Genomic DNA, 57,671 nt, shown 5'->3' on the forward strand with positions numbered 1-57,671 from the left:
TCCTCACTGCTGCCTCCCGTAGGAGTCTGGTCCGTGTCTCAGTACCAGTGTGGGGGATCTCCCTCTCAGGACCCCTATCTATCGTTGCCTAGGTAAGCCGTTACCTTACCTACTAGCTAATAGAACGCATAGCCATCTTTTACCACCGAAGTTTTAATTATTAAATGATGCCACTTTATAATACTATGAGGTATTAATCCAAATTTCTCTGGGCTATCCCTCTGTAAAAGGTAGGTTCTATACGCGTTACGCACCCGTGCGCCGGTCGCCACCATCCGAAGACGTGCTGCCCCTCGACTTGCATGTGTTAAGCCTGCCGCTAGCGTTCATCCTGAGCCAGGATCAAACTCTTCATCGTATGTATTTTTAATAATGTACGATGTTAATATTTCTCAAAAGAATTGTCTATGTATTTAAACATAGGTTCTTACTCAATTTACGCTGTCAATTTCAATATTTTCAATGAACTTAATCTTATTGCTTTTTGTAACTTATCTCAGCTACCTTTAAACAATATTTTGTAGAAATGTTAGACTCGAACTAACTAGTTTTTTAACCTTAAAAACTTTCCAAAATTTCCTCTGAACTTTTCCCTAACCCCTTTCGTTGTTAGCGGCTGCAAATGTAAAACGTTTATTTTTTATGACCAAATAAAATTTGATTTATTTTTTAAAAGTTTTTTTCGCAATATTTCTCTGAACTTTCTAACTAACCCCTTTCGCTGTTAGCGGCTGCAAATGTAAAACCTTTTTTTAATATCACAAATAAAAAATTGATTATTTTTTTAAGAATTTTAACTCAACCTGTTCCTGAACTTTTTGCCAACAAACACCCCGTTAGCGGCTGCAAAGATACCACCTTTATTAATTCCTAAACAAACTTTTTGCAATGTTTTTTTAAAATAAAAAACAACCAACTGAATTTAAGACACTTATAATAAGTATAAAATCATTAAAGATTCCTTAATAAAAAAGCTGACTACTAAATTAATACTTATTTTTGTATTACACAATAGTAAATTGACTTTTTTATCACTATTTTTTTTCTTTGGGTTGCGGGATAATTAGTGGCTTTTCAGCCAATATAGTGTAATCTAAATCCTTTTTGGAAGGCTTCAAAGTAATAATGCCTTCTACAGATGCGCGCTGCAAAATGTTCTCAATTAATAAATCTTCATTATTATTCATTGGATCATAACCATCTTTTAAAGACAACTTAAATACATTTGCTGTTGTATTGTACCAAAAAGCTTTCCAACCACTGCGATAATCTTTCACCAAATCGTAAGCTACAACCCCAGTTTGTCTATCTAACAATTTAATTAATATACGACCTTCCATTCTTGTTAGCTTTTTAAGTTGATCTGTAAATTCTTCCTCCATATACTTTTGCATTGTTTTAGTATATGCCTTTTTCTTTCTGCTTGATTTAATTTTATCTAAGTTGGCATTTAATATTTCTAAACTATCTGCTGCAATTTGTGCATAAGGATAAGCCTTTAGTACTTTTTTACGAAACCAATAATAATACTTACGCTCGTAACTTGTAGGTAAATTAATTTTTTTCAACAAAAAGACTTCATCTAATTCTATTAATAAGGTATCGCCTTCAAAAATAGTATAGCGTTCAGTAAGTGGTATTGTACCATTCGCTTCTTCCTGAGAAAAAAGAAAATTACTATTTATTAATAAGCAGCAAACAATAATATATTTAAAATACACTTTCATACATTTATATATGGGAAAATCCTGCCAAATTTACAATATATACTTATATGTATAAAACGATTTTATTTAATTGTTTGTATACACCACAATTTAGTATCTTCGTTTTTTTAAAAATAATACATATGAGCAAAAAAGTTTTGAATAAAAAATCGATTGATTTTTTAGAAAAGTATTTGAACAATGCCTCTCCTACTGGATATGAAAGTGAAGGTCAAAAAATTTGGATGGAATATTTAAAACCATACGTTGATACTTTTATAACTGATAACTACGGTACAGCAGTTGGAATTATTAATCCAGATGCTGAATTTAAAGTTGTAATTGAAGGGCACGCTGATGAAATTTCATGGTATGTAAATTATATTACTCCTGAAGGTTTGATATATGTTATACGTAATGGAGGTAGCGACCATCAAATTGCTCCATCAAAAATTGTAAATATTCATACAAAAAAAGGTATTGTAAAAGGAATTTTTGGTTGGCCTGCAATTCACACTCGCGATAAAGGAAAAGAAGAAACCCCTACATTAGAGAATATTTTTGTAGATGTAGGTTGTAAAACAAAAGAAGAAGTTGAAAAATTAGGGATTCACGTTGGTTGTGTTATTACATATCCAGATGAGTTTTTTATTTTAAACGAAAACAATTTTGTTTGTAGAGCACTTGACAACAGAGTTGGTGGTTTTATGATTGCTGAAGTTGCTCGTTTGCTAAAAGAAAACAATATTACGCTTCCTTTTGGATTGTACATTACAAATTCTGTTCAGGAAGAAATTGGGTTAAGAGGTGCTGAAATGATTTCGCATACTATTAAACCTAATGTTGCTATTATTACTGATGTTTGTCATGATACTACAACACCAATGATTAACAAAAAGAAAGAAGGTGAAACAATTTCTGGAAATGGACCAGTAATTAGCTACGCTCCTGCCGTTCAAAATAATTTAAGAGAATTAATTATTGAAACAGCCGAAGCTGCTAAAATTCCTTTTCAACGAATCGCTTCATCTCGTTCAACAGGAACTGACACAGATGCTTTTGCTTATAGCAATGGTGGTGTACCATCAGCATTAATTAGTTTGGCATTGCGTTATATGCATACTACTGTTGAAATGGTTTCAAAAGATGATGTTGAAAACGTTATTAAATTAATTTATGAAACTTTACTTAAAATAGACCCAAAAGAAGGGTTTAGTTATTTTAAATAATTTTAAAAGACAGCGAAAGCTGTCTTTTACTTTTTTACTATGGATGAATATATTGATATACTAAATGAAGTTGGTGAAATTTCAGGAAAAACCTGTTTAAAATCCGAAGCACATCAAAAAGGACTTTTTCACGCATCTGTACATATTTGGATTTTTGATAATCATAAAAATATACTGATTCAAAAAAGAGCTTTAAACAAAGACACATTTCCTGGCTTATGGGATATTTCTGTTGCAGGTCATATTTCAGCAGGAGAATTACCAATAGATTCTGCTATTAGAGAAGTATCCGAAGAAGTTGGGATTTCAATTCAACAAAAACAATTACATTATATAGGTACTTCAACAAAAAAAGTTACCCATAAAATTGATCTTATTGACAACGAATTACACCATATATATATATGTAGCATAAATTTTAATATTGAAACCTTAAAAATCCAACAAGAAGAAGTTGCCGAAGTGAAATTAATTCCGCTAAATGAATTAATTTTAGCAACAAATTTAAACAATACCAGTTTTGTTCCTCACGGAAAATCTTATTACGAATTTGTATTGAATGCTATAAAAAACACAAAATGAAAAATACCATTGCCGAACGAATTTTCGATTTTTTAAAAGAATATCCACCTTTCAATTTAATTTCAAAAGAAACTTTATGTGAAATTTCTAGAAATGTTGAAATTCAATATTATGAAAAAGACCAAATAATTTTCGATCAAAATGACCCACCTCAAGATAATTTTTACATTATTTATGAAGGTGTCGTTCGCTTGTATAGATTTGTTGATGACAAAAAAATAAATATTGACATTTGCGATGAGGGGGATGTTTTTGGTTTGCGCCCTTTGATTATGAATGAAAACTATACGATGGGAGCTGCTGCAAATGAAGAAACTATTTTGTATGGCATTCCAACACATCTTTTTAAAGATATTATTTTAAACTACCCAAAAGTTAGTCAGTTTTTAATAGCCAGTTTTGCAACAAACACCCGCGATCCATTTTCAGATAAACACAAAGGGAAACTATTTGCCAATATTTCATCAGTAAATAAAATGGACAATAGTTATGCTGAAACTCAATCGGCAAAATACAGTAAAAACCCAATAACCTGTAGCATTAACACTTCTATTAAAGAAGCTTGTATGATTATGACTGGACATATTATTAACTCAATAATTGTTTCAGAAAATCATATTCCCATTGGTATTATAACCGATAAAGATATTAGAACAAAAGTAGGAACTGGTGTTTATAGCATTTTTGACCCTGTTAGCAAAATAATGACAAGTCCGGTAATTACTTTTCCTGAGAACATTACCGTTGCTGAAGCTCAAATTGCGCTAATTAAACACAAAGTTTCGCACATATGTATTACCAAAGATGGTACTGACCAATCGGAATTGGTTGGTATTTTAGCAGAACATGACTTAACCATGCTTCAAAGCAATAACCCAATATTTTTAGCACGCGAAATAAAATCGGCCAAAGATGTTGAGACACTTAAATACATTAGAACCAAAGCATCTGAATTAACAAGAGGTTATTTGGAGCAAGAAATTCCTATTTATTTTATTACCAAAGTTATTTCTGAAATTAATACTGCCATTACAAAACAAATTATAAAACTTGTAATAAAAGAAATTGGAACTGAGCCACCTGTTGCTTATGCTTGGTTAGCTATGGGAAGTCAAGGTAGAAAAGAACAATTATTAATGACCGATCAAGACAATGCCTTGGTTTTTGAAAATGTTGAAGAAGAAGATTACGAAAAAACCAAAGCTTATTTTTTAAACTTTTCAACCAAAATAACCGAAAAATTAAACATTGTTGGATTTGAATATTGTCCTGCAAATATTATGGCAAGCAACCCAAAATGGTGTTTATCTGTAAAAGAATGGAAAGCACAATTTAAAGATTGGGTTAAACATCCAACTTCAGATAAAATATTGTTAAGTATTATCTTTTTTGATTTTGAATATATTTTTGGAGATAAGAATTTGTATGAAAGAATGAGTGAAAGTGTATTTAGATACATTGCAAATAAACAAACCTTTTTAGGCTTTTTAAGTAAAGCTACACTAGACAACCCTGCTCCTCTCGGTTTTTTTAAACAATTTTTAGTTGAACAAGATGGTGAAAATAAAGATCAGTTTGATATAAAAAGCAGAGCTATTCGTCCGTTGGTTGATGCTGCACGTATTTTTTCATTACATCATAATTTAAAAATAAACAATACCATAGCTCGTTATGAAAAATTAATGGAAGTTGAACCTCAAAATAGAGATATTTTTGAGTCTTGCGCCAATGCATTTAAAATATTATTGCAATTTAGAACTTCACAAGGTTTGGCAAAAAATGACAGCGGTAAATTTGTAGACATCAATAGTTTAAGTAAATCGGATAGGTTGAAATTAAAAAGCTGTTTTAAACCTATAAAAAACATTCAGGAGTCTTTAAAATTAAGATTTAATGTTTCTCAAATTCCATAAATTATGCTGAATTTTTTTAAAAGAAAAAAATATCCCGAGTTTTGGCAAAAGCATATTGATACCGTTAAAAATTGTAAAAAATATGCCAATTACGAAAACATACGATTTGTAGCTTTAGATACAGAAACAACAGGATTTGATTATGAAAACGACCGCATTTTATGCATTGGAGCAGTTGCTATTCAAAATAACAGAATCTTGGTTTCTGACTCTTTTGAAGTATATATAAAACAAGATGTATTTAATAAAGAAACTGTAAAAATTCACGGTATACGAAAAAACGGAACCGAAATTAAAGTCAGTGAAGAAGAAGCTTTAATTGCGTTTCTTGACTATTTAGACGATGCCATAATTATTGCACATCATACAAAATTTGATATGACAATGATTAACAACGCGCTAAAGCGTTTAAATGTTGGCCCAATACAATCTAAACAATTAGACACCAACTATATTCATAAAAAAATAGCAACCGAAGACCGTTTTAAAAAACTTTTTAGCTTAGATGAACTTTGTGAAATTTACAATGTAAAAAAACACGATCGCCATACCGCATTGGGAGATGCCTTAATTACTGCATACATTTTTTTAAAACTGACCTTTAAGTATAAGAAAAACAATGTTTTAAATTTAACTGAATTGATAAATACCAACTACTATTTAAATAAATAATTTACTTTTTTGTACTGTTATTTTTGTAACTTTAAAGTCTATCGTAGCTTTAATTGATTATGAAAAACACTATTGCTGAACGCATTTTCGATTTTTTAAAAAACTTCCCTCCTTTTGATCTTTTAGAAAAAGAACAACTTTTTAAAATCGCCTCTCATGTAAAAGTGATATACATTGAAAAAAACGACTTCGTTTTTAAACAAGCTGAATATCCGCATGAAAATTTTTACATTGTAAAAGATGGTGCTATTGGTTTATACAGAACAATGGATAGCGATCAAATTTTAGTTGATATTTGTGATGAAGGTGATATTTTTGGTTTAAGACCACTTGTTCAAAACGATCAGTATTTGATGAGTGCAAAAGCAAATGAGGAATCTATTTTATATGCTATTTCGGTTGAAATTTTAAAAGAAATTATCAATTCAAATGAAAAGGTTAAAAAATATATAATTGCCAGTTTTTCTTCAAATATTAAAACACCTTATGCCAGAACAAATCCTGGAAATTTGTTTGCAAATATTGACAATCTTGAAAACGACAATACTTTTTCTGAAGTTCAAACAGCACAATACAGCAAAAATCCCATATTTTGCAGTAAAGAAACTACTATTAAAGAAGCTGCTTTGATTATGAGCGAAAAAAAAGTAGGTTCTATATTGATTGTTGAAGATCAAAAACCCATTGGCATTATTACCGATAAAGATTTACGCACAAAAATTGCAACGGGATTGATTTCAATAGAAAAAAAAGTGAGTGAAATTATGTCATCTCCAGTCATCACTTTTTCTGAAAAAATTACCATAGCTGAAGCTCAAATAGCTATGATTAAACACAAAATTACCCATTTGTGTATTACAAAAAATGGCACTCCAAACGCTGAACTCACGGGAATTTTATCTGAACATGACATTGTGGTATTACACGGTAACAATCCTTCTGTATTGATTAAGGAATTAACAAGAGCAAAAGAAGTAGCAACCTTAAAATATGTAAGAGAAAAAACTTCTAATTTATTAAAAGGCTATATTGAACAAAATATACCTATCGCATTTATTTCAAAAATAATTGCAGAAATAAATGATGCTATAACCATTAAAGCAATTGAACTTTCTTTGGCTGAAATGGAAACTGCACCACCCGTAAAATTTGGTTGGCTTGCCTTAGGAAGTCAGGGGCGAAAAGAGCAATTGTTAATTACAGATCAAGACAATGCTTTGATTTTTGAAGATGTATCAAAAGAAGATTACAAAAAAACAAAAGCTTATTTTTTACAACTTTCAGAAAAAATTACCATTAAATTAAATACAGTTGGCTACGAATTTTGCCCAGCAGATATGATGGCAAGTAACCCAAAATGGTGCTTATCGCTTTCTGAATGGAAACAACAATTTAATACTTGGATTACAAAACCAACAGAAGAAGCTATCATGATGTGTACCATCTTTTTTGATTACAATTTTGTCTATGGCGATAAAGAACTGGTGCATAAACTCACTAAAAGTATCTTTAAATCTGTACAGTCTTTTGAAATATTTTTAAATTTATTAGGTAAAAATGCGTTAAAAAATCCATCGCCACTGGGTTTTTTCAGACAATTTTTGGTTGAACATGATGGTGAACACAAAGACCAATTCGATTTAAAAAGCAGGGCTTTGATGCCTTTAATTGATGCTGCTCGTTTGCTAACTTTATCGCACAATATAAAAGATAAAAATAATACCATTGCACGTTTTAATAAATTAGTAAAAATTGAACCACAAAATAAAGACTTATACCTTTCATGTGCCGATTCATTTAAAATATTATTGCATTATAGAACTGAACAAGGCTTGAAATACAATAATTCAGGTAGGTATATTGCATTAAATACTTTGTCAAAATCTGACAAGCTAAAACTAAAAGGTTGTTTTAAATCAATTAATGATATACAAGATTTGATAAAAATTAGATTCAGTTTAAGTCTTATTGGTCTATAAACAAAAGAGAGTCGCTTTCGCAACTCTCTCTCTCTATAGTATATTAAACCGCCCAAAGTTTAATACCTATATTTCACTTTCTCATAATATTTTAATTTATAATGGTTATTTTTAAGATAATAACCTTTTACAATTCATTTTCTTCTGATATTTTTTTCCAAGAATGATTTGATAGTTTTACTTTAAAATTGGGTTGTTTACATTTTTTTGGAGTCCCTATTTTAGAAATTAAAGTATCATTTCTTGTTATTCCACAAATTCTACATTCGTAGGTTGCCATAGTCTATTTTAAATTTTAAAAACAAAACTAACTTGCTAAAACAGACAAAAAAGTCTATTTAATAAATTAAAATTATTTTAAATAAGTATTTATTTTTTATAATTATCGAGATGTTTTGTTAAGCATCTACACTTATACTCCTATATTTTATTTACTGGAGTTGACTTCCTTTTATGGAAGAACAATTTTTTTACTTTTCTTTTTTTAAATTTAAATCATTCAAATTTGTATTTTAATGTTAACGATATAAATAATGATATGATAACTCTGAATTATTTTTATAATACTTTACTAAAACAACACTTAAAGATGTTACTGCAGCTTCAATAACTGATGCATCGTCTATTAAACCAAAAACCGGAATCATATCTGGAATTGCATCAATAGGTGAAATTACATATAAAAGAGCACCAATAGCGATAGCTTTATTACACCAAGCTCCTTTTGGGTCTCTTATAAATCCCCATAATTGTTCAACTTTACACCATACCTGTTTTAAAGCACCTTTGTTCATTTCTTCAATTGCTGCATTTATCTTTTTTATATCATTTTCATTTGCATTCATTGTATAACAATTGAATTTCTTCTCAGCTTTTTTACTTAATTTCTTTTCCATTTAGATGCAATTTTTAAATTAATAATTTTAGAATTTTGATATTAAAACTCTGACTAGCCAATATTTAAAGACATTCTCTTCTGTTAATTTACACTTCAATTACATCAATAATTTACTTGGATTTTCATTTCAAAATGTTGGCTTGCCTTGTTTTTAATTATGGTAACAAACTTACCCAAATCTGAACATTAAATTTTACGGTTTTCCGCAATTTAGGAGATTTTTTATTTATCTTTTTTTAGTGATGTAACAAAAATAGAGTTGCTTTTGCAACTCTATTTTTGTTAGAAGATTAAATAATCATGTTGAATTAATTTAGTGGAACTCTTTTTTATTAATTGCTTTAAATGATTGATTTTTTTCAACTATTTACAAATATTTATTGGTTATAATATAAAACAAAAACCCTAAAATAATTATTAGGTTTGTCATTGAAAATATAATTAATAGATTGATTTTCTTTTTTTGATTACTTAAAGTTTTTTCATTTTTTTTCTCGGAAATGACATTAATTAATGTTTCAATATTTTCAATCTTATTGGAAGTCGCAATCTTTTCTAATTTAAGTTTTTTATCAATTTCTCTTATATTATCATTGATAATTCCAAAATTATATTCAATTTTATCTGCTCGTTTTCTTTCTTCGACAGTTTTCTCAATTTGTGAAATAACAATCCTTTTTATATGATTTCCTTGTACTTCATTACCATTTGAACTTTCTTTAATTTGATTTATAATACCCTCTAATTCAGCACTAGTTTCACTTATTTTCTCAAATGAAAGTCCTGATAACATTGCTAAAGCTCCTACCATTTCAGCTAATAATTTCGAATTTTCGTTATTATTAGTAATTAGTTTGCTTATTGAAGAAATTGATTTAGACGTTGCATTGTTATCCTCTTTAATTAAATCAAGTAAAGCTTGTTTATCTAGACTTCCCCAACTTCTTCCTTTTTTGCCATTGCAAACTTCTTCAATTGAGCTTTGTGCCCTGTTAATATTACTTAATAAACTCTTAGCATTTCTATTTGACTCTTCATACCTGTTATTTACCAAAGTTATTTTGTCAATAATCTTTTTTGCATCTACTATACTTGTAACATTTTCTGATATTTCAACCTCTTTCATATTTAAATACTTTCTAATAAGTTTAATAAATTATCATTTTCATTATTTATAGCTTTAGCAGAAGATATATTTTCAGAAATAATATTCTTTGTTTTTCTTATTTTCACTAAAGATTCATCAATTTGATTTTTGCAAGACTCTATTATTGGCAATGTACCTTGAAAAATTGTTAGTGATAAACTTGTATATTTTGTTGCTTCCACGTCACTTATTCCAGCTTGAGCTAAATTAATTTCGGATCGTGTTTGTAGTTTAGAACCTTCCTCCCCCTGAAGTTTATTAAATACAATTTTACTTTGATATTTCTGAAACCCTTGAAGAATTAAAACTGAACCAATGCCAACGATTAAACCTGATAGCACAGGCGAAACATAACCTGCAAATGGAGTAGTAAATGGAAAGTTAGTTATTAATGCCTTTTCAATAATTTCATCAAGTCCTAGACCAATTAATGAGGCCACAGCAACTCCTAAAATCTTCAAAGCTTCCTTTAATCTAACCTCCCACGAATATTCACTTGAAAACAATATTTTTACAGCTTTCAAAATTGAAACAATTGCTAGTTTAACAAATTTGAAAATGTTTTTTGCAATTTTAAATAAGCTATTTAAAATTGCGTCTAAAAATGTAGAAAGAAAACTACTTATTGAGTGGTCTTTAAAAGTAGAGAGTAAACCTTTGGCTTTTTCTTTAATCCTAAATGAAATATTTTTAACTCTTTGAGTAATTTCAATGTCTTCTTCTTTTTTATATTCATTAATTACTTCTACTATAGTAATAGAAAGCAATTGACCAATTGCAGCTTTTGCTCCACTTTTAACTGCGTTTGATGTAGCTATTTTTGCTTGAGTTTTTACAGCATATTGCACTTGTTTACTCTTTAAAAGATGTTCTCTAGCTTTTTTACTAACATCTATAGTTTTGGACATTTTTTCATCATCAATTTCAAAATGTTCTTTGTTTGTTTTGTTAGAGTCGTTTGTAGATGTTTTATTTTTATAATCTTCTACATCATCTATTTTTGTGTCATTTAAAGATGTATTCAGTTTTTTATTAGTAGCAACTAAATTTTCTTTCGAATTTGCTAATTTTTTTCTTTCTTCTAATGTAGTTGTAAATGCTAAAACTTTGTCCTCATGAATTTCTTTTATTGACGTAACGTGTTCATATGAATATTGTTTAGTTTCATCCTTTTCTCCATTTAATAAGTGTTTTCCAGTGTAAGCACAATCGTATCCTCCTCCATTTTCATTATACATTTTTTGTCTGTTTTTCGCAAACTCTTTTCCTGTTAATGATTCCCTATGTTCAGAATAATTATATTTTAAATTGTCACCTTCTTTCAACATTCTATTGAATTCGTCCTTATTAGTATATTTTACTTTATACTCAAGACTTCTTTCGCTTTTTGGAGTGTTTTCCCATTTTGTTTTAGCTTTAAATTCTTTGTCAAAAGCGAGTCCATTGGTACTATGGTTTGAGTTTTCTAATATATCTGAAATTCCTAATGCCATTGTAATAGTCTCAATAGATTTGGATTGAATGGCATTCATCATTTGTCCATTCATTTTTGAAGGATCTGCATCCTTCATTTTTTTTTGAAGTTCAATTATTTCGTCTAATAAATCTTGTTCTTCTTTTTTTAAATCTATTTTTATTTTTTCATAGTCCACCATATAATCCAATTATTAATTTATACAAAAGAGCACTTTGTTTTAATTTCAAATGTTGCCATAGTTTTTTTTTATAAAACAAACCTAGCTATCTAAAACGGACAAACAAAGTCCGTTTAGAAAAAAATTAAGAAAATTTTAAGAAATACTAATTGTAGTATTTTACAATTAAATTAAGATGTTCTTTGAAGAAATCAACAACAGGTTTTGGAGAAACTATTTTAACCCATTGATTGTATTTTAGCATTTCCATAACAAACTCATAATTAACTTTTAAGGTCACTTCAATTTCGCCCCACATATCGGGATTGGCGTAATTAAGTTCGTTGGTATCCATTTCAATTGCTTCAGCAATTATTTTTTGACTTTTATGAATTGGTTGTGCTATCAAATATTTTAAATGATGATTGGCTACTTTTATTTTAATTTTTTCAACCTTTAAACCCTCATTTAAAATTCCTATTGAATATTTAAAATAGTCTTGTTCATTAAATTTAATTGGATTTTGCACTTTTATATTAAAAATTTGAATTTCGACCAAACGCTTGTCTAAACAAAAAGTTTTTATTTCTTTTTCATAAATCGCATAAGCTATTAAATACCAAGCTTTGTTCTTTTCTTTAATATGTAACGGTTGAAATTGTTGTTTTTCGAGACATTCAAATTTATTATCATCATACCAACCTTTATAAGATATATGTACTAAAAAATTATTTTCAATAGCATTTATTAAGCTCAATAAATCAATTGTAGTATTTAAAGTTGCTTTTTCTGGCGTAATGTTAAAGTTATTTTCAGCGGCTTTTGTACTAATTAATAAATGTTCTATTCTATAAAACACGTTTTCCATTTCTTGCGAAATAGTTCCTTTTTGGACATAATAGCCATAATTTCTTTTCAATTTAATTTCAACACCAAAATATTCTTTGATAGATTTTAAATCTCTTCGAAGCGTTTTTTCACCATTAAATTTTAATTTCCCAAGAAAAGTATTGTTTTTAAAATCTTCGTACTTTTTATCTAGTACTCTTTGAAGTTCTTTATTAGATACATACTTGTCTGTATATATCCCAAAATACTTTGGATTAGATACAATTTTAAGAATATAATATCTTCTAAAAAATTCAGCTGTCATTCATTAATTTTGAAACAAGAATACAAAAAAAGTTTAATAAGTTTGCAGCAGAAACAAAAAACATGGCTCAACTTTTTAGCAAACAAGATTTATTAAATACAAAGTGGTTTATTGCTGAAAAGCTTACTAGTTTATTAGTTGCAATTATCATTGTTCCAAAAATTTTTAAATCAATTGGCATTTTAAACATTGGAAAATTAAAATTTGCCGAAACATTTATTAGCTTTTTTACACCTATTATGTTTTTAGGACTTTCTGCAATTTGCATTCGTGAAATTGTATTTTATCCAAAGCGAACAAAATTAATTCTTTCAACTGCACTTTACTTAAGAACAGCGAGTTGGTTATTAGCGCTGCTAATTATTTTAACTTATAGTTATTTGTTTATTGATAAAGAGTTATTAATGCTTTATTTTGTAATTTGCTTTAGCTATTTTGTTAGAATTTTTGATGTTTTTGAATATTATTTTTACGCCATAAAAAAAACAAAATATGTATTTATAAGTAAAATATCAAGTTTATTTATCATTGTAGTACTTCAATATTATGGGGTTATACAGCAATTTGGTATTATTTATTTTGCTTCATTAATAATTTTTGATTTTTTAATTCAAAGTACCATCTACTTTGGCATTGTAAAAACTAAAAATATTTTCAATTTTAAAGACCTTGTATTTTCAAAATCAATGGCGATCTATTTACTTAAAAATGCATTTCCGTTGGTAATTTCCAACTTTTTAATACTTATTTATATTGTTACAGACGATTTCTTTTTAAAATATTATCACGGAGACGCATCTTATGGTTACTATGCTACTATCTATTTCTTAATCATTACTTTAACCTGGAGCATTGGTTTTTCAATCATTAATGCATTGTTTCCTTCATTGGCCGAATCTTACACGTCAAACCTTAAAATATATTATCAAAAAATAAGTTTGCTAATTGCTTATATGCTTGTATTGGGCGTTTTAATTATTTTAATTTATCACTTTTTCAGCAATGCTATTTTAAATACATTTTTTGATGAAAGTTTTCTTAAAATCAACTACTCTTTAAAGCTATTTAGTTGGGGACCTCTTATGATTTTTATGGGTATGATTTATGAAAAGCACCTAATTACAACAAATCGTATTGAAAAAAACGTGTATCGTTTTGTACTTGGCTGTATCTCAAATCTATTTTTTTCTATTATTTTAATACCAAAATACGCAATTAATGGCGCAATAATAGCTGTTTTAGTAAGCCATTTTTTGACCAATATTGCCTTTGTTTTTTTTGATGCTAAAAGCAGAAAGGAATTAAAGTTTTTATTTCTGAAATAAATTTTAACTATTTCATATCTTTAGAATGAACTTAAAGACTATTGAATGTTCTCGTTTTTTAAACATAGAAACTATCCCGAATTTTGGAAAAACTACTTAAAAAAGTTTAAACAAAAACAACCAAAAACCATTGAAACCACGCGTTTTGTTGTTTTTGATACCGAAACTACAGGTTTAGATTTGGCAAAAGACAAAATTTTGTCTATTGGCGCAGTAGCTATTAATAATAAAATTATTGATGTTTCTGATAGTTTTGAAATTTACTTAAAACAAGACGAATTTAATGCTGAAACTGTTGAAATTCACGGACTTTTAAAAGATGGCCATTTGATAAAATCTGCTGAAAAAGAAGCCATAGAACAGTTTGTTAATTATTTAGAAAATTCTGTTTTAGTTGCACACCACGCTGCTTTTGATGTTGAAATGATTAACGCAGCACTAAAAAGAGTCAACCTTCCAAAATTGAAAAACAAAACCATTGATACCGGAATATTGTATAAAAAATTAGCCGACAAAAAGGATAGCCATTTTAACTTAGATGTACTGTGTGAAGAATTTAACATTCCAAAACACGACCGACATACAGCTTCTGGAGATGCTTTTATTACTGCGCTCCTTTTTTTAAAAATTATTTCGAAACTCAAAAAAGAACGAACCGTCCATTATTCCGATTTATTTAGAACATCCAATAACAAAGGCCTTTTATAATTTAACTATTTTATTTCAGCATTTCAATATAATCCAATTCTGAAATAATAGGAACTCCCAAACTCTCAGCTTTTGCCAATTTACTAGGTCCCATATTGTCACCCGCAATTACAAAATTTGTTTTTGATGAAATTGAACTCGCTACTTTCCCCCCATTATCTTCAATAGATTTTTTTAGATCATTTCTATTAAATTGGGTAAAAACACCTGAAACTACAAATATTTTACCTTGTAATATTTCCGTCTTTCCTTCTTGAGATTCGGCTGAAATTTCCATTTGCACTCCGTAATTTTTCAACCTGTCTACCAATTGAATATTGATTAAATTTGAAGAAAAATCAATAACACTTTCAGCAATTCTATCGCCAATTTCATCAACTGTAATCAATTCTTCAAAAGAAGCATTCATTAAATTATCAATAGATTTAAAATGTTTTGCCAATTTTTTTGCCACTGTTTCTCCAACATAGCGAATTCCTAAGGCAAACAATACTTTTTCAAAAGCAATATTTTTAGAATTTTCTATACCTGCAACAATGTTTTGAGCCGATTTTTCAGCCATTCGTTCCAAAGGAATTATTTGTTCTTCCTTTAAATTATATAAATCTGCATAATTATGTATCAGCCCTTCTTTAAATAACAATTCAATAGTTTCAGCGCCCAAACCATCAATATTCATTGCTTTACGACTGATAAAATGCTGAATACGACCCGTAATTTGAGTTGGACAACCATACTCATTTGGACAATAATGCTTCGCGTCGCCTTCATTTCTAACCAAAGGAGTGTTACAATCTGGGCAATGTTCTATATATTTTGTAGGTACAGAATTTTGAGGTCTTTTAGCTAAATCTACCCCAACAATTTTAGGAATAATCTCTCCACCTTTTTCAACAAAAACAGTATCTCCTACCCTAATATCTAACTTTTCAATTTGATCTGCATTGTGTAATGAGGCTCTTTTAACAATAGTTCCTGCCAATTGTACGGGCTCTAAATTGGCAACCGGAGTTATAGCACCAGTTCTACCAACCTGATATGTAATTTCATTTAAAACCGTACTTTCCTGCTCGGCTTTAAATTTATAAGCTATTGCCCAACGCGGTGATTTTGCGGTATAACCCAATTCATCTTGCTGTTGTAATGAGTTTACTTTTACTACAATACCATCCGTTTCATAAGGTAATTCATGACGCTTTATATCCCATTTTTCAATAAAGGCAAAAACTTCATCAATAGACCTACAAAGCTCAATGGCTGTTGGTATTTTAAATCCTAAATTTCTAGCATTTTCAAGAGTTTCAAAATGAGTTGCTAAAGGATTGTTATTGGCTACAATATGATACAACAAGCAATCTAATGGACGTTTTGCAACCTCAGTACTATCTTGCAATTTTAAACTACCACTTGCTGTATTTCTGGGATTTCTATACGGATCTTCACCTGCTTCAATACGCTCTTCATTCATTTTATTAAAACCATCCAAAGGCAAAATAATTTCACCTCTTATTTCAAAATTAGGTACAAAATCATCTTTTAAAACCAACGGTATCGACCTAATTGTTTTGATATTGGCAGTAACATCATCGCCTTCAAAACCATCTCCACGAGTAACTGCACTTACCAATAAACCATTTTCATAAGTAAGGTTTATAGAAGCGCCATCGTATTTTAACTCGCATGTATAGGTAATATTTTCATCGCCTAATATTTTCTGAATGCGCTTTTCCCAATCAACTAAATCATCTTTTGAATAGGAATTATCTAAAGAAAACATGCGGTTTTTATGCGCTACAGTATTGAAATTTTTAGTAATTTCTCCACCAACGCGTTGTGTAGGCGAATTAGGATCAAAAAATTGTGGATTTTCAGTTTCTAACTTTTCCAATTCCTTCAACATTAAATCAAATTCATAATCGGAAATAGTTGCAGCATCCAACACATAATAATTGTAATTGTGCTGGTTTAATGCTGTTCTTAAATCTTTTATTTTTTGTTCAATTGTAATTGCCATAACATAAAAATTTCTTGGCTAAAAGTAGTTAAAAAACAAAAAACCCAAACATAAAATGCTTAGGTTTTTAAATAATACTTCTAGTTTAAAATTGTTATCTAAATATATAGCGTTCTAATTCACCATTTAAGTTTAACATTTCTATCCTTAAAACCTGTCCTTGTTCTTTGTTAGAAATTATTTTTGTAACATCGTCAATCGTTGAAATTTTTTCATTGTTTATTGATGTTATTACAAATCCTTTTTTAACACCATAGTAACTCAATTCTTTGTTTGAAATACCTGTTATTTTTACACCATTTGAAATATTGTAACTTTTTAATTCAGCTTTGTCTAAATTTTTCAATTCTAATCCCAATGTAGAAACGGTACTTACTTCATTTTTAGACAAAACTACACTTGCTGTTTGTTCTTTACCATCTCTTAAAAAAGTAATATTCACTTTATCATTAGGTCTTTTTGACCTTAAAAAACCAGTTAAATCGGCATAAGTACTAATTTTTACATTGTCTAATTTTACAATGATATCGTTTTCTTTCAATCCAGATTTTTCAGCTCCAGAACCTGATGTTACTTCCGAAATATAAAAACCTTGCGTATAATCAATATTTAACTCATCAGCAAGTTCACTATTTAACTCGCCTCCACGAATGCCCAAAATAGCTGTTTGCACATTACCAAACTCCATTAAATCTTCAACAACTTTTTTTGCAATATTAGACGGAACGGCAAAAGAATACCCTACAAAAGAACCAGTTTGAGAAGTAATAGCAGTATTTATACCAATTAGTTCGCCACGTGTATTTACCAAAGCACCACCACTATTTCCTGGATTTACAGCTGCATCGGTTTGTATAAAAGAATTCACATCATTATTACCACCTAAATCTCTTCCTTTGGCACTAACAATACCTGCAGTTACTGTTGAAGTTAAATTATACGGATTTCCAACAGCTAAAACCCACTCTCCTACTTTTACATTGTCAGAATTTCCAAAAGGAATGTATGGCAACTCTTTAGATTCAATTTTTAACAAAGCAATATCATTAGTTGCGTCGGCACCAATTAACTCTGCTTTTAAAATTTTCTTATTGTCTAAAGTAACTTCAATTTCAGAAGCACCTTTAATTACGTGGTTATTGGTAATAATATAACCATCTGATGAAATAATTACACCACTACCTGTACCAACTTGCGAATATTGTCTGGTTCCATTTCCCTGTCCATAAAAAAATTGTTGAAACGGGTCTTGAATTGTTTTATATGAAGTATTTTTAACATGCACTACTGCATTTAATGTTTTTTCGGCTGCAATTGTAAAATCCGTGTTTTCCATAGCCGCAACAACGTTACCCGTAAATGCAGTATTTACCATAGCTGGTTGCGAAGAATTACTTTCATAAACAACAGGTGGATTTTCAATAAATAATTTATAGGCTCCTAAAGTAAGAGCCCCACCTAAGGCTGATATTAAAATCGTGCTTACTATTTTTTTCATATTTTAAAATGTTTTATAAATTATTACTCGAAATTAGAGATTTATTCAATTCAAAAAAATGCTTTAACGCTTTGTTAACGCTCATTTAACCAATTTTAACATTTTTAAATTCACTTAAAATTTTAGTTCAAAAAACTATTTCAATTTTAGTACATTTGCACTATGAAACTACATTTTTATAAATATCAAGGCACGGGAAACGATTTTATCATGATTGATAATAGAAGTCTATTTTTCCCTAAAAACGATGTGAAATTAATTAATAAATTATGCGACAGACGTTTTGGAATTGGTGCAGACGGATTAATTTTATTAGAACCTTCTGAAAATGAAGATTTTAAAATGATTTATTTTAATGCCGATGGAAATGAAGGTAGTATGTGTGGAAATGGCGGTAGATGTTTGGTTGCATTTGCAAAACAATTAAATGTAATTGCTAACAAAACTACTTTTGATGCTGTTGATGGTTTGCATTTTGCAACTGTTGAAGATGGTATTGTTAGTCTTAAAATGATTGATGTTAACAAAATTGATATTGAAAATTCACATTCATTTTTAAATACAGGCTCTCCACATGACATTCGTTTTTGTGAAAATGTAAACAATGTAAATGTAAAAGAAACTGGTGCAAAAATTAGATATGGAGCACCTTATTTTGAAACAGGTACCAATGTTAATTTTGCCGAACAAATAGGTGATAACCACTTTAAAGTTAGAACTTACGAACGAGGTGTTGAAGATGAAACTTTGGCCTGTGGAACAGGTGTTACAGCAGTTGCCATAGCGGCTCATAAAACAAAAAAAACAAATGATACTACTATAAAACTGAATGTTTTAGGAGGTGATTTAGAAGTGTCTTTTGAAGCAAATGGAGAGAATTATACCAATGTTTTCTTAAAAGGTCCTGCCACTTTTGTTTTTGAAGGTGATATTACTATCTAATGGCTATCTTACTAGGAAAAAATATCAGCCTACGTGCTTTAGAACCTGAAGATTTAGACTTTTTATTTTCAGCAGAAAATGATGAAGCTTCTTGGGAAATTAGCAGTACACAAGCACCTTATTCAAAATATATATTAAAAAAATACATAGAGAATTCGCATCAAGATATTTATGAAGCTAAACAATACCGCTTTGTAATTTGCAATACTGAAAATATTGCGATTGGAATGATTGATTTATTTGAATTTAACCCGCAACATAGCAGGGTTGGTGTTGGAATTTTAATAATTCCAACTTATCAAGGTTTGGGTTATGCTTCAGAAGCTTTGGAATTAGTTATTGAATATTCTTTTTTATATTTAAATGTACATCAAATATTTGCGAATATTACACCCGACAATCATAAAAGTATTGCACTTTTCGAAAAATTTAAATTTCAAAAGGCTGGTGTAAAAAAAGACTGGATTTTCTCTAAAAATTCATTTAAAGATGAAATTTTATATCAATTAATAAAATCAACTGATGAATCTTAAAAAATTATTTTTACTTATTGGTGTACTTCTATTTATAATTGGAGGTTTTCTAGGCTATAATTTTTACAATAAACTTTACAAGCCAAATACTTCAACAGAAGGATATGTATATATTCCAACAAACAGTAGTTATGATGATGTTGAAAATTTACTCCGTCCATTTTTAAATAGGGTAAATACATTTGCATTTACAGCAACTATAAAAAATTATAAAAACGCTGTAAAACCTGGAAAATATCATATTTCCAAAGAAATGAACAACAATCAATTGGTTAACTTATTAAAAAGTGGACGACAAACTACTGTTAAATTATCGTTTAACAATCAGGATACTTTTGAAAAATTAGCTGGAAGAATTGCTGAACAAATTGAAGCAGACTCTTTGACACTATTAAATTCTTTTAAAGATAAGAACTTTTTAGCTGAAGCTGGCTTTATCGAAGAAACAAGTTTAGGGATGTACATACCAAATACTTATGAATTTTACTGGAATACTTCAGCAGAATTGTTTAGAAAAAAAATGTTGCGTGAGTACCAAAATTTTTGGAATCAAGAACGATTAGAAAAAGCTAAACGACTTAATTTAGATAAAAATCAGGTTATTACATTGGCATCTATAGTTCAAAAAGAAACTGCAAATGTTAGAGAACGCCCTAGAGTGGCTGGTTTATATTTAAACAGATTGAAAGACAAATGGCCTTTACAAGCCGATCCTACTGTTATTTTTGCGCTAAAAAAACAAGCTGGCAACGAAGATATTGTTATAAAGCGCGTTCTTAAAAAAGATTTAGATATCGATTCGCCTTATAACACTTACAAAAATTTAGATTTACCTCCAGGACTTATTTCAATGCCCGATATTTCATCTATTGATGCTGTTTTAAATTATGAAAAACACGATTTTTATTACATGTGTGCCAGTATTTCAAACATTGGAACCCATGAATTTGCGAAAACCCTTTCGCAACATAATAGAAATGCTGCCATTTATCAAAAATGGTTAAATCAACAAGGAGTAAATAGATAGTTAACCCACTAAACACAAGCGTTTTTAAATAATTCTCAAGTTAATATTGTTGCAGTATTTTTTTATTTTTTCAATGTTAAATTAACAATAATTTTTGTTAAAATATTGTTATTCAATAAAATAAAACTTTACATTTGTTGCGTATTACAAAATAAACTGTACTTTTGCCTGCTGAAATTTAATAGGATAATAGAAATCTTAACACCATTAAATTATGAAAAAAGTATTTATACTTATAAGTTTATCTGTATTGGCTTTTTTAATCTCAAGTTTTGTGAGAGTTAAAAAATCAAATGCAGCATTTTTCACAAAAGATGTTGTTGGTAATATCAACTACGTTCCAAATGAAAAAGAAATTAATGAATATCATGTTCAAATTCCTTTTATTGGCAATAAATTTATTGGTTTTAGAGAAGCTGTAGCTTTTAAAGAATCTCAAGGAGATTACCAAACAATAAATTCACTTGGGTATTTAGGTAAATATCAATTTGGAAAATCTACCTTAGAAAGATTCAAAATTTACGACACTGAATTATTTTTACAAACTCCTCAATTACAAGAAAAAGCCTTTGTTGCGCTTTGCTCTTTAAATAAATGGATTTTAATTAGAGACATTAAAAGAAGTGTAGGTAAAAATATCAATGGTGTAAAAATTACAGAATCTGGTATACTTGCAGCGGCTCATTTAGCTGGTGCAGGAAACGTAAAAACGTATTTAAGAAGTAATGGTGAAATTAAATTTAATGATGCTTTTGGAAGCTCAATTCAACATTATTTAAAAGAATTTTCGGGCTATGATACTTCATCAATTGAACCTATAAAAAATCCTAAGGTTCATATTTAAACCTAACAACTTTTATAAAAAAAGGCTCAAAATATTGATATTTTGAGCCTTTTTTTATTCTTTATGAATGATAAAAATTGTAGGTCTTTTATGCAAATTAGGATTTTCGCGTTGCCAATCATGAATTGACAAGGTTTTTATGTATTCTGTAGACAGTGTAATATCACAAGCCACACATAATTTTGTTGTAGATCCTAAAGTACTTTTTAAATCTGCCAGCATTTTTTCATTTCTAAAAGGCGTTTCAATAAATATTTGTGATTGATTTTTATCTTTAGAAATTTTTTCCAAGCTTTTGATAGTCGCTTTTCTTTCAGAATTGTCTATAGGCAAATAACCATTAAAAGTAAAATTTTGACCATTAAACCCAGAAGCCATCATTGCTAAAATAATTGATGACGGACCTACCAAAGGCACAACTTTAATACCCTTTTCGTGCGCTAATTTTACAATTTCAGCACCAGGATCGGCAATTGCAGGAACGCCTGCTTCTGAAAGTAAACCTACCGAAATTCCTTGATTACAAACATCTAAATACGTTTGTACTTCAATAGCTTGAGCATATTTGTCTATACTTTTAATTACTAATGAAGGTTGCGACTTTTTTGGTGTAATTTTTTTAATAAATCTACGAGCCGTTTTTTCATTTTCGACAATAAAGTAAGTTAACTCTTCAATAATAGTTCGAACAGAATAAGGCAACACTTCTAAAGGCTCATTATCTCCTAAAGTAGTAGGTATTAGGTATAATTTACCTTTTTGATTATCCATTTGGATTTAATTTATTTGAAATTACAGTACAGGCTTCATCTAACATATTAAAAACGTTTTTAAAACCATATTCACCACCATAGTAAGGATCAGGAACTTCCACATCTTCACCAGGCATAATTTCATTTAATATTAATTTTACTTTGGCTTTATCGTTTTCATTTCTAGCCTGCTCACAAACAATTCTATAATTAGATCTATCCATTACATAAATCAAATCAAAATCATCAAAATCTGTTACTTCAAATTTTCGAGCTTTTTGTTTTGAAATATCTATGCCATTTATGTTAGCTATGGCAATAGATCTTAAATCTGGTCTATTACCAACATGATAAGCACCAGTACCAGCTGAATCAACAAAAACCTCTTTTGAATTAACTTTAGATTTTAATATTCCTTCTGCTAATGGAGAACGACAAATATTGCCTAAACAAACCATTAATACTTTAGTCATACTTTAAAAGGTCAGTTTTTTTGTAATATCGTCAACGTATTTTTTAAATTGCTTGTCTGTTTCAGTTAAATTATCAACTGTTTTACAAGCATGAAGTACTGTTGCGTGATCTCTTTTTCCTATTTGTGAACCAATACTAGCCAATGAAGCTTTAGTCATTCTTTTTGCAAAATACATTGCTAACTGACGCGCTTGAACAATATGACGCTTACGCGTTTTTGACTGTAAAGTGTTTACATCAATTTCAAAATAATTAGAAACAATTTTTTGAATATAGTCTATTGAAACTTCACGTTTTGTATTCTTTACAAATTTATCAACAATTTGTTTGGTTAATAAAAGTGTAAATTCTTTTCTATTGAATGAAGCCTGTGCAATCATAGAGATTAACACACCTTCTAATTCTCTAACATTAGATTTGATATGTTTTGCAATATACTCAACAATTTCATCTGGCATTTCAACACCATCTCGGTATAATTTGTTTTTCAAAATTGCAACACGCGTCTCATAATCAGGCGCTTGCAACTCTGCAGACAATCCCCATTTAAATCTAGACAACAAACGTTGCTCAATATCTTGCATATCTACAGGTGCTTTATCTGATGTTAAGATAACCTGCTTACCGTTTTGATGTAAATGATTAAAAATATGGAAGAAAACATCCTGAGTACCTGTTTTACCAGATAAAAATTGAACATCATCAATAATTAATACATCAATCATTGAATAGAAATGAATAAAATCATTTCTGGTATTTCCTTTTACAGAATCTATGTATTGTTGTGTAAATTTTTCAGACGAAATATACAATACTGTTTTGTCTGGATATTTATCTTTAATCTCAACTCCAATTGCATGTGCAATGTGTGTTTTTCCTAAACCTACACCACCGTAAATTAACAACGGATTGAAAGATGTTCCTCCTGGTTTATTGGCCACAGCCAAACCTGCTGAACGACCTAATCTATTAGAATCACCTTCAACAAAACTTTCAAAATTATAATTTGGATTTAATTGAGATTCGATTTTAACTTTTTGAATTCCAGGAATTACAAATGGATTTTTCAATTCTCGTTTGTTCAAATCTAAAGGAGCATTTACGCCTTGACTTGTGTGAATTGGATTTCTGTTTGAACTTGGAAATTTTACAGTATGCGGATTGCTGTTACTGTAATTATTTTCCATTCTTACATCGTAAATCAACTTTGCATCAGGGCCTAGTTGCTTTACCAAAGCTACCCTTAAAAGTTTGATATAATGTTCTTCTAACCATTCATAAAAAAACTTACTTGGCACTTGAATTGTCAAAGCTTCACCCGCTAATTTTATTGGTTTAATTGGTTCAAACCATGTTTTATAAGCCTGTTGTTTAATATTATCTTCAATAAAAGATAAACATTCATTCCAAACTGATGATGCAGTTTTAGTCATTCCTCAAATAATCTTTAAATATTGGTTAAAATTTGGCTGATAATCAGAGCATTCTACAACTCCTTATCTCTTGTACAAAAATGTGAATATATTTCATTATAAAAAAATTAAAAACTCTTGAATATTAATTTTTTTTTATGTAAATAACATCCCATAAATATACAAAATGATTTCAGACAAAATACAATTTAGAGTAAGATATGGAGAAACCGACCAAATGAGTTATGTTTACCATGGAAATTACGCAGCCTATTTTGAAATGGGCAGAACCGAATGGCTAAGAAAACTAGGGGTTTCATACAAAATTATGGAAGAAGAAGGAGTTATGCTACCTGTAATTAGTCTAAATACAAATTACATAAAACCTGCAAAATATGATGATGTACTTACATTAAAAACAACACTCTCAAAAAGACCTTCGGCTAAGATTACTTTTGATTTTGAAATTCACAATGAGCAAAATGAATTGTTAACAACTGCAACAGCAACTTTGGTTTTTGTTAATATGAAAACCAATAAACCAACAAGAGCACCAAAATATATTACAGATATTGTTGACAAACTTATGGCGTAACCTCTTTTAATTTTACACATCGCAAGTCAAGAATTAAATCTTTTACTTTTTGTGCATTTTTTTTTCGAACAGCAATAAGAAAATCACAATTTAGTGCCATTTTTTGTTCAATTAAATCTAGGTTTTGCTCTTTTACAATTCGCATAACCTTATTCATATCTGCATATTCAAAAATTAGTTGAAAAAAAACATCAATTGTTTTTTCAACAATATCAACCTCATCTAAAATCATTTTAGCTGAGGTTTTATATGCGGTAATTAAACCACCTACACCTAATTTTGTTCCTCCAAAATAACGAACCACCACCACCAAAATATTAGTAACTTCTTTTGATAAAATTTGTCCGTAAATAGGTTGTCCGGCCGAGTTATTTGGCTCACCATCGTCATTGGCTCTGTATTGCACATCTTCTACACCAATTTGCCAAGCATAACACCAATGTCTTGCAGAATGGTGCTTTTTCTTCAACTCATCAATATAAATTTTAGCTTCATCTTCTGAAGTAATTGGAAAAGCATAACCAATAAACTTACTGCCTTTTTCTTTAAAAAGCACATCACCTTTGGCTATTTCAATGGTTTTATATGTATCGCTTTCTAAAGACATTGTTTTTTAACGCTAAGCTTTTTGCTGTATTTTATTATTGATTGTTCTTTTTAACTATTTAAATAAACACACAAATTGTCGTTTGAAATTTTAGTAATTTCTGAAATTGTTTTTTCCAGTTTTGGTGCTTTTAAGCCATTATTAAATATAACATCTCCAATAAAAACATAGGCTTCATCCCACAAATCAGCAGCTATAAAACTTTGCAATGTTTGCGCCCCACCTTCAATAATTACAGACTGAATTTCGTATTTATACAAAACCTCACAAATTTGATGTGGTACATTTTTACTAAAATCAATAGGTTCAAAAATCACATTTCCGTTAACGCTTATAAGGTCTTTTACTTCTGAAAAAACAATTGTTTTAACACTACCGTCAAACAAATGATAGTTTGAAGGAATTTTTGATGTCCTGTCAATTACCACACGAATGGGATTATTTCCAAACCAACTTCTTGTAGTTAAACTTGGATTGTCTGCCAAAGCAGTATTTGTACCAACCAAAATAGCATTTTCTTGGGCACGCAATTTATGAACCAATTGTTGAGAATACTGATTAGAAATCCAATTTGGAGAAATTTCATCATTTACTGTTCTAATTTTATCTAAAAAACCATCTTTAGACGCTGCCCATTTTAAGATTACAAAAGGTCGTTTTTTATTATGAAAAGTAAAAAACCGCTTATTTAACGCATAACATTCGTTTTCTAAAACCCCAACAACCACATTACATCCATTATTTTTAAGAAGCTCCACGCCTCTCCCACTCACTTTACTATTAGAATCAACAATGCCAATTACCACATTTTTAATACCACTTTCAACAATTAAATTGGCACAAGGTGGCGTTTTACCAAAATGAGAACAAGGTTCTAAACTTACATAAATGGTAGCATTTTTTAATAAGGATTTATCTTTTACTGCATTTATAGCATTTACCTCGGCATGTGGCTCGCCTGCTTTTTGATGCCAACCTTCGCCTATAATTACATCATTTAAAACAATTACACTACCAACCATAGGATTTGGATAAGTTGTACCCAAACCATTTTTAGCCAATTCTATACAGCGTTTTATATATTTTTCTTGTAATTTCACAGCGCAAAAATAAGGCTTTAAAATGCAACTATTAAACTTTAAAAAACAATTTTATTTAGATTTATCTGAATTGTATCCTGAAACTGAAATTCAATCTTTCTTTAACTTATTGATAGATTTTAGATTGCATTTAAGCAGAATTGAAATTGCACTTCAACCAAATTTTGAAATACAAAAAGAAGATTTAACATTTCTTCAAAAGTCTATTTTAGATTTAAAAAAACACATTCCTATACAATATATAATAGGTGTAACCGAATTTTACGGGCTTCCTTTTTTGGTAAATGAACATGTTTTAATTCCAAGACCAGAAACCGAAGAATTGGTTAGCTGGATTATTGAAAGTTTAAAAATTGAAAATCGGAATTCGAAAGTTCATATTTTAGATATTGGTACCGGAAGTGGTTGTATTCCAATTTCATTGGCAAAAAAATTATCCAATGCTACAGTAAGTGCCATTGACATTTCTGTTGAAGCTTTAAAAACAGCAAAAAACAATGCACAATTAAACAAGGTAGACGTGTTTTTTATTGAAAAAGACATTTTAAATACCGTTGAATTACCCGAAACTTTCGACATTATTGTGAGCAATCCGCCCTATGTGCGTGAGTTGGAAAAAACACAAATGCACGAAAATGTTTTGGCTCACGAACCACATTTAGCGTTGTTTGTAAAAAATGAGAATCCGTTGCTATTTTACGATAAAATTGCTGAGTTGGCAAAAAAACACCTTTCTAAAAACGGCAATTTATATTTTGAAATCAATCAGTATTTAGGAAATGAAACTGTTGAATTACTTAAACAAAAAGGTTTTACCAACATTGAATTAAGAAAAGATATTTTTGGAGCTGACAGGATGATAAAGGCTACTATTGCTTAAAATAAAATAGGAAACTCATTTTAAAAAACAACATTTACAATTCAGTTTTTTTGCGCTAGGGATTGCAGCGGCATCCTTTTTTACAATGCAACGCAGTGAAATTGTAAAAAAGATATAGCGAAAAGCCCGACCTTTAGGGAGCGCCCATAAAATTAAGTGTACGAATTATAATTTTATTGAAGCTACAGAACAATATATTTTGTATGCGCTAGGTATGATATTTAACACGCATATCACTTTCAACATATTAGAGGGACTTTAGCCTGTGGAAAAATTTAGACTTTAAACTTTACAACTTTTTAACTTTGAAACTGAAAAAATCTATCTTTGCCAAATGCGAATAGATATAATTACCGTTTCACCCGAATTGATTAAAAGTCCGTTTGAATATTCAATTATCAAACGTGCTATTGATAAGAATTTAGCTGAAGTACATTTTCACGACTTAAGAACCTATGCCTTAAATGATTATGGAAAAATTGACGATTATCAGTTTGGTGGTGGCGCAGGGATGGTTTTAATGATAGAACCTATTGATAAATGTATTTCAAAACTAAAATCGGAAAGGGATTACGACGAAATTATTTATATGACACCTGATGCACCGACTTTAAATCAACGTACCGCAAATACACTTTCGTTGAATGAAAATATGATTATTTTATGCGGACATTATAAAGGCGTTGATCAACGTGTGCGTGATTTATTTATTACCAAAGAAATTTCTATTGGCGATTATGTTTTAAGTGGCGGAGAATTGGGAGCTGCTGTATTGTGCGACTCAATAATTAGGTTAATTCCAGGGGTTTTAGGAGACGAAACTTCAGCGTTAACAGACTCGTTTCAAGACGATTTATTATCGCCACCTGTTTACACGCGACCTGCTGAATACAAAGGACTTAAGGTTCCTGAAATTTTACTTTCGGGTAATTTTCCTAAAATTGATGAATGGCGAAACGACCAAGCTTATGAACATACAAAAAAAATTAGACCCGATTTGTTGGAAGACTAATAATTTTGATTAAATTTGCACACTCAAAATTAACCTCTGACGAAGGTCGTGTATGTTGATTTAAGAAAAACCATCAATAAAATTAAAAATGGAAAGTTTAGTAAAATTTATACAAGACGAGTTTGTAACTAAAAAAGAACTTCCTGATTTCCAATCTGGTGATACAATCACAGTTTATTACGAAATTAAAGAAGGTGAAAAAACACGTACACAGTTTTTTAAAGGAGTTGTAATCCAAAGAAGAGGAACTGGAGCTTCAGAAACATTTACAATCAGAAAAATGTCTGGTGATGTTGGTGTTGAGCGTATTTTCCCAATAAATTTACCTGCAATTCAAAAAATTGAAGTTAACAAGCACGGTAGAGTACGTAGAGCACGTATTTTCTACTTTAGAGGTTTAACTGGTAAAAAAGCAAGAATTCAAGAGAAAAGACGCTAGTCTATTTCTATACAAATTTAAAACCCGTTTTGAGTTTCAAAACGGGTTTTTTGTTATTAACAATTGTTGATAACCATAGTTCATATGTTGTTGATATTAAATTAGTTATAAATTTTAAAAATTGCTTTTATTGTGCTAATTTTAACAATGTATTTAATGAGGGATTTATCGATAAGCACGAAAGTGCAGCTTTGATGAGTAAGAGATAAAATCCAAGTTAAATTCTAAATGTTCTTGAACATCGTTTTTAAAGTCTAACTTTGAAAAGTAATGAGCCCAAGTATTTAGCATGAATAGGTGGAATCAAGATTTTAAAAACAATTTTAAAATGGTAGTTTAAAACGAGCAATTTTAATTGCAACAAAGTTTTAAGTACTATTTTAAAGAAACAATGCATTTATTAAGAAGTTGGTTTGAGAAAACCAACAAGTTAAGGTGAAATAAGAGGTAAATAATACAACTTGAAAAAGAAGTATTGTTTAGTTAAACAAGAAGCCAAAAACTTATTAAATGTTAGTGTTTCAGCAAAAAGCCATGATACTGAGAAATCAATATGATGGCTTTTGTTTTTATATTGTTATTTCTACATTTTTTCGCCATTATTTTTATCTAAAATAAAATTACAACAGCTTATTTCTAACGTTTTCGAAATCGTTATTTTCCAAAAATATATTACATTAGCAAAATAAACCAAAACCAAAATAACGTAGCCTTTTTTACATAAATTAAGCCACATTAACATACTAAGAAACATGAGTAATACACCTAAAATTATTTACACTAAAACCGACGAAGCTCCTGCTTTAGCAACCTACTCTTTTTTACCTATCATTAAAGCTTTTACGGCTCCTGCAAAAATTAATGTAGAATCAAAAGACATTTCATTGGCAGCGAGAATATTAGCTGTTTTTCCAGAATATTTATCAGACGATCAAAAAATACCGGATAATTTAAGTGAATTAGGCGAATTGGCTAAAAACCCTGAAGCTAATATTATAAAATTACCCAATATTTCTGCATCTGTTCCACAGTTAAAAGCTGCTATAAAAGAACTTCAAGATCAAGGATTTAACATTCCTAATTACCCTGAAGAAGCAAAAACAAGTGAAGAAAAAGAAATTGCAAAAAGATACAATTCTGTTAAAGGATCTGCTGTAAATCCTGTTTTACGTGAAGGAAATTCGGACAGAAGAGCTCCAAAAGCAGTAAAAAATTACGCTAGAAAAAACCCACATTCAATGGGTGCTTGGTCTTCAAAATCAAAAACTCATGTAGCAACTATGAGTAAAAATGATTTTAGATCAAACGAAAAATCATTGACACTTTCTGAAGCCACAACAGTTAAAATAGAATTTACAGATAAAGCTGGAAATAAAACTATTTTAAAAGATAGTTTCCCTATTCTTGAAGGAGAAATTATTGATGGTACAGTAATGAATAAAAAAGCGTTATTGGCGTTTTTAAGTGAACAAATTAAAGATGCAAAAGATAACGATGTGTTATTTTCTTTACACTTAAAAGCTACAATGATGAAAGTTTCAGATCCAATTATTTTTGGTCATGCTGTTAAAGCTTTCTTTAAACCTGTTTTTGAAAAACACCAAGCTGTTTTAGAAGAACTTGGAGTTGACGAAAACAATGGTTTTGGAGACTTGGTTTCTAAAATACAGTCGTTACCTGAAGCTAAACGCTTAGAAATTGAAGAAGACATTGACAATTGTTTAGATAATGGTCCTGCATTGGCAATGGTAAATTCGGACAAAGGAATAACCAATTTACACGTGCCAAGTGATGTTATTATTGATGCTTCAATGCCAGCAATGATACGTACATCTGGACAAATGTGGAATGCTGCAGGAAAATTACAAGACACAAAAGCTGTAATTCCAGATAGTAGCTATGCTCCTATTTACGACGCTACAATTACTTTTTGCAAGCAAAACGGTGCTTTTGACCCAAGAACCATGGGAACAGTTCCTAACGTAGGTTTAATGGCTCAAAAAGCTGAAGAATACGGTTCTCACGACAAAACATTTGAAATTAAAGCAGACGGAGTTGTACGTATAATTGATGCTTCTGGAAAAACTTTAATTGAGCATAACGTTGAAGAAGGTGACATTTGGAGAATGTGTCAGGTTAAAGATGCTCCAATTCAAGATTGGATTAAATTAGCCGTTAAAAGAGCAAAAGCAACAAATACACCTGCTGTTTTTTGGCTTGATGAAAAAAGAGCACACGATGCTGAATTGATTAAAAAAATAGAAAAGTATTTACCTAATTACGATACTTCTACATTAGAAATACATATTTTATCACCTTATTTTGCAACACTATTCACTTTAAACAGAATCAAAGATGGCTTAGATACCATATCTGTTACAGGAAATGTATTGCGTGATTTCTTAACCGATTTATTTCCAATTTTAGAATTAGGAACAAGTGCTAAAATGCTTTCAATTGTTCCGTTAATGAATGGTGGTGGATTGTTTGAAACCGGTGCTGGAGGTTCTGCGCCAAAGCACGTACAACAATTTGTTGAAGAAGGACATTTACGTTGGGATTCGTTAGGAGAATTTTTAGCATTAACGGTGTCTTTAGAACATTTAGGTGAAAATTTAAAAAACTCAAAAGCGCTTATTTTAGCTGAAACTTTAGATTTAGCGACAGATAAATTTTTAGAAAACAAAAAATCACCTTCAAGAAATGTTTATGAACTAGACAATAGAGGAAGTCATTTTTACCTAACTTTATATTGGGCTGAAGCACTTTCAAATCAAAGTAAAGATGGAGATTTAAAAAATCTTTTCACTAAAATTTACAAAGAATTAGCTGCTGCAAAATCAAAAATATTACTTGAGTTAAATAGCGCTCAAGGCAGTGAAGTTGATTTAAAAGGTTATTATTTACCTAATGATGAATTGGCAAAAGCAGCAATGAGACCAAGTAAGACCTTTAATAAAATTATTGCATCAATTCCTGCTGAAAGCGTTTTAATGTAATCTGATAAATATTTAAATACAAAGGCGGGCAATTTTGCTCGCTTTTTTTTATTTTTGAAAATGAGTTTTAACAAAATAACAGAACAAGCTTCAAAGTACAATCATTTAGAAAAAATGACTGTCAACCAACTTTTAACCAACATCAATGCTGAAGATAAAACTATTTCATTGGCTGTTGAAAAAGTTATTCCTTCCATAGAAAAATTGGTAGTACAAATAGTTGAACGTATGAAAAATGGCGGAAGATTATTTTACGTTGGTGCAGGAACCAGTGGAAGATTGGGAATTTTAGATGCTTCAGAATGCCCTCCAACTTTTGGAGTTCCTCACAATTTAGTTATTGGAATTATTGCAGGTGGAGATACTGCAATTAGGAAAGCTGTTGAATTTGCCGAAGACTCAACCACACAGTGCTGGGAAGATTTGAGAAAATTTGAAGTTAATGCAACCGATACTGTTATAGGTATTGCCGCATCTGGAACAACTCCTTATGTAATTAACGGACTTCAAAAGTGCAATGAAAATAATATTTTAACTGGTTGTATTACTTGTAATGAAGGAAGTCCTTTAGCGCTTGTTTCAAAACTACCTATTGAAGTTGTTGTTGGACCTGAATTTGTTACAGGTAGCTCTAGAATGAAAGCTGGAACTGCTCAAAAACTGATTTTAAATATGATTTCTACCAGCGTTATGATTCAACTTGGAAAAGTAAAAGGAAACAAAATGGTAGATATGCAACTATCTAATAACAAACTAGTTGACAGAGGCACGAAAATGTTGATGGAAGAATTGAATATTTCAGAAGAAAAAGCAGCAGCATTGCTTTTAAAACATAAAAATGTGAGATCAGCAATCCTAAATTACACAAATGGCAACAGATAGAAAAGAATTGGTGAGAGGTTTAAAATACGAAATGGGCGCTTTACCCCTTTTATTGTTAGGTCCAATTTTAATAACAATTGGCTTTAAAGCAATTAAACAACAAAACAACTATCTATTTCTAATTGCGGGGATTATTATAGCAATTACCGCTATTGTATTAGGATTTATTGGTATCCGTATCATTTTAAATGCTTTATTTTCAAAAGATTCATGAAGTTATTTAAATTTAAACATTGGGAATATTGGCCAAGCTACCTATTTTATCTTCCCAATATTCCGTATGCTGTTTATTTAGCTTTGCGCGCAAAAAGCCTAACACTTTTTTCAGCAACAAATCCTGCTATTCAACATTCGGGGAATGGAAGTGAATCAAAATTTGCAACCATCCAGTTAATTCCTTCAGCCTACAAACCTATTTCTATTTATATTGAAGCAAATAGCAATACACAAAATATTTTAAAATCGATTTTAGAAAATAAAATTCAATACCCATTTATTATAAAACCAGATATTGGTTTTAGAGGTTTACTTGTTCAAAAAATATATACACAAATAGAACTTGAAAATTACCTTAAAAATTACAACCACATTGATTTAATTGTTCAAGAGTTTGTTGATTTTAAAAATGAATGTGGCATTTTTTATCATCGTCTTCCAAATGAAACTAAAGGAAAAATAACATCTATTACCTTAAAAAAATATTTAACTGTTTGTGGTGACGGCATTTCAACCTTAAAGAAATTGATTGAAAACAACGAAAGAGCCAAATTACACATCCCATTGTTAAACAAACTGCATCAAAACAATCTTAATTTAATTCTTCAAAAAGATGAAGAAAAAATTTTAAATTTCATTGGCAACCATTCAAAAGGCACTCAATTTATCAATGGAAACAACCTAATTAACAACAATTTAGAAACTGCTATTGATAAAATAATGCAACAAATTCCAGGTTTTTACTATGGAAGGTTAGATATTAAATATCAATCTTTTGAAGATTTATTATTGTTGAAAAATTTTAAAATTATTGAATTAAACGGTATTATTTCAGAGCCAACACATATTTACGACCCAATAAATTCAACTTATTTTAATGCTTTAAAAGAAATTAGAAAACACTGGAAAATTATCTATAAAATAGCCACTTTAAATCACACTATAAACAAGGTTGAATATGACAAAGCAAGTGATTTTTTAGCCAGTTTAAAAAAGTTGAAAAAATATTCGAAGCAACTAAATAAACAAAGCCTAATAAGCAACAAAAGTTAATTTAATGCTGTTTTGGCGTAGTTGGATTGAAACCAAAATCATTATCTGGCAAACTGATACCTAGCTGTGAAATTATATAGCCCAAACTTGCAAAATGATGAATTGCATGACTATGTGCTTGAATTAAAATACCGCCTAAAGTATAATCTACGGTTAAAACTCCCAAACCTAAATCGTCTGTAACTTTAACAATTTTATTGAAATCTTCGGAATTTAATTGTTGTAATTTTTCAATAATTTCTTCAAAATATTGAATACCTTCTTCTGTAAATTGCTCAACACGCAGATTTCTTTTTCTATTGATTAAATTGATATTCCCAGAATTTAAGCCTTCAAAAACACAATCAAAAACATCTAAAATATGACGCACATGACCTCCTATACTTGAGTAATAGGGTGCAATGGTGGTGTTTCTATATTCTTCTTCCGAAATATTTTTTAGCAGCTGTACACCTCTATTGAGATTTTGTTCTATGGCATCTATCATTCTAATTTCTTAAAATCAACTATAAATATAAACATAATTTACTGTATCAACTTGATAAAAGTCACCAATCCTAAAACAACAAAAATGCCACTTAAAATAAGGTTGATGTTTTTAGCAATAAAAGATACTTTATTTGCAATAATTTTAGCAAAATTAATATAAGTACTAAATAATAACATAGCTCCAATAAATACCCCAGAAATATAAAGTATAATATATGGTTGCTCTATGGTAATAAGTTTTTTTTCAGCCAAAAAAATAGAAAATGCTAAGTAAAATGGTATAGAAAGCATATTTAAAGCAGACATAAATGCGCCTCTTAAAAAATATTTCCCTTTTGTGACTTGCGCTTCTGGATTGGCTTTTTTAAAAGAAATTATAAAAAAGAAAATAGCTAGTATAAAAAAAACAAACACCGCAGCAATTCTTAAAAAATCTATTACTTTCGGATTGTCAACTAAATAATCTGCAAAAAACAAAGCAATCCCAGCTTGTATGAAAATTATACAGGTTGCTCCAAATGCAAATTTTATAGCCTGAACTTTGCCAATTTCCAACCTTACTTTTAACGCTGTCATATTTAACATCCCAGGAACCAACAATGAAAAATAGGCTATAAAAACACCGTATAAAACGTGTAAAAAATAATTCATCTTAAAAAATCAAATAAGCTATAAAAATAATTAATCTAAATTCAAATTCTTGTTGTTTTTAGAAAGAAGTCATTTCAAACTACAAAAAACAAGTTATTTTCTTTTCAAATATTTCATAGCCAAAGAACTAATGTCCTGTGAAATATGAAATCTATCAACAAGAAAAGCATATAATAAAACAATTGCACAACTTTTTAATCCAATATTAACTATTGGATTAAATGGCAGATTTACATAATAAAAACCAATATAAACCACACCAATTAAACTCAGCACTTTTAAAGTATTTAACTGAAACGGCTGCATTTTTAATCTAAAATTTATGTAAAAAATTTTAATAACACTGTACAATAAAACTACTATTAAAGTCGCCAAAGCAGCACCATCAATACCTATTAAAGCAATTAACCATTTATTTAAAAATATAATGGTAATTGCCATTGCAATAGATAAATAAAAAAATATTTTATAATAATTAGAATTTACCAAAATGGCATTTCCGGTACCCAAAGCCAACTCTACTAATTTTGAAAGCGATATAATTAACACCACCCAAATACCTTTTGTAAACTGTGGTTTGTTAATTAATATGTACATATCTACTATATTCAAATTAATCAGCAAAAAAAACAAACCGCCAACAATCAATAAGTTAAGTGAAGATTGTTTGTATAACTTTTCAACTTCAACCATATTGTTTTCGTTCATATCCTTAGCTGTAATTGGTATGGTAATTTGCTGCATTGCACGTGTAGGAATTGCAATAACACTGGCAATGTAAATACCAACAGAATAGTAAGCCACTTCAGCAATTTTTTCCATTTGTGGAATCATAAATTTATCTATTTCCAGCAGCACTCCGGCAGCTGAACCTGCAACAATTATATAGGCTGAAAACGACACGATTTCCTTCACATTTGAAGGTAAATTAAATTTGAAGGTTGGCTTGTAAATATAAAATGCAAAAAACATCATTATCAATGTACTTAAGCCATAAACAGCTACAACTGCATAAATAAACTGCTCATTTGTTAACCACTTAAAATAAACTGCAATTAATAAAAACGAGGTGCATAACCTTGGAAATATTTCTTTAATAAAATTTCCAAAAACCGATTTCATATGCACTTTTGTCCAAGCATAAAAAACCTCAAAATACCCCATAAAAACAGCAACAATAAAAATAAGATAGGTGTACTTTTTTATAATGGGATTTTCTGCTGAAATCCAATTTGCGATGGTTTCATAAAACAATGATCCTGCAAAAGCCAAAGGAATTATAACTATCAGCGGAATTATTAAAGTTGTAGATAAAAAATGATCTCTTTCGAGCTTTGTTTGGTACGATGTGTAAAATTTTATGATGGTATGTTGCATCCCAAAAACAAGCAATGGCAATAGAATATTGGCTGCCGATAACAAAAAAGTAATTAGCCCAAAATAATCTTCCTCCAAAAAATGCGTATATAAAAACAATACATTGATACCTCCTATTCCAAATCCTAAAAATAGAATGATGGTATTTGTAAACGACTGCTTTAATACGATTCCCATTATAAAATGCTCAAAATTTCATTGTAAATTTTTTCTCCAACATTGTTTCCAAATAAATCCATTTCAAAATTTAAAGTTGACTGTTGAAATTGCTCGAAAGCGGCTCCCATTTTTTGCGAATCGCTCCCAACAATTAATGCAAAACCATTAGAAACCAGCTCAACCCATTCGGTTTCTTCACGAGCAATTATGCAATGTTTTTGATTAAAAAAAGCTTCTTTTTGCAATCCACCACTATCTGTTACCACCAAATTACAGTTTTTTAGCAACTCCAACATATCAAAATAACCAACAGGATCAATAATTTTTAAGTTGAAGTTTAAATTGTTTTGTTTTAAAATGCCTTTAGTTCTTGGATGAAGCGGTAAAATCACATGTTTTTGCTCACTAATTTTTTCCAAACCTTCAAATATCGCTGTCAAATTTTCTAGGTTATCTGTATTTTCCTGACGATGAATTGTTGCCAAAACAAATTCATTATTTTGAAGATTTAATGCTGAAATTATATCCGATTTTTCAGATGAAAACGCACTGTAAAATTCAACAGCATCTTTCATAATATCACCACATTTCACCACTTTTGAAGGCATATTATCAAATCCTTCATCTTTTAAATTTTCAATAGCAGTATCGGTTGGACAAAGTAATATATCAGAAATTCTATCGGTTAAAATACGGTTAATTTCTTCGGGCATTTTCATATTAAACGAGCGCAAACCCGCCTCAATATGAGCCACTTTTATATGTAACTTTTTTGCTGCTAAAGCACCAGCCAAGGTTGAATTTGTATCGCCATAAACAACCACCAAATCTGGTTTTTCTAACAACAAAATTGCTTCAATTTTTTCCAACATCTGACCAGTCATAGCACCGTGACCTAAACCATTAATTGCCAAATTATATTTAGGTGCAGGAATTTCCATTTCAGTAAAAAATATATCGCTCATATTGGCATCATAATGTTGCCCAGTATGCACAATAACTTCTTCAATAGCATTGTATTTAGAAATTACCCTACTTAAAACAGCTGCTTTTACAAACTGTGGACGTGCACCTAATATGGTTACTATTTTTCTCATTGTTACTGTTTAATTTATATTGAGTTTGTGCTGTTTAACACCTCACTTTCTCTACGCTAGTAGATGTATTGCTTTTCATAAATTTATCCTTCAGCTACAGTTGGTGATCAAAAAATTGAATATTCTACCTTCAGACTTTTAACTCTAAAACAATTTGTGCGACTTTTTTAGTCAATTGTTTTCTATGAAACTGTTCTATATTTTTAGAATCAACAACTAAGTCGCCATTTTTATATTTTACATACAAATCTATGATTGTTTTTTTCAATAAAGCAGCATTCTCAAAATCAACTACCATTCCAGCATTTGTTTGTTCCATTATTTCAGCCAAATCACCATTTGATGGTGCAATAGCTAAAATAGGTCGTTTTGCCATTAAATATTCAAATATTTTACCAGTGATAATACCTTTGGCACTTGGTACATTATTTACTACCAACAACAAAACCTGTGATTTTTTTTGAAATTCAACAACCTTATTATGAGGCATATAATTGATGATTTCAACATTTTCAGCAAGTTCAAATTTCGAAATTTCATTCAATACACTTACATCAACTTTACCTATCAATTTTAATTGAAAATCGGTTTTAAAATCTTTATTTTCTGAACAAATTTCAGCCAAAACTTCCCATAACATCCCCGAATTTCTATCGGCATTCATCAATCCAATATGCGTTAGGGTAAATTTTGAATCTAATTCAACTTTAACATCATCAATTTCACCATCAAAGCCATTGGTAACTGTTACCACATTGCTATTGAATTTATCGTATTTTTCTTTCATTGTTTTACCAACAACCAATACTGAATCTGCATTTTTTAACACTTCCTGCTCTAAAAAATGATGCTTTTTAATGGCTTTTTTTGAAAGTGGCAACTGATGAAAATAATCTATTTCAGTCCAAGGATCTCTAAAATCTGCAATCCAATTAACGCCTATTTGCTGCTTTAATTTTAAACCAATTAAATGCGTACTATGTGGCGGACCTGTAGTAATTACAACATCAATTTTATTTTCTGAAAGGTATTTTTTTAAATAATTTACCGAAGGTTTTACCCAAAACATACGAGCATCGGGAATAAAATAATTGGCTCTTACATATTGCATTATTTTCCCTAAAAAAGAAGGATTCGGGTTTAAAAAACCTGCGCTTTCTGTTTTCTTTTTTCCGAAGAAAGACAATAAATTATTGGGTTCCCAAATGGGTTGTTTTAACACTTCAATATTTTTTGGAATGTCATTTTGAAGTGATGTGTCTAAAATTGGATAATTTGGATTTTGAACCGTATAAACCACCGGTTCTACACCAAAATCTCTAAAATATTTTACAAATTTCAACCATCGCTGCACACCCGAGCCACCTGCAGGCGGCCAATAATAGGTTATAATGAGTGCTTTTTTCATGATGTTAAATTTGAATACAAGGCTATTAATTTTTCAGAAGTTTTTTCCCAGCAAAATTCATTTTCAATAAAAGCTTTTCCGTTTTCACCCAAAGTAATTTGCAAAGATTTATCTTCATATAAATCCATTACTTTTTGTGCAAAATCTTTCGGATTTTGTTCTTCGTGTACCAAACCAGTTTTTGTTTTTTCAATTAAATTTTTCTGAGCAGTAGCATTGCTAACCAAAACAGGTTTTGACAAACTCATGTACTGAAAAACTTTATTTGCATAGGCAACATCGTGCTGAATATTGCGGTGCAAAGGCGAAATACAAATAGCACTTGCCTTAATGTACGATGGAAACAAACTCACATTTTGCCAACCCTGAAAATCAACACAATCGGTTAAATTAAGGTTTTCAACTTGTTCTTTTAAAACGGTATCTGTGGTATTTACACCAACAATTACCAGTTTAACATTGGGTATTTTAGCTTTTAAAACAGGCATTGCAGCAATAGCGGTTTGCAAACCTCTGCGCAAAGCTGTATCGCCAACATACAAAATCACAAAATTGTTTTTATAACGTGTTAAAATCTCGTTATTAAATTTGGCCTCTTTGTAAAACGATTGATGCACCGTGTTTGGAACCAAGGTAATTTTATCTCTTGAAATTTTTGTTCTGGCAATTACTTCTTCAATAAATTCTTGAGAAACAGTGATAATTTTGGTTGCTTTTTGAATAAACTCCTCTTCTTTCACTTTCCACTTTTTAGGAGAAATCAATTGCTTTCCTGGAAACTTTTGAAGATGTGGATACAACTTGATAATTTCGGGCATATTGTCGTGCAAATCTAAAACCGTTGGCAATTTCAACCCTTTATTGGCTTTAAAAACGGCATCGGCTATTTGCATATCGTGAATATGAATGGCTTCAATATTATTTGTTGTCAAAAAATGTTTGATTTTTTTAGACATTATTTGGGTGTAAAACGGCACCGTATACACCAAAGCCGACAATTTATAATTTAGTTTGTTAGATTGATATCTTTTAACCTGAATTCCGTTAACAACTTCATTTTCAAGCTCATTATCATATTTCAAACAAAACAAAAAAACTTCAAATCCATTTTGAATTAATGAAATAGCTTCGTTTTCTACCCTTGGATCAGGCGGAAAGGTTTTGTCTAAAATCATTCCAATACGCATAACTGGGTAGCTATTTAAATTATTGTTTTTTCTTTTTATCAACAAAAAACCAACCAATAGGAATCAATAGCAATAAGAAATAAGAAACCAATGTAATGGTATTTCCCGTTTTTATTACTGTTGGCTCAAACTTAAATTCGATGGTATGATTTCCTTTAGGAATTTCCATTCCACGTAAAACATAATTTACGTTATAATGAGGCGTTAATTTACCATCAACATAAGCATTCCAACCATCTTTGTAATAAATTTCAGAAAAAACAACAAACTGATTTTGAGTTGAAGAAAATTTATAAGTCAACGCATTTGCTTTGTAGCTGATTAACTGAATTGAAGCTGTGGAATCAATTGGATAATTTGCAACAAAATTACTCGGAATGTTTTTAGCATTGATAACAGCTTCAAACTTGGTTTTTAAACTATCCAAAGCTTTTATTTCAGCATTTGCATTTTCAACCACGTTAATTTTGTTAACCAACCAAGCATTTCCGTTAGCATCACCATTTGCTTCAACAGATTTTTCACCTTTGTCATTTGCAATAACAATATAACGTGTGTTTAACATATTTAACACCTCCATATTGCCTTTGGCTATTTGAAAATCGTACAATTCCTGATAACGACGTGGTTTTGCAGCGTGATACCCACCAATTGATTTATGAAAGTAAGACGTTGATCCGTCGGCCATCACATTTTTGGTTAAATCGGCTACACGGTAATAACTTTTATCTTTTAAAATTTCTTTATCAATTTCTGAAGCAGTAAAAGGTTTTTCAACATTTCTGGCACTTGTAAAATAACTATCATTTACATAACGTTTATCTACATTTCCTAAATCAAAAATTACCAAAGCACCAAAGCAAACAATTAAAACAACACTCTTTATTTTTTCTTTTAAATAAGCAAAAATCAAACCAGCTAAAATCGACACAATAATTAACGAACGAAGACTATCACCGTAAAATAACGATTTTCTATCTGCCACAATGGCATCTAAATAACCCGTTAATTGCTCATTAATTTGAATGTCCATTTCTGTTTCAAACGAAAACAAACCAGTTCCACCAACTGTGAAAATAAGTGCCAATCCACCAACAATTATTGTTGCATACTTTAAAGCATTTAATTTTATTTGGGTTGAAATTTCTTTATTTAGCAAGGCTTGTAAACCTAAAATACCCAACAACGGAATGGTGATTTCAGCAATTACCTGAATGGAAGAAACCGCTCTAAACTTATTGTACATTGGCACATAATCAATAAAGAAATTAGTCAAAAACTCTAAATTTTCTCCCCAACTTAACAATATTGAAAAAACAGTAGCCGCTACCAACCAATTTTTCAATTTTCCTTTTACCAAAAACAAAGCCAACACAAATAAGAAAATAAACAAAGCTCCAATATAGGCAGGTGCCGCCACAATTGGCTGATCTCCCCAATACATTGAAGAAATTTGCATGATATAATTGGCATCATTTACATCCAGTCCCTTTTGTACAGACTGCTTCAAAAAGCTTATCAACTCGCTGTTTTCAACAACTTCACGGCTGGTTCCTCCTTTAAAACGAGGAATAAATAAGTTAAAAGTTTCCCATCTTCCATAACTATATTGAGTGATATAGTCTTTAGACAAACCCGTTGAAATTTCTTTTGGAGAACCATCTGGATTGATGGTTAGCTCACTTTTACTACGCGTACTGTGTTTGGCATATTCTTGCGTTGCCATTAAACTAGTGGCGTTTACACCAACCGCCAAAATAACTGCAACCAATAAAATACCTACACTTTTTATAAACTGTGGAATTTCTTTATTTTTAACAGCTTCAATTAATTGTACTATTCCGAAAATGAGCACCAGAAACATCAAATAGTAAGTCATTTGAATATGACTTGCCGCAATTTCCAAAGCCATTGCCAAAGCAGTAACTACAAACCCCAATAAATATCTTTTTTGAAAAACCAGTAAAATACCAGCCAAAACAATTGGCATATAAGCAATTGCGTGTGCTTTAGCATTGTGACCAACGCCTAAAATAATAATTAAATAGGTTGAAAGTCCAAAACCTATGGCGCCAAAAATGGCCAATCTCCAATCTATTTTTAATACTGAAAGTAATATAAAAAAACCTAAAAAGTATAGAAATAAATAATCGGCTGGTCTTGGCAAAAACCTTAAAGCAGCATCTACTTTTTTAATAAAATCGTTTGGATAATAAGTACTTACCGCATAAGATGGCATTCCGCCAAAAGTAGCATTTGTCCAATAAGGCTCTTCATTATTTTCTTTTCTAAAGTCTTTAATTTCTTTTGAAGAACCTATAAATTGTGTAATATCACTTTGTTGTATTTTTTTTCCTTCTAAAACTGGTGAAAAATATAGCAATGCCACAACTATAAAAGACACTATTGCTATTAAATATGGCGTAATTTTTTTTATTGAAAACTTCATTTACTTATCGTCTTTAACCTCTTCAAAATCAACATACTCACCCACATTTTTATTTCCTTCATTAGGTGATGAAGGTTTTTTTGCAATAACAGTTTCACCTACTTTTCCGTTAGAAGTAGCTTCACTTTGATTTTGTTGTTGTTCTCTGTATTTTTTTTCAACATTATTAATTACTTTTTTCAAAAATATTGGCGCAATATATCTGCTAAAAAACTTGAAAGCGTAATAAATAATAATGAAGATTGCTATTGTTTTTAAAAATCCTGTCACAATAAAATATGTTTTAATTTAATTTTCAAAAATAACAATTTGACAGGAACTAAAACGTTTAATTATATAAAATCTTATATTTACACCATAATCAACCAAATTTATGAAAAGAGTTTTATTGGCAATTATAGTACTCGTTGGTTTTCAAGAGTTAACCGCCCAATACACTGATATTATCAATTCTAAAAGACCTGGTTTTTCTGAAAGTCCTTATAGTGTAGGTAGAGGTGTTTACCAATTTGAGACAGGATTATTTTACAAAAACACAAAAAGCGAACTTTTAAGTGCCTACCCTAATTCTTTTGGGGGTGAACTTTTTTTTAGAATAAGCCCTTTATTAGAAAATTTAGAAATCAATTTAAACGCCGTTTATCAGGCAGACGAAGTTCAAAATCCTTTTGGAGATAATTACTTTAATAGTGGTTTTAGCAATTTAAGACTGGGTGCCAAATATTTGATATTTCAACAAGAATTTACAGACAAATCAAAAGAAATTAGAAGTTGGAAAAAAAGGACTTCTTATGATCTAAAACGTTTAATTCCATCGGTTGGTGTTTATGCAGGTGTAAGTACAAATTTATTAACCAAAGATATAACTGAAGACGGAATTAGATTTAAAGGAGCTGTTTTATTACAAAATGATTTTACCGACAGGTTGGTTGTGCTTACCAATTTAGTGGTTTCAGATATTGCTTCAGAAAGTATGCAATATGCTTATATTGTTACTATGACCTATGCTTTGAGTTATAAATGGTCGTTTTTTGTTGAAAATACTGGAAAATTTGAAACTGGTTATAGTCCTGAATACCAACTTGGTGCAGGTTTCGCTTACCTTATTTCTCCAGATTTACAAATAGATGCTTCTTACAGAACAAATATATTCGACAATTATTCATACAATTATTTTTCAGCTGGTGCTTCATTTAGAATAGATAGGCACCAAGATGATCTTATAGAAACACACGTACAAACCAAAACTAAAAAAGGATTTTTCTCTAAAATATTTGGAAAAAAATAATTTTAATTTACAATACATTCCAATGATTACAATAAAAGAAATGATTTCAAGAAAGGAAATGACTGAATTTGTTAAATTTCCTTTCAAACTTTATAAAAACAATCCGTTTTGGGTTCCACCAATGATCAATGGCCAACTGGATACTTTTGATAAAAATGTAAATCCAGTTTTTGAACAGGCAAGTGGTCAATTTTTTGTAGCTATAAAAAACAACGAAATTGTTGGTAGAATTGCCGTAATGATAAATAGTTACGATTTAAAAGAAAACATTAAAAAAGTTCGTTTTGGCTGGTTTGATTTTATTGATGATTTAGAAGTTTCGGCAGCATTACTTGAAAAAGCAAAAGAAATTGGTATTGCTAATAATCTAGAATTTATGGAAGGTCCTATGGGTTTTTCAAATCTTGATGAAGTAGGTGTTTTAACAAAAGGTTTTGATCATATTGGTACTATGTCATCTTGGTATAATTATCCTTACTACAGCGAGCATTTAAAGCAATTGGGATTTCAAGTAGGTACTGAATTTGTAGAAAATAAATTTTCATTCAGTAATGTAAATCCTCAAAAATTAGAACGTGGAAGCGAAATAGTAAAGCAACGATATGGATTTAAAGCACTTAATTTTACCGACATCAAAGATTTGATGCCATATGTTGATGAAATGTTTGATGTTTTTAACGCAAGTTACGCTTCATTACCATCATTTGTACCTGTTTCTCAAGCTCAAAAAGAATATTTCAGAAAAAAATATTTGCCTTTTATAAATCCCCACTTTATACAATTTGTAACCGATAAAGATGGAAAATTAATTGCTTTTGCAATTACAATGCCTTCATTTTCCGTCGCATTACAAAAAGCACAAGGAAAACTTTTCCCATTTGGATGGTACCATTTGTTAAAAGCTAAAAACAAGGCAAAACACATTCTTTTTTATCTAATTGGCACACTTCCAAAACATCATAATCAAGGTGTACCTTCTATTATGTTTTACGAATACTACAAGATTTTTAAAAAAATTGGTGTTGAGCAATGCTATAGAACTCCCGAACTTGAAAGTAATACTGCTGTTAAAGCACTTTGGAGTGGTTTTGGTCAAGAAACCTATAAAAAACGTTGTACTTTTATAAAGAAATTATAATGCAATTATTTTTTAATAGTGAAATAACACCGCAAACAAAACAAGTTACTTTCGACAAAACCGAAAGCAGACATATTGTGCGTGTTTTACGAAAAAATGAAGGAGATACTATTTTTATCACCAATGGTAAAGGTCAATTATTTACTTCGGAAATTGCTATTACAAGCGACAAAAAATGCTTGGTAAATATTAAAAGTGTCGAAAATTTTAAAAAACACTGGAATTATTATTTACATATTGCCATTGCTCCTACAAAATTAAACGACCGTTTTGAATGGTTTTTAGAAAAAGCTACTGAAATTGGTATTGATGAAATTACACCTATTATTTGCGACCATTCTGAACGAAAAGTTTTAAAAACAGACCGCATGGAAAAAATAATTCATTCGGCAGCAAAGCAATCTTTAAAATATCATTTTCCTAAATTGAATGAGCCAATTTCATTAAAAGAATTTTTAAATTCGTCTTTTGAAGGTCAGTTATTTGTTGCGCATTGTGAAGAAACCGATAAGAAACTATTAAAATCTATTTTAATTCCTAACACAAACACAACAATACTTATTGGTCCGGAAGGCGATTTTTCTCACAATGAAATTGAGCAAAGCTTGAATCGTAATTTTATTCCTGTATCTTTGGGAGAAAGCAGGTTACGTACTGAAACAGCTGGTATTGTAGCCGTTCACAGTGTTGCTTTTGTAAATGAGTAATTTATAAAAATGCTTAAAAATATACTTTTTCAATTAAAAAAAACTAGCTTAAAAGCAGCTGTTTTAAACACTGCTTTTTTTCTAATTGTATTGTCAATGCCACTAAAAGGCATTTCGCAGCAAGTTGCTATTTTAAAATACAATGGTGGCGGAGATTGGTATGCAAATCCTACCGCTTTACCTAATTTAATTGAATTTTGTAATTTAAACATACATACTTCAATTCTTAAAAATCCAGAAACTGTTGAGGCAAATAGCATTGATATTTTTAATTATCCTATTGTTTTTATGACTGGTCATGGCAATGTTATTTTTGATGAAATAGCCATTGATAATTTAAAAAATTACTTAATTTCTGGTGGATTTTTACATATTTCAGACAATTACGGAATGGATACTTACATTAGAAGCGCTTTAAAACAAATTTTTCCAAACGAACAACTTCAAGAAATACCATACACGCATCCTATTTTTCATCAAACTTATAATTTTGAAGATGGATTGCCTAAAATTCATGAGCACGACAATAAACCTGCACAGAGTTTTGGTCTTTTTTACGAAGGACGATTGATTTGCTTTTATGATTATGAATGCGATTTAAGTGATGGCTGGGAAGATGCAGAAGTTCACAACGATGGCATAGAAATTAGAGAAAAAGCTTTAAAAATGGGTGCTAATATTATTGAATACGCTTTTAAAAATTAATAAAAAAAGCAATTATTAATAACTTAAATTAGTTATTAATAATTGCATCCTGAATTACTTTTTGAATTTCAGTTCTAATATTTGAATTTACAAGTTTTTTGTTCTCTGCTGTTGGAAAAGTTCTATTTGATAAAAACACATACACAATTCCAGATGCTGGATCTGCCCAAGTAAAAGTTCCTGTAAAGCCACTATGTCCAAAACTACTGTTTGAAACACATCCACAAGTTGCCTTTTCACTTTCTTTAATCTGAGGCTTGTCAAAACCAATTCCTTTTCTAACCTCCATTTTTGCGTAATATTGATGGTTAAATTTTTTAATGGTTTCTGGTTTTAAATAACGTTTTCCACCATAAAATCCGTCTTGTAAGTACATTTGCATTATTTTGGCAACATCATTGGCATTAGAAAATAAACCTGCATGACCTCCTATTCCGCCTAACATAGCCGCACCCATATCATGCACATACCCTTGTATTGTTTGATACCTGTAATAATCATCAACTTCAGATGGTACAATTTCGTTTATTGTAAATTTTTCTAATGGCAAATAAGTTGTTCTGTTTGCACCAATTGACTTATAAAAATGATTTTGAGTTAAAACATTTAAGTCGCTTTTATAATACGCTTCAATATAATCTTTAAAAATAAAATACGATAAATCACTGTATTTGTATTGCTTTTTTGGTAACAATTCAGATTTTGCAATAATATTGTAAATGGTATCTTGATAATCGCCTCTTATATACAAATTATTGGCTACAATTTTATTAAAATTTAAAGTATCTTTTGTGTTATAATATTCTGAAGATGGTTTTTTATTACTATCCAACGTTGACTTATAAAATGGAACCCAAGCTTGCAACTTTCCGTAATGAGATAAAACTTCTTTTACGGTTAATTTACTTTTATTGGTATTTTTTAACGCAGGAACCAAACTTCCCAAAGTACTTTCTAAAATAAATTGTTTGTGCTCTTCCATTTCCATTAGCAACGGCAATGTTGCCAATATTTTTGTCATAGAAGCAACATCATACAAATTACTACTTTCAACCGGTACGGCATCATTATAAGTATGATTACCAAAACTCTTATTGTAAATTACTTTTCCGTCTTTGGCAACCAAAATTTGCAATCCAGGTGCCATTTTTTCTTTTACAACAATCCCAGCTAAAGAATCTATTTCTTTTAATTTATCACTACTCATTCCCACATCTTCAGGAATAGAATATGCCAATCTGCTTAATGACGTAGACATCAATCCATGTCCTTCAGAATAGGCATTTTTAACAGAAACTGGTAATTTACCTTTAGTTTCTATGGCCCCAAAAATCATTTGAGCAGAAATTTCTTGAGCCAATTTACTATTTTGATACGACACCAATAGTCCGTTTATATTTGTGAAAGTTTTAATTTTTAGCAAACTATAAGGACTTGCAAAAACGTCTAAAATAACCTCTTTATTTCTCGAAATTTCTTGAATCCATGTCAAATCTGTATCTTGAAATTCATACGATTTCCACGGGTTTGAATTTGATTTATGATAACCTAAAATTACCAAGTTATAAGGCTTTAACTGCTGAATTAATTCATTTAAGTTTTCAGCAGAAACCACATCAACTTCTGTATAATTTTGAAGCATTTTTACAAAATCTTCGTTTTCAGCATCACCAAATTTTACATAAGCTATTTTCTTTTTGTCTAAATTTTGAATTGGAAATACAACACCTTCATTTTTAACTAAAGTAATGGCATTTTCTAATAATTTTCTATGCAACAATTCATTTTGAATGGCATTTAAATCTTGTTGTAAATTTGCCAATTCAATTGGCTTATAATCATTAAGACCTGCCCAGTACTTAGCCTTCAATATTTTTTTTACTGAAAAATCTAACCTTTCTTCAGTTAAAATATTTTCAACAAGCGCATTTTTAATTTTTTCTATAGCAGCAGGTACATTTTCAGGAATCAACAACATATCATTCCCCGCTAAAAAAGCTGCTAAATCAATGTCACCAGGTTGGGCATAATTAGAAGCTCCTTTCATATTTAAAGCATCGGTTAAAATTAAACCTTTAAAACCCAACTGTTCTTTTAACAAATCATTAATTACTTTATAAGACAAGGATGTTGGCAACTCACTATTTGGTTCTAAAGCATTTACACTCAAATGCGCTACCATAATACTTGCTAAATTTCCTTTTACCAACTTTTTATAAGGATACAATTCTATAGAATCTAACCGTTCAAAATTAAAATCTAAAACAGGCAATGCTTTGTGAGAATCGGTATCTGTATCTCCATGACCAGGAAAATGTTTTGCATTTGCCAGTACTTTTTGCGTTTGAATTCCGTTAATAAACGCCTGCGCTTTTTGAGTCACATTTTCTCTATCTTCACCAAAAGAACGGTTACCAATAATTGGATTTTCAGGATTGATATTGATATCGACAACAGGTGCAAAATTAACGTGAATTCCCATTCGTTCACAATGTTTACCTACCTGAACTCCAAAAGCTGTAATAAGCGAATTATCTCTTATAGCGCCAAGAGTCATATTCCATGGAAATCGGTAAGTATCTTGCAAACGCATATCTAAACCCCATTCACCATCAAAACCAATTAATAGTGGAATTTTAGATTTAGCTTGAAATTGATTGGTTAAATCTGCTTGCTTTTCAGGAGTTCCCTGCATAAAAATTAACCCACCAATGTGGTGCTTAATTATCAAACTATCAATAAAACTTTGATGTGTTTTATCTTTGTTTGAATAGGCCTGCACCATAAACAACTGACCAATTTTTTCTTCAATTGACATTTTTTGCAACAAAGCATCAACCCATTGTTGCTGCGCCAATGTATCGTTAGAAATTAATGGATCGTTATGCTGCGCTTTTACAAAAGCTACATTCAAAAACACAACTATGACTAGCAATTTTTTAATCATTTTATAAAAATAGTATGACTTTATAATTAATTGTTTTTAAGAAACTAAAAAACGTTTGTGCCAACTTTTATCTGCCGTCACTTCCCATTTTTGCTCAAAATCTCCTTTTGTAGTTACCATATTGTTAAACACTACGGTATTTGAAGTTATTTTTTGTTGTTTGGCATATTGTTGAAAATCGGCCATAGACACAATATTGATATTTAAATTGTCTTTAAAAGCAATATTTAATCTATTGGTTAAATCTGTTGAAAATTGCTTTTCGAGCTGTTTTATCATATTTACCGAAGCATCAATAGAACAACCTGAAACTGCATTGTAATCTTCATCAACAGCTATTACTAAAAACTGATTGTATTTAATTTTATACGACGCTTTTAACGCTTCACCATGGTGTCTCCAATTAGACAAAAACAATTCGATTTTTGAATTGATTTCTTTCACCTCATTTTCAGAAAATTCTCTACTTGATTGGTAAACCCAAACTCTTGCAGCATCTCCTAAACTTTCATAATTTACTAACATATTTATAATTTTTGATTGAATTTACTTTTTAAATCATCCAACGTATTTTCAACTTTTGGAGGAAAAACGACATCTTTAATTTCTGCCAACACTTTTTTGGTATACAACGGAAAATCGGCATTTTGAATCCAAGAATAATAGCCCTTATCATTTTTTAAAATATCTGCTACTTTACGCCCTTTGTATTTTCCAAAAGTAAAAATTTCGTCATCATCTTCATCAAACTGAATAAAACCGGCAAAATCTGCTCTTTTATTAAATGTTGAAAAATCGCTTAAAAACTGTACATCGTTTTCAATATCATCATATTTTTTTAATTGAGCCAATAAAATTTCATACGTTGCCAAGGTATCCGCTTCAGCAGAATGTGCATTGTCCAAAGATTTTCCGCAATAAAATTGATAACCCGCACTTAAAGTTCTTTCTTCCTTTTTATGAAAAATAACCTGTACATCTATTGCAACTCTATTTTTCATATCAAAATTCACATTTGCACGCAACATTTCTTCAGCTAATAAAGGAATATCAAAACGATTTGAATTAAATCCTGCCAAATCACATCCTTTGATCATATCACTTACTTTTTGTGCCAATTCTTTAAAAGTAGGCTCTGTTACCACACGTTCGTTTGTAATACCGTGAATATCTGATGCTTCTTTTGGAATTTCTATTTCAGGATTTACCAACCAAGTTTTACTTTCTTTATTTCCATTAGGAAAAACTTTTAATATTGAAATTTCAACTATTCTGTCTGTTGCAATATTAATTCCTGTTGTTTCTAAATCAAAAAATATGATTGGTTTTTTTAATTTTAATTCCATAGTACTATTATATAATTTAAGCGTAAATATACGACTTGTAATTTACGATTTATGGAATGTTAAAGAAGTTTATCCGAAGTTTTTAACAAAAATTTAATGCTTGCTTATGACCTCTTATTTTTTAATAAAAGTAGTCTTTGGTAAGTTTAAAAATAATTATACAATCCTTTATATAAAAGCTTAAAGCTATTTTATTCATTTTTAAGTTGATTTTTATAATCCTCTAAATGAATTTGATACTTTTCGGGTAAATCTGGCTCTTGAAAATGATACTTTTCAAGTGTTTCTAAAATAGTTTCAGCAACTATTAATCTGGCTGTATCTTTATCATCGGCAGGAATTACAAACCAAGGCGCGTGTTCTTTTGATGTTTTATTTAACAACTCTTGATAACAGTATTGATATTTTTCCCATTCTAAGCGTTCTTTTAAATCACCTGGTGAAAATTTCCAATTTTTCTGTTGTAAATCCAACCTTCTTAACAACCTGTTTTTTTGTTCTTTTTTTGAAAGGTTTAAAAAGAATTTCAAAATAATAGTGCCGCTATTGGCTATAAATTTTTCAAAATTATTGATTTCTTCCATTCTATTGTTGTAAAAATCATCGTTTAAATCTTCAACACTTTTTACAGATGGAATATTTTCAGCCAATATATATTCTGGATGAACCCTAGTTACCAACACATTTTCATAATGAGTTCTATTAAAAATACCTATTTTTCCTTTTTCGGGTAAAGCAATATAATGACGCCATAAATAGTCGTGCTTTAATTCCGTTTCATTAGGTACTTTAAAACTATGCACTTGAATTCCTTGAGAATTTACATCTTTAAAAACTTCGCGAATTAAACTATCTTTTCCTGCAGTATCCATTCCTTGCAAACAAATAAGCACCGAATATTTACCTTCAGCATACATGGTATCTTGGATCTTGCTTAGTTTCTTGCGAATTTTTTTCAACTTTTTAGTCGCTTTCGCATGAATTTCTTTAGTAGCTAAATCTTGTAAAACAACAGTTCCTGAAACTTTATAATTTTCCATACAATTTTAAAAAATAATTCAACAAAAATTAAACACCACAACAAACAATCTATTTACTTGCAAAAGATTTTACATCATTTTCAGACACTTCTTTATCTCCCAAAATAATTAAACGTTCAACAACATTTCGCAGTTCTCTAATATTACCTGTCCAGTCGTAAGCCTGCAATAATTTAATGGCTTCCTTAGAGAATTTTTTAACAACACTTCCCTGTTCATCAGCAATTTGTTCAGCAAAAAAATGAATCAATTGTGGAATATCTTCTCTGCGATTGTTTAAAGACGGAACATCTATTAAAATAACCGCCAATCTATGATACAAATCTTCTCTAAATCTACCTTCGGCAATTTCTTTAGTTAGATCTTTATTAGTTGCTGCAACAACCCTAACATTTACTTTAATATCTTTATCACTGCCTACTCTAGAAATTTTACTCTCTTGCAATGCGCGCAATACTTTAGCTTGCGCAGGCAAACTCATATCACCAATTTCATCTAAAAAAATTGTACCACCGTTAGCTACCTCAAATTTACCAGCCCTATCTTTATTTGCCCCAGTAAAAGAACCTTTTACGTGTCCAAACAACTCACTTTCAATCAATTCCGACGGAATGGCTGCGCAATTTACTTCAACCATTGGCGCTTTTGTTCTTTCACTTTTTTCGTGTAACCAATGCGCAACCAGTTCTTTTCCGGTTCCATTTGGACCTGTAATCAAAACCCGCGCATCTGTTGGTGCAACTTTTTCTATCATATTTTTAATACGAACAATTGCATCACTATCTCCAATCATCTCGTATTTTTTACTCACTTTTTTCTTCAGCAGCGTATTTTCAACCACCAATTCTTTTTTATCAAGCGCATTGCGAACCGTATTGAGCAACCTGTTTAAATCTGGTGGTTTTGAAATATAATCAAAAGCGCCTAAACGCATTGTATTAACAGCGGTATCTAAATCCCCATGACCCGAAATCATAATTACAGGTATTTCTGGTTTTAATTTTTTTATTTTTTCCAATACCTCAACACCATCCATTTTTGGCATTTTAATATCGCATAAAACCAAATCGAAATCCGATTTTAAAATCATTTCAATACCTATTAAACCATCTTCGGCTTCTTCAACAAGGTATGTCTCATTTTCTTCTGAAATAATTTTATTTAATACTCTTCTAATTGCAACTTCATCTTCAATAATTAATATTTTCGGCATAAATTATTTTTTTAATTTTTAAGAAACTTTGTATTATTTGATATCGTCTATAGGATGATAGCTATAAAAAACGACCCAACAACATGTAGTTTTTAACCCTTAGATTCATAAACGTGAATATCTCTTTGAGGGAAAGGAATTGTAATATTGTTTTCGTTGAATTTTTTATAAATAGTATACCTAATATCACTCTTTAATTTTAACTGATAAAAGCTCTCATTTATTGTAAAACGCAACCTAAAAACCAAAGCACTATCCGCAAAATCCATAAATAGTACATCGGGCATTTTAGTTTTCAAAACTTTTGGATGCTCCAAAGCGGCTTCAATAAGCACTTTTTTAACCAATTCAACATCCGATCCATATGCAACACCAACATCTATAATTTCAGTTGTAATGTTGTCATTTTGAGTCCAATTGTGTAAATTATTGGTTAAAAACTTATGATTAGGAATTACTACGACCCTATTTAAAACGGTTACAATACGTGTTGTTCTTAACTTTATTTCAAAAACTTTGCCAAAAACGCCATCAATTTCAATAATATCATTTACATGTACTGTTTTATCTACAATTATAAAAATTCCGGAAATAACATCTTGAAATAAAGTTTGAAGCCCTAATCCCAAACCAACCAACAAGGCAGCAGAACCTGCTAAAAACACACTTATATTAACCCCTGAAGATTCTAAAACTGCCACAATTACAAATACATAAATAATGTATTTTAAAAATGAAAAAACACTTTTAAATTTACCTTTATCCTCTTCTTCTAAATTTTTATTTACAAGTTTTCTTATCAGTTTTAATAAAATATTTGTTATTAAAAATGCTATTAGTAAAACTAAAATTACTTTTACCGAAATATGAATGTTATCATTAAATCTAAAAGTATAATTTAAAATGTTATGCAATATTTCCATAATAATATTTTAATATTTTAACCATTTATACAATTCTTTATAACTTGGTTTTTTTCCATACATTAAGATTCCTACTCTATAAATTTTAGCAGCAAACCAAACGATTGCTAAAAATGTAACGATTAATAAAAACATAGAAACTATTATTTGCCACCAAGGTACACCAAACGGAATGCGCATTAGCATTACAATTGGTGATGTTAACGGAAATAATGAAAAACCAATGGCAATTGGCCCATGTGGATTTTCAATAACAGAAAAACCTACATAAATAGCTATAATTAAAGGCATTAAAACAGGCATCATAAATTGTTGCGTGTCGGTTTCGCTATCAACTGCAGCCCCAATAGCTGCATAAATTGAACTATAAATTAAATATCCACCTAAAAAGTAAAAGATAAATGAAAATATCATTGTGAAAAGTGGCAAATTGCTTATTTCAGCCAAAATTGTTTGAATATCTGAAATAGAAGACCCTTCAACATGCTGAGCCATTTCAGGATTTAAACTTCCAATTGCAGCACTTGAACTGGCAGGTTCCTGACCAAATACAAATGTAATTACAGACCACAGTAGCAACAATGAAATTGCCCAAATAACAAATTGTAAAATACCTGCTAAAGCATTCCCTAAAATTTTACCTAACATTAACTGAAAAGGCTTTACTGATGAAATAATAACTTCAATAATTCTGCTTGTTTTTTCTTCAATAACACTTCGCATTACAGATGTGCCATAAATTATAATAAACATAAAAATTAAATAGCCAAAAGCACCACCTACCAACATCCTTAAAACACTTCCCATTTTTGAAGATTTCTCTCCTGAAAAATTTTCGGAAATGATAAAAACTTTTGTGTCTGCTCCTTTAATTTTATCAACATCAACCTGCAGTTCAGCTATTTTTAAATCTCTAATCCCTTTTTCTAACCTATACTCTATTTGATTTAAAAGATTGATACTTGGTGCATCTACAGAAAAATATTCAACACCTTCTGAAAGTGAATTTAATGACTCACTTTTTGGAATGTACACCAATCCTTCATAATTGTCTTTTGTTATATTTTTAGCTTCACTAATACCTAAATCTGTTAGGTTTACAAACTTCATATTCTCAGAATCTGTAAATACTGAAGTCAAAAGAACCGATTCATCAACATAAGCTATTGATTTAATTTCTTGGCTATTTTGTTTATTTAAAAAAACAATCAACAACATAAGTCCAACCATTAATAATGGACTTAATATTGTTAAAATAATAAATGATTTATTTTTAACCTTTGCAAAAAACTCTCGTTTTACAATTAATTTTAATTTATTCATTTTTAGACCTTAAAAAATTTAATTATCAATTTCGAATTATAAATTGAAAATGATTAATTATTCGAAACTGCTTTTAAAAATATATCATTTGCACTTGGAATCACCTCGGTAAAATGAGTTATTTGTGCTTTGTTATTTAAAAACTGAATTAAATCATTTGAGGTTTCATCATTTTTTAAACTTACCAATAGTCGTATGTTTTCATTAAAGGCAATGGATTTTATACTTTTGGTAATAAATTTAGCATTTATTTCTTTCAAAAGACTTTCGCAATTATTACAAGACAGTCCAACCTCAAACTGATTGGTTTTAAATTGCTGTTTTATATCGTTTAACTTTCCATCTAAAATTTTATTAGACTTATTTATTAAAGCAATATGATCGCACAACTCTTCAACAGATTCCATTCTATGGGTTGAAAATATAATAGTAGCACCTTCATCCCGTAATTGTAAAATTTCATCTTTTATTAAGTTGGCATTTATAGGGTCAAAACCACTAAAGGGTTCGTCAAAAATCAACAATTTTGGATTGTGCATAACAGTTACAATAAACTGTACTTTTTGTGCCATTCCTTTAGAAAGTTCTTGTATTTTTTTATTCCACCAATCGCTAATTTCAAACTTTTCAAACCAATATTTGAGTCGTTTTTTAGCTTCAGAATGAGATAAACCTTTAAGTTGCGCCAAATACATAGCTTGCTCACCAACTTTCATACTTTTGTACAAGCCTCTTTCTTCTGGCAAATAACCAATATTTTTAATATGATGTGGATTTAAATCTTCTCCATCTAAAATTACCTTACCACTGTCGGGTAAGGTAATTTGGTTTATGATTCTAATTAATGAGGTTTTTCCTGCACCATTTGGTCCTAAAAGTCCAAACACACTTCCTTTTGGTACTGAAATAGAAACGTTGTTTAGTGCTGTAAAATCACCATAGTTTTTACAAACACTATCAATCGTTAAAATATTTTCCATTTATTTATTTTTTCGAAGAACGAATCTAAAATTATTATTTTTTTAAATTAAGATTGTTTTTAACTATTTTTTTAAAGTCTATCAATATATTTTTTTTGAATTGTTTTTAAAAACTCAACAGATGCATTTGGTCTAACAATACGTAACATTTCTACAATACCACCTTTTTTATAAAAAATACCTTTGGCAATATCGTAACTATTGTCTGGTACGTTGTGTTTTACTTCAAAAGTTAAAGTTCTAAACTCTTCCCAAGTCATATATCTTGGCACTTCAATGTAAAAAACATTGGCTTCGTCTTTAGACTCATAAATACCTTTTTCTAACTTGTTAATATTAAAAAAACGATTTACACGTATAATTGCATCTTTATCATGAAACTTTTCACTATTGGCAAAAACGTAACCTTCATCTGCGTAATATTGTTGAATTTGTAAAATATCTGGATATCTAGAAATGCCTTTTACCCTTACACCATTTAATATTCTATCCCCAATTCTAATTTCACACTTGGCACCATCAATATCTAAATCGTACTTTTCATTGATTTTTGCTGTTACGCGCAATATTTTTTCAAATGAATTTGGCTTTTTAGTTACAAAAATAATAGAGGTTGGCTTTTCAACATCTGTAAACCTTCCATAATAATTTTTGTATGGATCAGGCACGTTAATAACAAATGTATTTGGTAATTTATTTGCATCAACAGTATCAATATTTTCTTGAATAATAATTTTCCCTATAAGTTCTTTTGTAGCCATAATTTTTAGTTTGCGATTTATTTTTAAACTTATCCATTTTTTTTTTAATAAACAAACAAAATTTCAAAGACATACAAATTTCATATATATATTATGCGTGCATAGTATTTTTTTTATATATTTGATACATGCACAAACAAAAAACATTAGATTATGTACTTAGAGCAACTTGGCAAGCGGTTGCTAAAATGTACAATGAACAGGCTATAAAATACGACAGTACAATGGCCATGGCGTTTGTACTATTAACTATAGATA

54 protein-coding genes and 1 rRNA gene (1 of these 55 running past the window's edge) are annotated in these 57,671 nt (G+C 29.9%); 24 read left to right on the top strand and 31 right to left on the bottom strand.

The annotated features are described in order from the left end of the window. Positions 1 to 358: ribosomal RNA gene (locus tag EC396_RS01430) — 16S ribosomal RNA — on the bottom strand; the annotation flags it as partial. A 676-nt stretch (positions 359 to 1,034) separates the two neighbouring features. Continuing rightward, positions 1,035 to 1,727, bottom strand: a complete 693-nt coding sequence (locus EC396_RS01435; RefSeq protein ID WP_129364923.1) for a DUF4294 domain-containing protein — start codon at positions 1,725 to 1,727, stop codon at positions 1,035 to 1,037. 122 nt (positions 1,728 to 1,849) lie between these two features. On the opposite strand from EC396_RS01435, the gene EC396_RS01440 reads away from it, so the two are divergent. From EC396_RS01440 to EC396_RS01460, 5 genes are read left to right on the top strand one after another with little or no spacing between them, the layout of a single operon-like run. After that, positions 1,850 to 2,935 (top strand): M42 family metallopeptidase, encoded by a 1,086-nt coding sequence (locus tag EC396_RS01440; RefSeq protein WP_129364924.1) that lies wholly within the window; start codon positions 1,850 to 1,852, stop codon positions 2,933 to 2,935. Between the two features lie 39 nt (positions 2,936 to 2,974). Further along, positions 2,975 to 3,517 (top strand): NUDIX domain-containing protein, encoded by a 543-nt coding sequence (locus EC396_RS01445; protein WP_129364925.1) that lies wholly within the window; start codon positions 2,975 to 2,977, stop codon positions 3,515 to 3,517. Further along, positions 3,514 to 5,430 carry a DUF294 nucleotidyltransferase-like domain-containing protein gene (locus tag EC396_RS01450; RefSeq protein ID WP_129364926.1) on the top strand — a complete coding sequence of 639 codons (1,917 nt, stop codon included), beginning with the start codon at positions 3,514 to 3,516 and terminating at the stop codon, positions 5,428 to 5,430. Before EC396_RS01445 ends, EC396_RS01450 begins: the two co-directional genes overlap by 4 nt. A 3-nt stretch (positions 5,431 to 5,433) precedes the next feature. After that, positions 5,434 to 6,102: a PolC-type DNA polymerase III gene (locus EC396_RS01455; protein ID WP_240665612.1), complete on the top strand. Its 669-nt coding sequence runs from the start codon at positions 5,434 to 5,436 to the stop codon at positions 6,100 to 6,102. Positions 6,103 to 6,161: 59 nt separating this feature from the next. Continuing rightward, complete coding sequence (locus EC396_RS01460; protein ID WP_129364928.1) at positions 6,162 to 8,081, top strand: DUF294 nucleotidyltransferase-like domain-containing protein; 1,920 nt, start codon at positions 6,162 to 6,164, stop codon at positions 8,079 to 8,081. 127 nt (positions 8,082 to 8,208) lie between these two features. On the opposite strand, the gene EC396_RS17805 is transcribed toward EC396_RS01460, so the two are convergent. The 5 genes from EC396_RS17805 to EC396_RS01480 all read right to left on the bottom strand — a co-directional run bounded on the left by EC396_RS17805 (position 8,209) and on the right by EC396_RS01480 (position 12,913). Continuing rightward, a complete protein-coding gene (locus EC396_RS17805; protein ID WP_164975178.1) occupies positions 8,209 to 8,361 on the bottom strand; it encodes a hypothetical protein in 153 nt (50 codons plus the stop codon). Between the two features lie 238 nt (positions 8,362 to 8,599). Further along, positions 8,600 to 8,977, bottom strand: a complete 378-nt coding sequence (locus EC396_RS01465) for a YkvA family protein (protein ID WP_129364929.1) — start codon at positions 8,975 to 8,977, stop codon at positions 8,600 to 8,602. Between the two features lie 369 nt (positions 8,978 to 9,346). Further along, positions 9,347 to 10,105 (bottom strand): hypothetical protein, encoded by a 759-nt coding sequence (locus tag EC396_RS01470; RefSeq protein WP_129364930.1) that lies wholly within the window; start codon positions 10,103 to 10,105, stop codon positions 9,347 to 9,349. A gap of 2 nt (positions 10,106 to 10,107) precedes the next feature. Next, positions 10,108 to 11,781, bottom strand: a complete 1,674-nt coding sequence (locus EC396_RS01475; protein WP_129364931.1) for a hypothetical protein — start codon at positions 11,779 to 11,781, stop codon at positions 10,108 to 10,110. Positions 11,782 to 11,926: 145 nt separating this feature from the next. After that, the gene (locus EC396_RS01480; protein WP_129364932.1) at positions 11,927 to 12,913 is read right to left on the bottom strand and encodes a YafY family protein; all 987 of its coding nucleotides are present in this window, start codon (positions 12,911 to 12,913) and stop codon (positions 11,927 to 11,929) included. A gap of 62 nt (positions 12,914 to 12,975) precedes the next feature. Between EC396_RS01480 and EC396_RS01485 the strand changes: the two genes are divergently transcribed. Both EC396_RS01485 and EC396_RS01490 read left to right on the top strand, forming a co-directional pair. Next, complete coding sequence (locus EC396_RS01485) at positions 12,976 to 14,238, top strand: oligosaccharide flippase family protein (RefSeq protein ID WP_129364933.1); 1,263 nt, start codon at positions 12,976 to 12,978, stop codon at positions 14,236 to 14,238. A 45-nt stretch (positions 14,239 to 14,283) separates the two neighbouring features. Continuing rightward, positions 14,284 to 14,946, top strand: coding sequence for a PolC-type DNA polymerase III (locus tag EC396_RS01490; protein WP_129364934.1), 663 nt, complete (start codon positions 14,284 to 14,286; stop codon positions 14,944 to 14,946). Positions 14,947 to 14,956: 10 nt separating this feature from the next. On the opposite strand, the gene ligA is transcribed toward EC396_RS01490, so the two are convergent. Both ligA and EC396_RS01500 read right to left on the bottom strand, forming a co-directional pair. Continuing rightward, positions 14,957 to 16,954, bottom strand: coding sequence for an NAD-dependent DNA ligase LigA (gene ligA, locus EC396_RS01495; RefSeq protein WP_129365077.1), 1,998 nt, complete (start codon positions 16,952 to 16,954; stop codon positions 14,957 to 14,959). Positions 16,955 to 17,054: 100 nt separating this feature from the next. Next, positions 17,055 to 18,458, bottom strand: a complete 1,404-nt coding sequence (locus EC396_RS01500) for a Do family serine endopeptidase (protein ID WP_129364935.1) — start codon at positions 18,456 to 18,458, stop codon at positions 17,055 to 17,057. 162 nt (positions 18,459 to 18,620) lie between these two features. Here EC396_RS01500 and dapF point away from each other — a divergent pair, with 162 nt between their 5' ends. From dapF to EC396_RS01520, 4 genes are all read left to right on the top strand, one after another. Next, positions 18,621 to 19,400 carry a diaminopimelate epimerase gene (gene dapF / locus EC396_RS01505; RefSeq protein WP_129364936.1) on the top strand — a complete coding sequence of 260 codons (780 nt, stop codon included), beginning with the start codon at positions 18,621 to 18,623 and terminating at the stop codon, positions 19,398 to 19,400. After that, on the top strand, positions 19,400 to 19,933 hold the full coding sequence (locus EC396_RS01510; protein ID WP_129364937.1) for a GNAT family N-acetyltransferase: 534 nt from the start codon (positions 19,400 to 19,402) through the stop codon (positions 19,931 to 19,933). Before dapF ends, EC396_RS01510 begins: the two co-directional genes overlap by 1 nt. Next, complete coding sequence (gene mltG, locus EC396_RS01515) at positions 19,923 to 20,960, top strand: endolytic transglycosylase MltG (protein ID WP_129364938.1); 1,038 nt, start codon at positions 19,923 to 19,925, stop codon at positions 20,958 to 20,960. Before EC396_RS01510 ends, mltG begins: the two co-directional genes overlap by 11 nt. A 211-nt stretch (positions 20,961 to 21,171) precedes the next feature. Next, a complete protein-coding gene (locus tag EC396_RS01520; RefSeq protein ID WP_129364939.1) occupies positions 21,172 to 21,804 on the top strand; it encodes a peptidoglycan-binding protein LysM in 633 nt (210 codons plus the stop codon). 54 nt (positions 21,805 to 21,858) lie between these two features. Here the strand turns inward: EC396_RS01520 and EC396_RS01525 are convergent, their stop codons facing one another. Genes EC396_RS01525 through dnaA form a run of 3 tightly spaced genes read right to left on the bottom strand, consistent with a single transcriptional unit; the run spans position 21,859 to position 24,463 of the window. Then, positions 21,859 to 22,575, bottom strand: a complete 717-nt coding sequence (locus tag EC396_RS01525) for an SAM-dependent methyltransferase (protein WP_129364940.1) — start codon at positions 22,573 to 22,575, stop codon at positions 21,859 to 21,861. Continuing rightward, positions 22,568 to 23,029 carry a low molecular weight protein-tyrosine-phosphatase gene (locus EC396_RS01530; protein ID WP_129364941.1) on the bottom strand — a complete coding sequence of 154 codons (462 nt, stop codon included), beginning with the start codon at positions 23,027 to 23,029 and terminating at the stop codon, positions 22,568 to 22,570. The genes EC396_RS01525 and EC396_RS01530 overlap by 8 nt, the downstream gene beginning before the upstream one ends. Before the next feature lie 3 nt (positions 23,030 to 23,032). Beyond that, complete coding sequence (gene dnaA / locus EC396_RS01535) at positions 23,033 to 24,463, bottom strand: chromosomal replication initiator protein DnaA (RefSeq protein ID WP_129364942.1); 1,431 nt, start codon at positions 24,461 to 24,463, stop codon at positions 23,033 to 23,035. 166 nt (positions 24,464 to 24,629) lie between these two features. Between dnaA and EC396_RS01540 the strand changes: the two genes are divergently transcribed. After that, the gene (locus tag EC396_RS01540) at positions 24,630 to 25,037 is read left to right on the top strand and encodes a thioesterase family protein (protein ID WP_129364943.1); all 408 of its coding nucleotides are present in this window, start codon (positions 24,630 to 24,632) and stop codon (positions 25,035 to 25,037) included. Here the strand turns inward: EC396_RS01540 and EC396_RS01545 are convergent. Together EC396_RS01545 and ribD are read right to left on the bottom strand one after the other, a co-directional pair. Beyond that, the gene (locus EC396_RS01545; protein WP_129364944.1) at positions 25,027 to 25,644 is read right to left on the bottom strand and encodes a YigZ family protein; all 618 of its coding nucleotides are present in this window, start codon (positions 25,642 to 25,644) and stop codon (positions 25,027 to 25,029) included. The genes EC396_RS01540 and EC396_RS01545 overlap by 11 nt on opposite strands. Before the next feature lie 50 nt (positions 25,645 to 25,694). Further along, a complete protein-coding gene (gene ribD / locus EC396_RS01550) occupies positions 25,695 to 26,744 on the bottom strand; it encodes a bifunctional diaminohydroxyphosphoribosylaminopyrimidine deaminase/5-amino-6-(5-phosphoribosylamino)uracil reductase RibD (RefSeq protein WP_129364945.1) in 1,050 nt (349 codons plus the stop codon). Between the two features lie 22 nt (positions 26,745 to 26,766). Between ribD and prmC the strand changes: the two genes are divergently transcribed. The 7 genes from prmC to EC396_RS01585 all read left to right on the top strand — a co-directional run bounded on the left by prmC (position 26,767) and on the right by EC396_RS01585 (position 34,225). Next, positions 26,767 to 27,624: a peptide chain release factor N(5)-glutamine methyltransferase gene (prmC, locus tag EC396_RS01555; RefSeq protein WP_129364946.1), complete on the top strand. Its 858-nt coding sequence runs from the start codon at positions 26,767 to 26,769 to the stop codon at positions 27,622 to 27,624. Between the two features lie 334 nt (positions 27,625 to 27,958). Then, positions 27,959 to 28,636, top strand: coding sequence for a tRNA (guanosine(37)-N1)-methyltransferase TrmD (trmD, locus tag EC396_RS01560; RefSeq protein WP_129364947.1), 678 nt, complete (start codon positions 27,959 to 27,961; stop codon positions 28,634 to 28,636). Between the two features lie 88 nt (positions 28,637 to 28,724). Next, complete coding sequence (gene rplS, locus EC396_RS01565) at positions 28,725 to 29,075, top strand: 50S ribosomal protein L19 (RefSeq protein WP_129364948.1); 351 nt, start codon at positions 28,725 to 28,727, stop codon at positions 29,073 to 29,075. A 752-nt stretch (positions 29,076 to 29,827) separates the two neighbouring features. Continuing rightward, on the top strand, positions 29,828 to 32,074 hold the full coding sequence (locus EC396_RS01570; protein WP_129364949.1) for an NADP-dependent isocitrate dehydrogenase: 2,247 nt from the start codon (positions 29,828 to 29,830) through the stop codon (positions 32,072 to 32,074). A 60-nt stretch (positions 32,075 to 32,134) separates the two neighbouring features. Beyond that, positions 32,135 to 32,956 carry an N-acetylmuramic acid 6-phosphate etherase gene (murQ, locus tag EC396_RS01575; protein ID WP_129364950.1) on the top strand — a complete coding sequence of 274 codons (822 nt, stop codon included), beginning with the start codon at positions 32,135 to 32,137 and terminating at the stop codon, positions 32,954 to 32,956. Next, positions 32,943 to 33,170, top strand: a complete 228-nt coding sequence (locus EC396_RS01580; protein WP_129364951.1) for a DUF6095 family protein — start codon at positions 32,943 to 32,945, stop codon at positions 33,168 to 33,170. Before murQ ends, EC396_RS01580 begins: the two co-directional genes overlap by 14 nt. Next, a complete protein-coding gene (locus tag EC396_RS01585) occupies positions 33,167 to 34,225 on the top strand; it encodes a hypothetical protein (RefSeq protein ID WP_129364952.1) in 1,059 nt (352 codons plus the stop codon). Before EC396_RS01580 ends, EC396_RS01585 begins: the two co-directional genes overlap by 4 nt. A 1-nt stretch (position 34,226) precedes the next feature. On the opposite strand, the gene EC396_RS01590 is transcribed toward EC396_RS01585, so the two are convergent. The 8 genes from EC396_RS01590 to EC396_RS01625 form a co-directional block, all read right to left on the bottom strand. Continuing rightward, the gene (locus tag EC396_RS01590; protein WP_129364953.1) at positions 34,227 to 34,712 is read right to left on the bottom strand and encodes a DinB family protein; all 486 of its coding nucleotides are present in this window, start codon (positions 34,710 to 34,712) and stop codon (positions 34,227 to 34,229) included. Between the two features lie 38 nt (positions 34,713 to 34,750). Then, positions 34,751 to 35,365, bottom strand: coding sequence for a hypothetical protein (locus EC396_RS18055; RefSeq protein WP_240665614.1), 615 nt, complete (start codon positions 35,363 to 35,365; stop codon positions 34,751 to 34,753). A 93-nt stretch (positions 35,366 to 35,458) separates the two neighbouring features. After that, the gene (locus EC396_RS01600) at positions 35,459 to 36,919 is read right to left on the bottom strand and encodes a lipopolysaccharide biosynthesis protein (RefSeq protein WP_129364954.1); all 1,461 of its coding nucleotides are present in this window, start codon (positions 36,917 to 36,919) and stop codon (positions 35,459 to 35,461) included. Next, positions 36,919 to 37,998, bottom strand: a complete 1,080-nt coding sequence (gene wecB, locus EC396_RS01605) for a non-hydrolyzing UDP-N-acetylglucosamine 2-epimerase (RefSeq protein WP_129364955.1) — start codon at positions 37,996 to 37,998, stop codon at positions 36,919 to 36,921. The genes EC396_RS01600 and wecB overlap by 1 nt, the downstream gene beginning before the upstream one ends. A gap of 130 nt (positions 37,999 to 38,128) precedes the next feature. Beyond that, positions 38,129 to 39,406 (bottom strand): glycosyltransferase family 4 protein, encoded by a 1,278-nt coding sequence (locus EC396_RS01610; RefSeq protein WP_129364956.1) that lies wholly within the window; start codon positions 39,404 to 39,406, stop codon positions 38,129 to 38,131. Then, complete coding sequence (locus EC396_RS01615; RefSeq protein ID WP_129364957.1) at positions 39,403 to 40,593, bottom strand: glycosyltransferase family 4 protein; 1,191 nt, start codon at positions 40,591 to 40,593, stop codon at positions 39,403 to 39,405. The genes EC396_RS01610 and EC396_RS01615 overlap by 4 nt, the downstream gene beginning before the upstream one ends. Before the next feature lie 19 nt (positions 40,594 to 40,612). Beyond that, positions 40,613 to 43,042, bottom strand: a complete 2,430-nt coding sequence (locus tag EC396_RS01620) for a YfhO family protein (RefSeq protein WP_129364958.1) — start codon at positions 43,040 to 43,042, stop codon at positions 40,613 to 40,615. Next, positions 43,043 to 43,312 carry a DUF4834 family protein gene (locus EC396_RS01625; protein ID WP_305036099.1) on the bottom strand — a complete coding sequence of 90 codons (270 nt, stop codon included), beginning with the start codon at positions 43,310 to 43,312 and terminating at the stop codon, positions 43,043 to 43,045. Between the two features lie 103 nt (positions 43,313 to 43,415). Here EC396_RS01625 and EC396_RS01630 point away from each other — a divergent pair, with 103 nt between their 5' ends. The 4 genes from EC396_RS01630 to EC396_RS01645 all read left to right on the top strand — a co-directional run bounded on the left by EC396_RS01630 (position 43,416) and on the right by EC396_RS01645 (position 46,880). Beyond that, positions 43,416 to 44,330, top strand: a complete 915-nt coding sequence (locus tag EC396_RS01630; RefSeq protein ID WP_129364960.1) for a transporter — start codon at positions 43,416 to 43,418, stop codon at positions 44,328 to 44,330. Between the two features lie 22 nt (positions 44,331 to 44,352). Further along, a complete protein-coding gene (locus EC396_RS01635; RefSeq protein WP_129364961.1) occupies positions 44,353 to 45,468 on the top strand; it encodes a GTP cyclohydrolase in 1,116 nt (371 codons plus the stop codon). Further along, the gene (locus tag EC396_RS01640; protein WP_129364962.1) at positions 45,468 to 46,175 is read left to right on the top strand and encodes a 16S rRNA (uracil(1498)-N(3))-methyltransferase; all 708 of its coding nucleotides are present in this window, start codon (positions 45,468 to 45,470) and stop codon (positions 46,173 to 46,175) included. The genes EC396_RS01635 and EC396_RS01640 overlap by 1 nt, the downstream gene beginning before the upstream one ends. Before the next feature lie 96 nt (positions 46,176 to 46,271). Beyond that, positions 46,272 to 46,880 (top strand): DUF4159 domain-containing protein, encoded by a 609-nt coding sequence (locus EC396_RS01645; protein WP_129365079.1) that lies wholly within the window; start codon positions 46,272 to 46,274, stop codon positions 46,878 to 46,880. 28 nt (positions 46,881 to 46,908) lie between these two features. On the opposite strand, the gene EC396_RS01650 is transcribed toward EC396_RS01645, so the two are convergent. The 9 genes from EC396_RS01650 to EC396_RS01690 all read right to left on the bottom strand — a co-directional run bounded on the left by EC396_RS01650 (position 46,909) and on the right by EC396_RS01690 (position 57,413). Then, positions 46,909 to 49,827 (bottom strand): glycoside hydrolase family 3 N-terminal domain-containing protein, encoded by a 2,919-nt coding sequence (locus tag EC396_RS01650; protein ID WP_129364963.1) that lies wholly within the window; start codon positions 49,825 to 49,827, stop codon positions 46,909 to 46,911. A gap of 36 nt (positions 49,828 to 49,863) precedes the next feature. Beyond that, positions 49,864 to 50,352 (bottom strand): ABC transporter ATPase, encoded by a 489-nt coding sequence (locus EC396_RS01655; protein WP_129364964.1) that lies wholly within the window; start codon positions 50,350 to 50,352, stop codon positions 49,864 to 49,866. 2 nt (positions 50,353 to 50,354) lie between these two features. Then, positions 50,355 to 51,173, bottom strand: coding sequence for a 3'-5' exonuclease (locus EC396_RS01660; RefSeq protein WP_129364965.1), 819 nt, complete (start codon positions 51,171 to 51,173; stop codon positions 50,355 to 50,357). 191 nt (positions 51,174 to 51,364) lie between these two features. Then, the gene (locus EC396_RS01665; protein WP_129364966.1) at positions 51,365 to 52,213 is read right to left on the bottom strand and encodes a PPK2 family polyphosphate kinase; all 849 of its coding nucleotides are present in this window, start codon (positions 52,211 to 52,213) and stop codon (positions 51,365 to 51,367) included. A 49-nt stretch (positions 52,214 to 52,262) separates the two neighbouring features. Further along, positions 52,263 to 53,426: a sigma-54 dependent transcriptional regulator gene (locus EC396_RS01670; RefSeq protein ID WP_129364967.1), complete on the bottom strand. Its 1,164-nt coding sequence runs from the start codon at positions 53,424 to 53,426 to the stop codon at positions 52,263 to 52,265. Between the two features lie 92 nt (positions 53,427 to 53,518). Next, entirely contained in the window at positions 53,519 to 54,349 is an 831-nt protein-coding gene (locus tag EC396_RS01675; protein ID WP_129364968.1) for a mechanosensitive ion channel family protein, read from the bottom strand. Between the two features lie 9 nt (positions 54,350 to 54,358). Beyond that, positions 54,359 to 55,672 carry an ABC transporter permease gene (locus tag EC396_RS01680; protein ID WP_129364969.1) on the bottom strand — a complete coding sequence of 438 codons (1,314 nt, stop codon included), beginning with the start codon at positions 55,670 to 55,672 and terminating at the stop codon, positions 54,359 to 54,361. A gap of 53 nt (positions 55,673 to 55,725) precedes the next feature. Then, on the bottom strand, positions 55,726 to 56,652 hold the full coding sequence (locus tag EC396_RS01685) for an ABC transporter ATP-binding protein (RefSeq protein ID WP_129364970.1): 927 nt from the start codon (positions 56,650 to 56,652) through the stop codon (positions 55,726 to 55,728). A 71-nt stretch (positions 56,653 to 56,723) separates the two neighbouring features. After that, a complete protein-coding gene (locus EC396_RS01690; protein ID WP_129364971.1) occupies positions 56,724 to 57,413 on the bottom strand; it encodes a hypothetical protein in 690 nt (229 codons plus the stop codon). A gap of 128 nt (positions 57,414 to 57,541) precedes the next feature. Between EC396_RS01690 and EC396_RS01695 the strand changes: the two genes are divergently transcribed. Continuing rightward, positions 57,542 to 57,671, top strand: partial view of a MarR family winged helix-turn-helix transcriptional regulator gene (locus tag EC396_RS01695; RefSeq protein ID WP_129364972.1) — the beginning only. The gene runs 323 nt beyond the window's last position; the window shows 130 of its 453 coding nt (coding positions 1-130); its start codon is at positions 57,542 to 57,544; its stop codon lies beyond the right edge, outside the window.

Origin of the sequence: Lutibacter sp. HS1-25 (assembly GCF_004121075.1) — a bacterium.
Lineage (GTDB): Bacteria > Bacteroidota > Bacteroidia > Flavobacteriales > Flavobacteriaceae > Lutibacter.

Excerpts from the sequence above, each read along its gene's own strand:
- wecB (WP_129364955.1), bottom strand. The coding sequence starts at position 37,998 with ATGAGAAAAATAGTAACCATATTAGGTGCACGTCCACAGTTTGTAAAA.
- EC396_RS17805 (WP_164975178.1), bottom strand. The coding sequence starts at position 8,361 with ATGGCAACCTACGAATGTAGAATTTGTGGAATAACAAGAAATGATACT.
- prmC (WP_129364946.1), top strand. The coding sequence starts at position 26,767 with ATGCAACTATTAAACTTTAAAAAACAATTTTATTTAGATTTATCTGAA.
- EC396_RS01450 (WP_129364926.1), top strand. The coding sequence starts at position 3,514 with ATGAAAAATACCATTGCCGAACGAATTTTCGATTTTTTAAAAGAATAT.
- EC396_RS01465 (WP_129364929.1), bottom strand. The coding sequence starts at position 8,977 with ATGGAAAAGAAATTAAGTAAAAAAGCTGAGAAGAAATTCAATTGTTAT.
- EC396_RS01635 (WP_129364961.1), top strand. The coding sequence starts at position 44,353 with ATGATTACAATAAAAGAAATGATTTCAAGAAAGGAAATGACTGAATTT.
- EC396_RS01580 (WP_129364951.1), top strand. The coding sequence starts at position 32,943 with ATGGCAACAGATAGAAAAGAATTGGTGAGAGGTTTAAAATACGAAATG.
- EC396_RS01640 (WP_129364962.1), top strand. The coding sequence starts at position 45,468 with ATGCAATTATTTTTTAATAGTGAAATAACACCGCAAACAAAACAAGTT.
- EC396_RS01655 (WP_129364964.1), bottom strand. The coding sequence starts at position 50,352 with ATGTTAGTAAATTATGAAAGTTTAGGAGATGCTGCAAGAGTTTGGGTT.
- murQ (WP_129364950.1), top strand. The coding sequence starts at position 32,135 with ATGAGTTTTAACAAAATAACAGAACAAGCTTCAAAGTACAATCATTTA.
- EC396_RS01670 (WP_129364967.1), bottom strand. The coding sequence starts at position 53,426 with ATGCCGAAAATATTAATTATTGAAGATGAAGTTGCAATTAGAAGAGTA.
- EC396_RS01675 (WP_129364968.1), bottom strand. The coding sequence starts at position 54,349 with ATGGAAATATTGCATAACATTTTAAATTATACTTTTAGATTTAATGAT.
- EC396_RS01475 (WP_129364931.1), bottom strand. The coding sequence starts at position 11,781 with ATGGTGGACTATGAAAAAATAAAAATAGATTTAAAAAAAGAAGAACAA.
- EC396_RS01435 (WP_129364923.1), bottom strand. The coding sequence starts at position 1,727 with ATGAAAGTGTATTTTAAATATATTATTGTTTGCTGCTTATTAATAAAT.
- EC396_RS01665 (WP_129364966.1), bottom strand. The coding sequence starts at position 52,213 with ATGGAAAATTATAAAGTTTCAGGAACTGTTGTTTTACAAGATTTAGCT.
- EC396_RS01615 (WP_129364957.1), bottom strand. The coding sequence starts at position 40,593 with ATGCGTATTGGAATGATTTTAGACAAAACCTTTCCGCCTGATCCAAGG.
- EC396_RS01440 (WP_129364924.1), top strand. The coding sequence starts at position 1,850 with ATGAGCAAAAAAGTTTTGAATAAAAAATCGATTGATTTTTTAGAAAAG.
- EC396_RS01570 (WP_129364949.1), top strand. The coding sequence starts at position 29,828 with ATGAGTAATACACCTAAAATTATTTACACTAAAACCGACGAAGCTCCT.
- trmD (WP_129364947.1), top strand. The coding sequence starts at position 27,959 with ATGCGAATAGATATAATTACCGTTTCACCCGAATTGATTAAAAGTCCG.
- EC396_RS01490 (WP_129364934.1), top strand. The coding sequence starts at position 14,284 with ATGTTCTCGTTTTTTAAACATAGAAACTATCCCGAATTTTGGAAAAAC.
- EC396_RS01645 (WP_129365079.1), top strand. The coding sequence starts at position 46,272 with ATGCCACTAAAAGGCATTTCGCAGCAAGTTGCTATTTTAAAATACAAT.
- EC396_RS01600 (WP_129364954.1), bottom strand. The coding sequence starts at position 36,919 with ATGGGAATCGTATTAAAGCAGTCGTTTACAAATACCATCATTCTATTT.
- EC396_RS01690 (WP_129364971.1), bottom strand. The coding sequence starts at position 57,413 with ATGGCTACAAAAGAACTTATAGGGAAAATTATTATTCAAGAAAATATT.
- EC396_RS01660 (WP_129364965.1), bottom strand. The coding sequence starts at position 51,173 with ATGGAATTAAAATTAAAAAAACCAATCATATTTTTTGATTTAGAAACA.
- EC396_RS01630 (WP_129364960.1), top strand. The coding sequence starts at position 43,416 with ATGAAAAGAGTTTTATTGGCAATTATAGTACTCGTTGGTTTTCAAGAG.
- EC396_RS01485 (WP_129364933.1), top strand. The coding sequence starts at position 12,976 with ATGGCTCAACTTTTTAGCAAACAAGATTTATTAAATACAAAGTGGTTT.
- EC396_RS01510 (WP_129364937.1), top strand. The coding sequence starts at position 19,400 with ATGGCTATCTTACTAGGAAAAAATATCAGCCTACGTGCTTTAGAACCT.
- EC396_RS01585 (WP_129364952.1), top strand. The coding sequence starts at position 33,167 with ATGAAGTTATTTAAATTTAAACATTGGGAATATTGGCCAAGCTACCTA.
- rplS (WP_129364948.1), top strand. The coding sequence starts at position 28,725 with ATGGAAAGTTTAGTAAAATTTATACAAGACGAGTTTGTAACTAAAAAA.
- EC396_RS01590 (WP_129364953.1), bottom strand. The coding sequence starts at position 34,712 with ATGATAGATGCCATAGAACAAAATCTCAATAGAGGTGTACAGCTGCTA.
- EC396_RS01480 (WP_129364932.1), bottom strand. The coding sequence starts at position 12,913 with ATGACAGCTGAATTTTTTAGAAGATATTATATTCTTAAAATTGTATCT.
- EC396_RS01445 (WP_129364925.1), top strand. The coding sequence starts at position 2,975 with ATGGATGAATATATTGATATACTAAATGAAGTTGGTGAAATTTCAGGA.
- EC396_RS01455 (WP_240665612.1), top strand. The coding sequence starts at position 5,434 with ATGCTGAATTTTTTTAAAAGAAAAAAATATCCCGAGTTTTGGCAAAAG.
- mltG (WP_129364938.1), top strand. The coding sequence starts at position 19,923 with ATGAATCTTAAAAAATTATTTTTACTTATTGGTGTACTTCTATTTATA.
- EC396_RS01470 (WP_129364930.1), bottom strand. The coding sequence starts at position 10,105 with ATGAAAGAGGTTGAAATATCAGAAAATGTTACAAGTATAGTAGATGCA.
- EC396_RS01500 (WP_129364935.1), bottom strand. The coding sequence starts at position 18,458 with ATGAAAAAAATAGTAAGCACGATTTTAATATCAGCCTTAGGTGGGGCT.
- EC396_RS01620 (WP_129364958.1), bottom strand. The coding sequence starts at position 43,042 with ATGAAGTTTTCAATAAAAAAAATTACGCCATATTTAATAGCAATAGTG.
- dnaA (WP_129364942.1), bottom strand. The coding sequence starts at position 24,463 with ATGACTAAAACTGCATCATCAGTTTGGAATGAATGTTTATCTTTTATT.
- EC396_RS01680 (WP_129364969.1), bottom strand. The coding sequence starts at position 55,672 with ATGAATAAATTAAAATTAATTGTAAAACGAGAGTTTTTTGCAAAGGTT.
- dapF (WP_129364936.1), top strand. The coding sequence starts at position 18,621 with ATGAAACTACATTTTTATAAATATCAAGGCACGGGAAACGATTTTATC.
- EC396_RS01685 (WP_129364970.1), bottom strand. The coding sequence starts at position 56,652 with ATGGAAAATATTTTAACGATTGATAGTGTTTGTAAAAACTATGGTGAT.
- EC396_RS01540 (WP_129364943.1), top strand. The coding sequence starts at position 24,630 with ATGATTTCAGACAAAATACAATTTAGAGTAAGATATGGAGAAACCGAC.
- EC396_RS18055 (WP_240665614.1), bottom strand. The coding sequence starts at position 35,365 with ATGAATTATTTTTTACACGTTTTATACGGTGTTTTTATAGCCTATTTT.
- EC396_RS01460 (WP_129364928.1), top strand. The coding sequence starts at position 6,162 with ATGAAAAACACTATTGCTGAACGCATTTTCGATTTTTTAAAAAACTTC.
- EC396_RS01610 (WP_129364956.1), bottom strand. The coding sequence starts at position 39,406 with ATGAAAAAAGCACTCATTATAACCTATTATTGGCCGCCTGCAGGTGGC.
- EC396_RS01650 (WP_129364963.1), bottom strand. The coding sequence starts at position 49,827 with ATGATTAAAAAATTGCTAGTCATAGTTGTGTTTTTGAATGTAGCTTTT.
- EC396_RS01525 (WP_129364940.1), bottom strand. The coding sequence starts at position 22,575 with ATGGATAATCAAAAAGGTAAATTATACCTAATACCTACTACTTTAGGA.
- EC396_RS01530 (WP_129364941.1), bottom strand. The coding sequence starts at position 23,029 with ATGACTAAAGTATTAATGGTTTGTTTAGGCAATATTTGTCGTTCTCCA.
- EC396_RS01545 (WP_129364944.1), bottom strand. The coding sequence starts at position 25,644 with ATGTCTTTAGAAAGCGATACATATAAAACCATTGAAATAGCCAAAGGT.